This window comes from Mycobacterium syngnathidarum (assembly GCF_001942625.1).
In the GTDB taxonomy this organism is placed as follows: Bacteria; Actinomycetota; Actinomycetes; order Mycobacteriales; family Mycobacteriaceae; genus Mycobacterium; species Mycobacterium syngnathidarum.
On the sequence record NZ_MLCL01000073.1, the window covers coordinates 1 to 56,746 of the forward strand.

Here is a 56,746-nt window from a genome sequence, read left to right on the forward strand (position 1 = left end):
GAAAGGCCCGACCGGAGCGCACAGGAACAGCTGGACAGACCAGCAGATACCCCCTGCCCGCGACCAGGACCAGCCCTCAACAGCCCAGCGAGGCACACCTACCCCAATTCATCAGTGGATCGAGGCTTAGGGGCACACGGCTCGTCCTTCCTGTTTCAGCGGGACGTGGCAGGTGGTCGCGGAACCGTTCAGACCACATCCCGCACGACACAGGAGGTTTAGTCCACATGGTTGAATCCGCACGTCTCAAGAACCGGGCCCGCAAATACATGGCCGCCCACCCCGGCACCAAGTACCAACAGGCACTCGACGCGGTCACCGCCACCGAAACTGACAGCGCGCCAGACACCTCTACCGTTTCCATCAACGACATCCCCGACTTCTTCGAAGCCCTCGGGATTTCCGACATCTCCACCCACGACTTCCAGGCGACATGGGCGGCCAATGATCACACTGATGAGATCAAAATCCCGGTTGCCCTCCTACGTGAAGGCGACCAACTCCTACCGGATTTGAGCTACCTGAACTTCTACGAGGAGAATCGCGGCGGCAACGGCCCGCACGGGGTGATCGCTGGACGAACGGGTAGTGGGAAGAGCCGTTTCCTGCGCGCAATCGTCCTAGCACTGATGTCCAAATACAGCCCCGACAGGATCGGATTCCTCCTCGCAGACTACAAGGGCGGAGCGACATTCCGGGACATGGACCCCGGCCGGTGCCCACATGTGCTGGCCAACATTTCCAACCTAGCTGACGACCCCGAGATGGTGGATCGCCTCGGCTTGGTGATCGAGGGCGAAATTGTCCGCCGCTCGGAGTTCATCACCGGCGAAAAGGGATGCAAGGACATCTTCGAATACCGCGAGCAGCAACGACAGCACCCCGGTGAGCTTGACTGGCCTCCGCTGCCGAATTTGTTCGTGGTCATCGAGGAGTTCAATGGCCCCCGTCCGAGACAGCGAGGGATTAGCGAACTTCTCACTCGAGTCGGCCGCGTTGGCCGTTCACTTGGCATGCACCTGGTCATGTGCAGTCAGCACGTCGAACGGTCCACGTTTGGCGAGCTGTTGGAGCAGCTTGCATTCTGCTACTGCCTGGCCGTGAGTTCACCGCATCAGTCGATCACCATGATCGGCACTGATGCCGCTGCAAAGTCGTCAGGCGGCACGCTCACAGGGAAGATCTGGCGCAGGTTCAGCTGCGACGAAGCACCCGTCGAGATCAGAGCGTTGGACCACAGCGCTCCAGTTTCTGGACGCAATGCCACGATGGCTGACGCGCTGCTTGATCGGCTGTCGCGTGAACCAGCTCCGGATGTGCGCCGGTTGTGGACAAAACCACTGCGGGAGCCAGTAACACTGCCAGAACTTGGATTACAGCGTCGAACGGATGGACTCGGGATTCAGATCGGCCATCTCGACGACCCGCTGCATCACCGAACCCTCCCCTGGACAATTGATCTCGGCTCAACCACCCCGCACTGGCTCATCTCGGGGGACCCCGGATCCGGGTGCACCACGACGCTGCAGACCCTTGTGCTGGCGGCCTGCGCGCAGCACACGCCCCAGCATGTCTCGTTCGTTCTCCTCGACAGCCGCTCCGGCCAGTTGCACGCGGTCGCCGAGTCGGCGAACGTGATCGCCTATGCCCACAGTGGGGATGCTGAAAGCGTGAAAGCGGCTCTGGACGAGATCGATCGGTTGATGAAGCTGCGTCACGACGCTGTCACCCGACCTCACAGCGCAGGGATAGATGCCTATCTGGCGGGAAAGAACACCGACACGGTTCCCGGCGATCCCTACGGCCACGTGATCGTCGCCGTTGATGGGCTTGCAGGTTTCGCCGGATTCGGGGCCGGCGGTGGTTCGGTAATACACCGAATCGCCGCTCTCGGCCGCGAACTGGGTGTACATCTTGTGGCAACAGACCAGACCCGCGCACAGGAGATCTCCCCCGGGCTCGAGGCGAACTTCTCCAGACATATCCAGCTTCCATGCGAGCACTACCACCGCGCTCACGCCCCGAACATTCTCCGAGCGCGTTTCGACGCTGAGATCCCCCGGGACCAGCCCGGCCGCTCGATCGACCCCGCTACCGGACTGCAGGCGCGCGTTGCCCTCCCAGTCACTGGCAGCGTCGAACCGGACGGACTGAACGTTGACCGCACCTCGGCTGTTCAGGAACTGAGCCGAGCGCTGTCTTCAGGCATCGACCCGGTTGAGAAGCCGACACCTGAACGTCTCGCGGAGTTCGCTGACGCCGTTCGCCGGTCCAAGTTGCAGGTGATTCACGGTGAGATCGACAACCTGATTGGACGAGACGCTGTTAAAGACCAGTTGCGCCGAATCCTCGCGTCGGCGCAGGTATCTGCAGAACGAAAGCGGCGCGGACTGGGGAGCATCGGTGCCGCAGAGCGCACGTTCGTCGTCACCGGTCGTCCTGGAACCGGAAAGTCACATACCGCTGACCTGCTCGCCCGCGCGTTGTACACGTGCGGACTCAGTCGCAGTTCAAAAGTCGTTGTGGCCGGCTGGACGCAGCTCGCGGGCGCGAACCCGGGCGATACAGTGGATAAGGTTCAGGCCGTACTTGAGGAAGCCAGCGGCGCAACCCTCATCATCCATGATGTCCAGCCGTGGCATGCGGCGGAGATTTCGGACATGCTCGTGGACAAGCTGGATGACGGTGGTAGTGGCGGCGACATCGCGCTGATCCTCACCGGCTATCCATCAGACGTGGCGCATCTCTTTGTAACGAATCGCAGGCTGGACTCTCTGCTTGGCGCGCGAATCGACCTCGCACGCCCCACGGCGACCGAACTCTGGCAGCACCTACAACGGTTCGCCCACAAAGCTGGCCGTCTGCCAGCGGCCGGCTCGGAAGAGGCGTTCTACACGGAGGTCGAGCACCTGTTCGCGCACGCCGATGAAGGACACTCACCGCTCGATGTGCTTTCCAACATTCGGTTCGCGAGCTATGTCGTCGAGCACGCAGCGCGTGCGTCCATTGCGCGCTTGACGGACACCGATCTTTCGACGTTGACAGATGCGCAGCTGACAGAGCTGACCACTGAAGACATCGTCATCGCGGTGCGAGGGATCGACGCACGCACCCGATCAGTCCCGAAGGGATAGAAGGGGCACTGAACAAGCCCCATGACCCCGGCGACTCTTGGCCGGGGTCATGGGCTCCCCATGTCAGTGGGGGGCGGTCCAGACGACTTCGTGTGAGTCGTCTGTCACCTGTGTCGGCTCCCAATCGTCTCCGACCTCAACGGATTTTGAACATTGGTGGCACAGTGAGACATAGGCTTCATTGCACGCCCGCTCCCGGGCTTCCTCTGGCGTAGCTGCCTCCACGTCGATCACTGTTGTCGAGCTGGAGGCCAAGACGACGGTGTACTTCATATAGTCGATCCTTCTGCTGCATTGGCTTTGGCGTAGGTATCGGCGACGTGCTGCGCCCATAGGTCATAGGGATCGGGGTCAGTGCGTTTCGGCTTCCCCGTCAATCGACCAAAGTCCTGCCCGCAGCACCGGAGAATTTCGTTGTCGTTCGAAAACGAGCGCCACCGGGTCGGCCGATGCTTGGCAAGGTGCGCTTCTAGCGTCAAAAATCCACTGTCCATGTCAGCGCTTCCGTCAGTCTTCGATTTCGCTCGACGCTTGGTCAAAACACCGCTGACACGAGTTGCGTCAGCGCAATACCCGGGTCTGCCGACGGCCCCGACTTGCCGTGTCAGCGGTTCACCCGGAGCAGAATTCGCCAGCTCAGCTGTCGATCATGTCGATGTCGCGCATCAGGTCGCTGTACACCCGGGCAAGCGCCGCATTCTTGTCGGCCGGCGCGCCGTCATGCGCCCCGCCGAGAGCAACGATCTCGGCTTGAGCTGCAGCTGCCCGCGTGGCGATCTTGTCGATGTTCTGGCGAAAAGTGCTCGCCTCGCTGTCTGTGTAGACCAGGTGGTCACAGGTAGTGGTGGTCATCTGGGCCCTCTCGGTGGTGGCATCGCTGCAGAACAGATGCCCAGACACTAGGAACCAGCGCGGCCTTCGCCCAATCTGCAGGCACGACACGCCGACACAGCACGGTCACGTCGCTGTGTCCATCCCGCGGCACGCGGCGCCTACCCGCTCTGCTCTCTCACAGCTATCGGGATTCGATCGCGTCCCTTACCCAGTCGAGTTCGTGCGAAATCTTGTGCAACGCATCGATCTTCGCCTGCTCTTGATACGCCGACAACAGCGCGATCTGCATCGGATCTGGTTGGGTGGACGCTTTCTGAAGCGCCTCCAACGTCTCGGCCGCCTTCTTGCGAGAAGCGTCGGCCCGGCCGGCCACCGCGCGATATTCCTTGTCTCTCACTGATTCCACACGGCGATCTTCACACGCGGTGGCCGACCCGCCACGAACTGAGCTTCGTGTCTCGCGCCCATTTGGCCCCGCCCGGCCCGGTATGGCCGTGAATCGCGCGGTGTGTCAGGATGCCCGCCTGTCCCAGTACCGCGGTGGCAACATGCGGGCACCGCGCAGTGCGCGCAGAAGAGCGGCCCCGTGGCGTTCGGGGATGAAGTCTGCATCGGCGATCACGATGTCGTTGGGGCTCAGCGGTTGCGTGCCGGCGATGCGAACCCGCACTACCCTCAGTCCGCGAGACGCGTAGAACCGGTTGCGCATGAGGTCCTCGGCCACACGCTCCGGGGTCCCGTGCCAGCGCTCAGGGTCGACTTCCACCACCGAGAACGGTTTTCGCACAAGGATATCGGGGGTAAAGAATCGGTTCTTCCCTGCGCTGTCGCGCCCCATGCACATCAGCGTGCCTTGCGGGTAGGTCCGGTAGCCGGCGTTCTCGATGACCTGGCGCACGCGCTGTTCAGTCTTGCTGGTCGCCGTCGAGCCGTCGGCGGCCAGATCTCCGGGCCGGGCCCGTTGGCGATCCATCCGAGGCAGCACGGGCGGAGTATTGCGCTGGGCCCACCAGACCGCGCCCCACAACACCAACAGTGCTAGCGGGACCGCTGGATGCAAGAGAAACTCGATCACAGACGGTGACTGTAGGAAGCCGTCACCGTTTGGGCGCGCGCGGCGCGAGACTGTCACTCGGATCACCGGCGTCGGGCACTCACCGCCCATACCTCGTTCGCCCTTCCGAACGCCTACTCGGTGTTCGTCTTCGCTACTGTTCGCCGCGCGCTAGACCTCCCCGAGTTTCGCGGTAAATTACCCGTTTGACCTGCGGTAACTGTCAGTAAATCGGTGACTTTTCGGTTCACCTGCAGCAATGCGTAGCTGTCGTGGGAATGGGGGTGCCTCGGACAGCTCGGCGTGACGGAAGGCAACAGGGTCTATAGGTGGAAGCTCATTAGTTAGTTGTTCTAGATACATATCTTTACCTGCATTCTCTCTGAAACAGAGAATATCCGCTGTCGGAGGCACCCCCTATTCCCACGACAGTTGCGTGTTTGCCCAGCTGAGCGGTGAATTGACCGGATCTCTGACAGTTACCGCAGGTCAAATGGGGAATTTACATGGAAGTACGGGGAGGTTCAGCGCGTCCGGGACAATTTACATCCGACAAATCCAGCGGGAAACCGGGAACCGGTCTGTCGAAAGTTTTGTTCGGACAGAAGGATGCGGCATTCGTGAGACGTCCTCGAATAGGGCGGCCGGAACCCCGCCATTTAGCATCCGGACGCGTCGCAGTGGCGCTGCAGATCCCGCTCCAGCGGTGCCGGTCGGGAGTTCAGCGGCAAGCCGCGATGATCAGGCGGTGCATGGAGATGTGAACGCCCCGAGAAGGTGACGCCAGTCGTCCGCACCGGTAGTGCGGATCCGGCGGTGCAGCGCATCGCGGGACACTCCGAGCTGTCGGGCCACCCACACCCGCGGAATCAGCTGAGCGCACCCCGCGGCGATGAGTGAGCAGGCCGCATCCGAGGCGTCGCGCAGACCGTTGAGGGCCACTTCGGCCATCGCGGCATCGATCCCGGCCCCACACAACCACGCCAGCTCTTTCTCTTTCGGCGAGGTTTCGAGTGAGCCGGCCGCCACGACCAGCGCGGCGCCGGTGTCCGTCGACGGGTGCATGAGCCACTGTTCGCAGGCCAGCGCAAGGTCTGTGCACCGCTGGTCGGAGTCGATCAGTGCCTGCATCAGTGTTGAGAGTGGACCTGCCTTGCGGCGGGCCGTGACACCGTCCCCGGAAGAGGACTCGGCGATCAGCGGGTACAGGGCCCGGGCCGACTGCGCCCGCACCGGTTCGACTCGGATCAGCGCCGCTGAAAGTGCGGCCGCCGCTGCATGTTCCGGGGTTGCGGGCTGCCGCCACCACGCGGGGTCGCTCATCGGTCAGTTCCTTTTGCGTCATTGTCGACGACCAGGCGCAGCCCCATTCGCTTGAGTACGGGAGCCAGGTAGGTGACGTAGTTGTCGGTGTCGGTCGGGCCGTAGGCGAGCATCCCCACGGCCATCGCCTCTCCCCTCTCGTCGACGACGAACACAGGGGCACCGGAGTCGCCATGGACCGCCGAGCCACCCCAACGCACCTGTACAGACGTGGCTCTCACCAAGGGACCGCAGGTGAGACCGGAACGGGCGCCATTCATGCACATCGGAGTTCCTGCCGGCAGTGACCGCACCGCGTCCACGCCGAGGACCCCGCGCAGTCTGACTCCGGGGGCGATTTCGACTCCGTAGGGCCCCTGCTGCTGGCTGGCCGACAAGAAAAACACCGCGGCGTCGTGGTAGACCCCGTCCCGGTCGTATCCGCGATCGTAGCTCTGCAACGGTGGAAGTTGTTCTCGCGCTGACTTGTTCATGGCGGTATACATCCACAGCGGGGCAGATTTAGCGGCCATACAGTGGCCCGCTGTCAGGTAGCCCGGATCGTCGGTGGTCGCCACGATCGGCCATGACACGGTGCAGTTCTGCGCCTCGGTCTCATCCACCTGGGAGGCGATGGTAATTCCCGGCTGCGGATAGTCAGCCGCAGTCACCTCGACGGGCTGCGATGCGCCGTGCACCCCGGCGATCGCCACCCAAGGCCCACCGGGCAAAGGGTCAGCTCCGGCGGGCGAGACGGTCGCCATGGAGGCCATGGCACCAAAAACAACGACAGAAGCAACTTTGGCGATCCAGGGTTTGCTTGGGTGTGCGGTCGACATGGCCGCAGGCTAACCCGACGCATACGAAAACTTCCGCTGCACCACTACCGGCATAATGCGCCCGGCTTCGCCGGATCTACCTGCTCGCGCCGCGGGCAGTTCCTGAGATGCCGACGACCTAAGTTTCCCGGCATCGGCGCACACGCGCCCCGAAACACAGGAGCTCTGCTGACGATGCCCCCGCTGTCCACCGGTACGCGGATCCTTCTTCCCGCTGCCGCCGCTATGGCACTCGGCGTGATCAGCGCCGGTATCGCCAGCGCCGATGACAACGTTGCCGCTCCCGATCCGTCTACGTTCGACGTCCCGGGCCCGAAGGCCGTTGACCCGCTGTGGGCGTTGCCGGCGCCCGTACCCGACGGTCCCCCGGCACTGGAGGCTCGCGCATTCACCGAACCTTTCACTTTCGAGGCCCCGGGCGCTGAACCACCCGTGACGGCACACGGGGCAGCCAATGGCGTGGCCCCCGGTCCCGCCGAAGTGGACATGGCTCCGATCGACGTCCCGCCGCGCCCCGTCGTCCTTATCCCAGACGAGGTCGTGTCTACGCCGATCCCGGCGGCTCCTGAGCCAGGAAAATCGCTGCTCTCCGGCGCCATCCCAGTTCAGGCTGTCTCGGTCGCCGGCCCGATCGGGGGAACGACACCGTCGCGGACCCTGGTGCTCGTCTCTGAGCAACCGAGCCGCCACCCGGCTGTGCCCGCCACCGGAATCGACAAGGCCGCTGTCGACTACAGCGCCCATCCGGTTGCCGCCGTCGGCGACGCCGACATTGTCGCGGGCCTCAACGCGGCTGGGGTGGCTCCGGAGTTGACGCCACGGTTCACCGCGGCCACCCGCACCATCATCGGAGGTGAGTCCGGTGGATCGACCAACGCAGTGAACCGTTGGGATTCCAATGCCTGGGGTGCCACCCAGCCCGACGGCGCACCGCACAACAGCAGCCGCGGTCCCATGCAGACCATCCCCGGCACGTTCGCGGCATATCACGCCCCCGGAACCTCGACTGCGATCTACGACCCGGTTGCCAACATCGCCGCGGCCTGGCGCTACATCCGCGTCCAGTACGGCGTGAACCTGGACACGGGTTCCGGGCTGGACGCGTTCATGGCCCGTGGCACGGGCCGAGGCGTCGGGTACTGATAGCGATGGCACCTCTAACCGACGCGCAGTCTCGCACCGACGCCACCCTTACCCAGCTGATCGCCAAGTGGAACGGCATCGACAGTGTGGCGATGCGGAGTGGGGCGACCGGCCAGTCCCTGCTCGATCAGATTGAAGCGATCATTCGTCGCCGCAACGGTATCGACGCTGCGATCGATTTCCGCGCGACGGCCAACAATCAATTGAATGACGGTCCCTACAGCTCCCGTTCCAAGACGCTCAATGCCCAGGACGTCCTGAGGAATGCCGACGCCAAACAGCCCAGGATCGATGGGAGCACCGATGCCACGACCCAGATCCCTGACAGCGACGCGTACGGCGCGAAAGGATCGGTGCTCAAAGCCAGCGATTCGGCGGCGGACACCGCGTTCAACGCCGCGCCCGCCTTCGCCGGCAGTCGCTGGTGGCTGCCGTCTAACGAGTACCTCCCCGGATTTACTGACGAGGGCGGCCTGACCTACGGCGACGAGGCGGCGCTCAACGCACGAGACGACGCGCTGCAGAAGGTCAACCTGGAACACTTCCACGTCGACATGGAGAAGTCACAGGCGTGGAACCCGTCCGGTGCTGCCATCCCGACCGAGAGCGGAACCGGTAGCCACATTTCCACGCTCGGGTCGGCGTTCACCGCCGCGGACAAGAAAGTGACCGCGGCGTTGGGGGTTCTCGACGCATTACGCCGGGCGTTCGAGAGGAGCGGTGAGCAGCAGATCACCAAGCAGCTGGAGCGCATCGCTCCGGTGTTCGACCAGCTTGCCGCCGGGCTGCACACGTCCGCTGATGTTCCGCAGCAGATCTGGCGTGCAGGAACTGGCGCCAATAACGCTTTCCAGGAGCTTCGCAACAGCAACCACACGATCCGGCGGGCCATCGGTGACATCGTGTCCAACCTGCAGCGGGACTACGGCAGCACCACTGGTCTCGACATCAAGAAACGGCTCACGCTGCATGGGGAATTCACCAAGTTGCCGGATGTGGCCGTACCCGCCGGCTTGGGAGCTCCGACCGAAGCCGCACAGAAGATCCAGGAGTACGCAGGGTCGATTACAAAGCCCGACACAGTGCCGGTGGAGAACGTATCGGCCGCGGTCGCGAACACTGCCGCTACTCCCACAGCGGCAGCCGACAAGGCGAGGGTGACCGGGAGCACCGGCGGCACCGGAGCTTCGACCCCCAAGCCGGGAGCAACACCATCGGGCTCGGAAGGTTCGGGGACCAAGGCCAAAGGCAACAACGACCTCGGAGCTTTACTTTCGGCACTGGGACAACCGGCGTCCACCGCCGCGCAGCAGGCGTCCGCAGTTCCGCAGCAAGCCGCCAACGCCGCACAGCAGACCGCGGCTCCGCTCACCGAGGCCGCCCAGAAAGCCGCCGCACTCCCCGACGACGTCCTCAAAGCGTTGCGTGGCGATACCGCGAATAGCAACGCCAAAGCCGATCCGGCGGCGGTTGCCGCAGCCGAAACTGACCGGGCCGCTGCCACGTCGGCGACCCCCACACCAGCAGGCCCCGCAGCTCCGACACACCTCGGTGCACCTGGTACCGATGCCCGCCCGCACCAGCTGGACGCCAACGGCAAGCCAGCCGACAAGGACGGAAACGGCAAAGTCGACAAGGATGCAGTCCCGCTGTCGAAGCGGACCGTCAAACCGTTCGCCTTGGAAGTCTCTGCCGACGGGCGCAACGTACAGGTCAAGGATGTTCCTGACCCGCGGATTGGCGAGATGATGTTGAACATGGCCGAGGCCAGCGGAGGGTCGCCGATGTCGGTTGTCGACGCCGCGAAAGCTTCCGGAATGGACATCGCCTCCCTGGGCGATGCGCTCGATCCATCGGATGTCCAGGTCGGTGACGCGGTTATCGGTGCTGTTTCCTCAGGCATCTATCTCGGCAACGATCTGGTGCTCACCGCGACGGGTCTCGTGGAGGACCTGGCCGATGTGTTGGGGGACGACGGGTTTATCTCGGCGATCCCGCTGCCGGAACTGCCAGAAGAACCGGTCGGTCCGGACGGGCAGCTGTTGCCGGACAACCCGGCTCCAGTGGTGCCCGAACGCAATGGGGTAGACGGGGATTCCATGCCCGCCATCACCGTGAACACATCGAGTGCAGAAGCCCCCCAGGATCCCCCGAACGCGCCGGCCCCGAAGTCAGATCAGCCCGCTTCGACAGCTCCGCTGCCCCCGACAGACATGTCACCTGCTGCGGCTACCGCAATGCCACCGGCACCAGCTCGAGTGAGCGATCCGGCGCCGCCGGCGCCTGCATCCGCGCCCCTATCGGCGGTCTCGTCAAATGATCAGACAACGCTGCCGCGGCAGGTTCCCTATGAGGGCCACGCGCTCGGGTAGGGCGCGCCGCGTGCCGGTCGACTGAATCCGGGCCGTCACGATCAGCGATGTGATTGATCCACGCCTGCAAGCGCTCCTCGAGGATCGCCCTGTCCCCGATCTTGAGGCCGAACCGGACATCGTCGGCCCCCTCGAAACGGACTCCGGTTCAGTGCCCGACACGCAAGCCGAAGACACTGAGGCTCAGGCCGCGCCGGCAGACACCACCGACCCCGAAGAAGTGCGCCGGGAGTTGATCTCGCAGGCCGTCGAGGCTAATCCGGCACTGGCGCCGATCGCCCACGCCGCACGTGAAGGCGTGAGCATGGGTGGGGGCGGGAACGTCCGCGTCTCCTCGACACTGCGTGACGCGATGGACACCCTTGTTCCGGGACCTGACACGGCGCCTGATGGAGGGTTTCGGACGGTCGGAGGCTGGCTGAGCGCTGACAACTCTTTGTCGTCGCCGGTCACCGAGGTTTCGCCGTGGTTCACTGTTTCGCACTGGCAGTGGCTGGCGGCCAAGAACATGGTGCGGCGCATGCCCGTCGAATTGGGGCTCGTCCTGCCGCATCTGTTCATCTCTGAAGCACAAGTGATCTTCGACCTCAAAGCGTGGGGGCCCTCAGCGGCGATGGCCAAATCACCGCCGAAGCGGCTGACATGTTCGGTGCGGTGACAGGTTTCTCCGAGCTCACCGTGTACGGGACAGTTCTGCTCTACGCCCAGCGGCGCGCGCCCAAGAAGCTGCCCGCGGTACTGGAGAAGTTCGGGTTGTCTGCCGCGGTGCGCGATGTTCCTCGGGTGTCGTTCGCGGTAGGTATCAGCGACCGCGAGGTGGTGACGACTCTGGTCAATAACAACACCGTTGTCTTCGCTCGCCGTCTGCGGCGTATCCATGACACTGCAGATGCCGCAGACGCGGTACTGGGACTACTCGATCCGCAGGGGATCTGGCCGGAGTATCCGCTGCGTACCAGCGTGGTGCTGCCCGGGGCTGTCGCCGATGAACTTGCCACGTCGGCGGCCACGGCCAAGCTCATTGACGCAGAGCCTGACGAAGACGCCACAGATGATGAGCGCGCAGCCGATGCTGAACTTCGCGCCGGAGTCCGCAAAGGTGCCCGCAAAGTACTCGCCGCCGCACGCACCCCTACTGCGGCCACCGACGCGATCGCCGAGATCGCCACCTCCACCGTTCACGCGTTGGCCCAGATCACTGTTCGCACCAACGACGTGGACACCCCGCGGGGGGCTCCGTCCGCGCTAGCGCTGGCATTTCTGCGGGGCAAAGGGATAGTTGCTTCGTATCCTTCAGGAACTGGTCCGTTGCGGCGCATCACCTATACAAGGGGAAACGCAGCAGGCATTGAGGAAGGTATCAAGGCCCTACGACACGCATACCGAGGCGGGTGATCGGCAAATCTGCGCTAGCATCGGCCGTAATCGCCCACTAGCGACGACACACGGAGGTTAGCCATGACCAACCCGAAGGTTGGACTCACGCAGGATGAAATTGCGGCCATCAGCGACGCGATGTTGAGCGAACTCGTCAACCTGCGACAGGCCACGGACAACAAGCACAAGGTGATCACCGAGATCGCGCATGTGCACTTCCAGTCCGAAGGCGCGACAGCGGTACTCAACCGTTTCGAGACCGAGACCATGCCCAAGATGACCGATCTCATCAACACGGGCAATCAGGCTCTCGAAGGACTGGGCAAGTACACCCAGCAGCAGATCGCGCAGGCCGAAGCGGCCAAGCAGGCCGTATACCGGCCCGTCTGATCCACCAGCCCACCGACCACGCCTCAAACGACAAGGAGATTCTTATGAGTGGTGGAATGATCGATCTCAATATCGCCGGGACAACTGACGCCATCGCGCAGATGAAGAACCTGTCAAAGGCGATCGCCGGCTCCGCGACGACGCTGCTCGACAAGTACACGCAGATGACCGGCGGCGCCCTGCAAGGCACCACCTCGGATGCGGTCAAGGAGTTCTCGGACAAGCAGAACGCCGCAATCACTTCCAACGAGGAGGTGGACGCCCAGATGGTGACCGTGCTCAATACCTCGATGGATGACATCCATTCCTTCGACATGAACCAGGGCCCCGGCATGGCGACTGCCGGCTGAGGCTTCACACATCGACCAAAGCCCCGCGACCTATACAGTCGCGGGGCTTTGTCGTGCAGCTGTTTACGCGGCAGCCGACTGCGGCGGGACGCCGTAGCCCAACAGCGATTCACGCAACCACCCGGGCAGCATGCGGCACGGCCCCAGCCGCGTCACCGGTGCGCCGTTCTGACACGTCGGCGGGACAGGAACCAGCATGTCGCCAGACGTCACCGTGATCGAGCAGTCCTCCCAGCCGGTGACCGCCATGGTCAGTGGATCGATACGGTGCCCCTCCGAGGTGCGGAACAGATACATCCCGCCGCCACGCAACTGAGGCACCAACAGCGTTGGTGCACTGTGGCGTTCGTAGCCGTCGCCACTAGCCTGCATGGACCATTCTCGCCACACCCGCAACGACGCAGCATCACCGATCATCACCGCCACCATGTTCGACGCGCCGGCATGGATCGCCGCCGAGGTGGTGATCGCTCCTCGGCGCCACAGACCCGCGGCCACATCTTTACCCACGGTGCGATTGATCCGCCTGTAGTAGGCACCGACACGGACGTTGACCCGCTCCGCGGCAGCGTCGATGAGTCCGGCCCCCGCCAGCTTCCCGGTTGTTTCCATGGGCATCTGCGTCCCGGTGGGATAGGTGCTCACCAGCGTTGCCAGTCCTGCCCGCTCAGCGTCGGTGGCGTCGTCGGGGACCACCACGTCCGGTCCGAGCATCGTCACTGCGGCACCCGCATTCACCAGCCGCCGCAGATAGCCTTTCCACAGCACCTCCGGCAGGCGAGGATCCATGCCTGCACCCAGCAGCGCAGCGATCGGGTCAGATCCGAGCATTGTTGCCTCCCTTGCCAAGTGACTCGCCGCTGCGCAAGTAAGGGAAGGTCAGCGGATGCACCTGCCACAGTGACCGCCGTGCGTTCAAATGTGCCCACTGCACGGCCTCGTCCTGACACGTGAAAGGTCCGACCATCCGGGGAAGATTGGGTATATTGCCGCTGCGCCAGTGAATGTCGAGAATGACAGCGTCGTCCATCAGACGTACTCCCACCGCTTCCCCATCCCGTTAACGTCGACGGCCAGAAACGCCTCGATCCCTCGCTGCGCAGCCGCGCGCTGCAGGAACGGCGGCGGGGTGGCCATCACTTGGGTCAGAGCATCGGCAATCTCTCTATCCGCGACGATCTCGTCATGCATCCACAGGTGCACATGGTCGGACAAGCCCATCCGATCCAGTTCCAGGATCGAATAGTGCATCACATCAAGTGCAGACCCTTGGCAGAAGTGGTTCGGTGCGATCCTCGATGCCACTTCGTTCATGCGAATTCCGTTGTCATAGAACGAGAATTCCTGATTTACGACACGCCCCATCAGTGTGACCACCCTGCCGACGTTCTTCGACTCGTGCTTCAGAGCGTCGATGAGCCGATAAAGGATAGGAAGACTGTCCCGGATCGCCCACGCGACTTCTTTTGCCCGATCCAGAGTCCAGCCGTACTGCAGCGCGGCTGCCTTGTGACCCTGGCTGTACATGTCGGCAAGCATCTTGCGTTTCGCCAGTTTGCGATCGATACCGGCCATTTGGCCGACCGGCTCGTAGGGATCCTTCCCAGCTCGCATGTCGGCAAGGAACTGACCATCACCTGATGCCGTCGCTAGGATCACCGGCTCAATCGACTTCCAGTCCGCGCTGACCCAGTCACTGGCGTCGGACACGACGATCCCGCGCGCCTCCTTCGGAAACTGCTGAATCTCCGGCTTGGATGCCGAGTTGCCGGTCAAGTACGGTCCCCGAGATCCCCACGCCGTGAAGGTGCCGGCATCAGTGGTCACGCACCAGACGTCGGCACGGCCACGGCCAGGTAGCGACATCGGCCCCTCTGCAACCTGTACATCGGTGAAGTTCCATACCTCGACCAGCCCACCACTCACGCGAGGCAACACTCCAAGGCGGTACAGCGCCACCGCAGCCGCGGCCCCCCACTGTTCGTCGAAAGAGTGCGGCGGGGCACCCTTTTCGTGACAGAAGCCCGCACCGTTCACCCAGCCCGCCAGATCGGAAGTCGGCGCCTCCAACGCCCACAGGAGCGGTTGATTCGGCAGCCTGCCCTGATCCCTCAACCGGTCGGCGAAGTCAGCGGAGCGTCGTTCCAGGAGCTGTTTCCGCACGACGGAGACGGATGCGCCTCCCGCCATCGCGGCACACTGTTGAAGCTCGAGTTCTTTCCTCCATGCCGCCGCAGCTGCCATCGACTGGGCACCGTTAGTCCATGCCTCCGTCACCGACTTGATCGCGTCTGCGCCGAGCTGCCTGGCGATGTACGGCGGCGGGGTCAACCGAATCGTGTCAGTTTCCGTCAGAGCGTCGAGCGTTTTGAGATGTGTTTGCGCCGTTGCATCCTCAGTCACCCAACGATGCTCCGGAGTGCACGTGAAGTGCATCCCATTCGTCAGCCGATAGGTACTCACCGGCGCATCGGTATAGCGATGCACCGCACGCACTGTGGTCCAATTCCCGTCCGCATCAAGGGTCTTGTCGCCTAGCCTTATGTCGCCGACGCCGACGATGCCACGACGGGTGAGCAACCGTTGATTCTCCGGCAAGCACATGCGGCCTGTGGCGTTGGCGCCGAGGATTTTGATCTCAGGGTGCAGACGTCCTGTGGGGGCGGCGTTCTCCTTCACCTTGCAGACGTAGCCAAGGACTTTCTCGACCCCCGCGACCGTGCGGTGCGCCAGTGCCAGGTCCGATCGCAGCACCGCGTCGTCGTCGGTGAATATCTTCAGCGCGTCTTTGTCGGCCTTGAGCTGCCCGGTGGGGGTGGTTGGCCACGGCTGGGGCAATTCGCCACGAGCATCTAGTGCATTGACCAGATCCCGGCCATTGCCTGGGCGGATGCCCGCGTTGGCCAGCAGCTGCGCCGCTGCCCGCGCCTGCTCCACCGTCTGTTCGCGGAACCGCTCAGGAAACTCGGTGTCGACGGCATAGCCGCGGGCGGTGCGTTCCAGGACGATCCGGTTGACCTGCTGAACGTCCTCAACCACCTGCTCGGCGTCATCGGCGTTGAGCACACCGCGACCACCCATCCCCAGGTCCGGGGTGGTCAGGTACCGAGCAGCGGTGGCCATGATTCCGGTTCCACCTACTCCGGGGGTGCCCCACAGCCGCAGCGTCGCCACGGTGTCCGACATCGCGCCAACGGCGTACGTGGGTGTGTCGATGTCGGTGGCCCACCAGCCTTCGTCCTTCTTCAACCCCCGTACAGCGAACACTTCCGACATTGTCGTCCGGTCGTCATTCATCAGCTGGTACGCCATCGCCAGATCTTCCAGAGTGCGTCCGGCTTTGTCGTAGGTCTTCACCATTCGGGCGGCGACCAGGGTGTCACCCAACTTTCGGATATGTGCACGGGTCATCAGCCGGTGTGCATACAGCGGCGCCACGTCGAAGCAAGCACCGTGGAATATCAACGCCGCGGCATGGTCGAAGACCTGGGCGAGAAGTTTGCGGTGCTGGGGCCGGCGTAGCGGGTCCAAGAGCAGGGACACGGTGTCGGCGCCGAGGTGAAATGCCACCGTCACGCAGGTGATCGAGAACTTGTTGACGTCCAGTCCGCGTGTCTCGATGTCGGCAGCCACAGTCGAGGGCGCGGTGGAGCACAGGGCTTCGACCCATCGCGCCATCGCGTCATCGTCGGTGACCAGGTATGCACCCACGGTGTGGTCGTAGATCTGAAACTGCGCAGCCGCGACGCGACGCAGCTCGACTCGGGGGACGTCGGGTTCTGGGGACACGCGAGTCAGTCAAGCAGCAGTTGCCGACATGTTTGCCTGCACTGTTTCGACACGCCGACGACGGCACTATGTGGAATCCAGTGCCGCACGGATGCCGGTCTGGATCGGCATCGCGATGCCGAGTCAGTCCGCCAATCCGACTGAGCTAGGGACATGACAGAGCGGGAAGGTGCTACTGAGACGCGTGTGAAACACGTGAACTACACGGCTGCGTAGCCGGCCACCGCCGCACGCGCAGAGATGGTCGCTCTAGGTGGACTGGAGCGGCAGAAAAGGATCTCGCGGCCGTGAGCCCACTACAGCTGTAAATGCGCGTTTTACTGCACCTTTAGTGCCACCATCGAGACATCTGTAGAGGATCCTGGCGGCAATTCAGGATCCTCTGATCGACCGCCAGGGAGGCCCCAAGGGGCGGTCCAAGCCGCCTCGCCAGAGTCGCCATCCCGTACAGCCAGACGTCCTCGATTCCGTCGCCTTGTCGGTGCCCGCAGATACAAACGACACGCGATAACTCAACAGGGGTTGCCTGGCATCACAGTCGGCATTACAGTCGGCATCGTTGGCATCCAGTGCCGGTGACGAAAACGTGGCTGATTCGTAGTTGTGAGCAACCACAGGTTCGTACCCGGCACCCGAAGCCACCGCCCACGAACCACCCCACCACCGAAACCCGAACCACCAAGGAGGGTCCTTATGACCGCTGCACTTGCGCCCACCGCGCCCCCGAGCTACCCCATCGCCCCGACGGCCGCTGCGCCGGCCGCACCCATGACCGCCGCGGTTCTCGACCTGGCGGCGCTCTCCGATGCGGTCGCCTCCAGCGCCGACCCCGTCGCGGTCCTCACCCAGCTGGTGCTGGCCACCGCCGCACGCTCGCGCAGCGCAGCCGAGCAGGGCCGGACTCTGTCGAATGTGAACGCCGCGATTTCCAAGACCCTCGACGCAGTGCGGACCGCGTTGCTGGACTCAGTCGGAGGCAACGCGGGTGTCTACGCCGGATTCACGGTGACTGCCACCGCCGGCGGTCGGCAGATGGACTACAAGCGCCTCGAGGCGGAATACCCCGACATCTACGACGAGCTGGTGACCACCAAGTCGCCCGGCCGGACCCTCAAGTACACCGCCTGACATCGCCGCCCCACCGGCAAACACCACCAAGGAGAACACCACCATGTCCGCTTCTGTACCGCCCGCCCCCAACGCGACTCCTGTTGCCCCACAAGGTCTGCAGGACATCAGCCACGGCGCTGCTGTTGCACCAGCACCCGTATCCGTAGCTCCGGCTCCCGCATACGCGATGGCCCCGATCATCCCGTTGCATGATGTGTCACACACTGCGGTGGCCCCGGTGACTGCCTCGGAGCCATTGCCTGTGCCCGACCCTGTCGCCGTGCAGTCCACGCCGTTGACTGTGGCACCGGCGCCGGCGGCAGCCGACAACAGCGTGATTACTGGAATCGTGCCTGCCGGTCCGCCGATCGCTCCGGCTCCGGCCCCCGTTCCTCCGGCGCCCGCTGTCGCACCGCCAGCACCCGTGACCGTGCCCGTTACGGGTGTGCCTCCCGTTCAGCCATCCGCGCCGGCGCACGAAGAGGTGTTCGCACCGTCGCCGGTCGCCGGTGGCGCTCCCCTGCCGCCGGTCATCGCGCTTCCCGACACTCCAGCGCTGCAACCCACCGCCGACACCCCGGCGCCCTCGGTCTCCAAAGCGGTTCAGACGCTGGCCGACCGGCACGGGATCGACCTGCGCACCATTACCGGAACCGGAACCCGTGGGCGCATCGTGCGCGCCGACGTAGAAGCCGCGATCAGTGCAGCAGCTGTCGAGGCTGGAGAACAGAGCCTCAATCCTGCGCCGGAACCCGTAGCGACCCCGGTGCCGGCCGCCGTGGCCGAACAGCCGCTGGTTTCCACCCCGGTGAATCCGGTTCAGGCCATAGACATCGCGCAGGATTCCGTGGTCGTCGCACCCGTCGAGGTGCCTGCCACTGAGAATCCCGCCAATCCGAGCCCCCCGCCTGTTACCTCTGCCGACGCCCCGCCGGCTGCGGTGTTGAGCACCGTGCGGCTGCCGTTCGACCTCAGCGGCGGACGCACTCTGCAAATCGGCCCTGACAGCGACCTGGTGGCGATGGCTGCCCACGCGCTGCCCGGTCTGATGATCACCTCCGCGGTGCTGGAATTGTCCGCAGATGGTCCCGCGGTGCTGGCGACCTTCGCGACGGCAGCGGCGGTGTCGCTGTGACCGCCGCCGGGATGCTTCACAGTGCATTCGACACAACCGCTGCCGGTGATGAGACAGCTGTGTCGCCGGCCCCGATTCCGCTTCGTGCGATGCCTCCGGCGCCGCCGATGATCCGGGTCCGCATGGACTCTCTCACCCGCACCCACGATGACGGCGACGACGGCGGCAACAGTGAAGGACCGGAAGAAACGGTCGTCGACATGCAGCTGATCATCGACTACACCGGAGCCCTGGCACGGCGCACCGCCAGCTACATCCGCGACGGTCTGGTCGAACGGGTCAACCATCCTCACCGTCATCCAAGCAAGGTGACATGTCTACGGTGCGCGGTCCTTAGTGCAGCCGAGCACCCGACCCTGGCCGCCACTTTGCTCGAAATCCTGAATCGCAGTGCTGCCCCCGCCGACGAGGATTGGAATCTCGAGCCGGACTGCACCGACACCCGCACCATGTCGCGGCTACGGCGTTTGGCGATCAGCTCCAACACCATGCACGACCTCTACGGGGATCATTGGGGCCAGGTGATGCTGATGTGCCTGCGCGTCGAACGCGCAGATCTGGAACTGTTGTCCTTCCTGACCCGCAAGTATCAGCCGAGTCGTGTCTTGGTGCCGCACAGCCGGGCAGCGCTGGCCGCGCACCATCTGGCCGGCATCGTCTGCCCGCGGGTTGGCCGTGACGGTAACCCGGTAGCCGACACCGTTCGCAACGCCGTCGCGGTGCGCCTGGCAGTCACTGCCGGGAACGTCGCAGAAGGCGCGTGGCCGTCCTGGCTGGATCACCTGCCAGCACCGGCGATGTGACGGCCATGGCCACCGCATCACCCCTGCCGCAGCTCAACCCGACAAGCCTGACATCACCACCCCTGCCGCAGCTCAACCCGACAAGCCTGACATCACCCCGATGGATCCGTAGAGGAATCACCTGGAGGTCGGTGGCGTGACCCTCGCCGGATCTACGCTGACAGCGACGCTTCCGTCACCCCGACCGCATGGCGTCGCGCCGCGTGCGCTGCGCGGCTACCAGATCGAAGCGGCCGATCGAGTGACCGAGGCCTTCGCTGGTGGAGTAGAAGGACCGGCGGTTGTCCTACCCACCGGATCGGGCAAGACAACGGTGATCGCCGAGCTGGTCCGTCGCGACGTGGCAATCGGCGGCCGCGTTCTGCTGCTGGCACATCGCAACGAACTCATCGAGCAGATGAGCGGCGCTGTGACCGCAGTGAACCCGGCAGGTCCTTCCCCGGCGATGATCGGTGGGCCACACCGCGGCGATCCGAATGCACAGATCGTCTCTGCCACCGTGCAATCACTGCAGCGCAGCGCAGCGCTGTTGCGTCTGGGTAAGCGCGATCTCGTCATCGTCGATGAGGCGCACCACGCGGTGGCGACCACCTACCGCAAGGTAATTGACCATTTTCACGCACTCGGTGCACGCCGCGCCGGGTTCACCGCCACGATGACTCGCCACGCCGCCGGCAAGAACGAGGTACCACTTCGGACCGTCTGGAGCGACGTTGTCTTCGAGCGGGACATCACCTGGGCTATCGAGAACGGGTTTCTACTGCCTCCCTATGGGGTGACCGTTGACCTGCCCGACCTCGACGTGGAATCGCTGCACACCGGCGCCGGCGAAATCACTGATGACGAGGCCGCCGAAGCCATGCTGCGGACGACCACGCTCAACGCCACCGTGGAGGCGGTGCTCGAACGTACCGCCAGCTTGTCGACTATCGCGTTCGGCGCCTCAATGGAGCACTGCCGCCAACTCACCGATTCACTGGTCGGCCTCGGCGCCACCGCGGAGATGGTGGTGGGGCCGACCACCGTTCGTGATCGCACCGGCATTTACCGCCGCTTCCGCAACGGGACCACACGGGTTCTGGTCACCGTCGATGTTCTCACCGAAGGTGCCGACTTCCCCCGCTGCGAGGCAGTCGTGCTGGCCCGGCCCACGCGCAGCCAGTCTCGCCTGGTGCAATGCGTGGGCCGGGCACTGCGTCCGCACACGTTCGAGGACGGACGCGTCAAAGAGCGCGCGCTGGTGGTGGATCTGGTCGGAGCGGGATCGCTGGGCCTGATCGTGCAGACCAGGCTGGAGCCCGACCGCCGAGAGCAACCCGACGGCGACGAGGAAGGGCTCGGCTGCGGCTGCGACCAGCCGTGCAACGGGGAATGCGACCTCACTTGCACCGGTGTCGGCTGTTCATGCGACTGCAGCTGTGCGGCAACCTGTTCGGGTGTCGAGACCGTCAAAGACAGCATCGAATGCACGTGCGAGTGCGCCTCGGTGTTCGGAGTGTGCCGCTGCGGCTGCCAGTGCGACCAGCACCGGGTCGATCCGCTGGTCACGTTCGACCCAGTAACCGGCGAACTCACCGCTGCCGGCCCCAAGCGTCGCACCGATTCGTCCTGGTCGGTGCGTACCTCGACGATCCGCTGGACCCAGCATCCGCGCGGACTGGTACGGCCGGTCTACCGGCAGGGCGGGTCCAAAGGCGCCATCCTGCTCGCCGACATGCGCGGAGTGCCAGGCACTGTCGCCGGAAAAGATTGGGCCTTCGGATTTTTCGACACCACGGTGCACCAGATGTTCTGGGTGGGACTCGATGGACAGTGGACCCGGCCGGGACCGGATTGTCACCTGCAGGGCATGGACCTGTCGCGCGCGGACTCACTGGCCCAACAAATCTTCTCCGGCCATATGCGCGATGTGGAACGCAGCGAGGCCAGTGGCGCACAGGTCGACCTGGCCGCCCGTCTCGGTGTCCCCGACGCACACAACCTGGACCGCCGCGACCTTTCCGACATGATCGCCCTCGCCCAAGCAGACCGCTGGCTTCCGCTGTTCGACCGCCCCACCCACACCACCGCCGCCTGACACCGAAAGGACTATCCCTGTGAATCTCACCGACACCAGCCGTACCGGAGGCGACACGATGCGCGCCCGGTTGGCTGACCCGAGCTGGATCGCTGCTGCCGGACCGGCGGAACTGCGGGCCGCGGTGCACGCATTGTGCTGGCGCACAGTGCGCTCGACGATCGACGGGTTCTGCGCGGACCTTCACGTCGCGTCCAAAGTTCTGATCACCGCGCGTGGAGTAAAAGCCGAACTTGACGCCCGCCTGGCATCGCTGGATGCACGCACCGGTACCGACCCCAATGAGCGAGCAGTCCTGCTGCGACGAAGCGCCAACGCCACCGAGATTGTCGCCGCCTGCGATGCCGCCGTGCAGTTCGCGCAGATGCGCGATGCCCGTTGGCCCGCCGCTAGCGATCTGGTTGCCGCAATCGCCGATCACCGTCGCCGTGTCAGCCCCGAAGACGCATGCGATGCCGACACCGCCCTGTGGCGTGTGCTCGATGACGCCGAACACCTCAGCCCGACCAGTAACGCCGCCTGACAGGCACTCCCCACCCCACTACCCCACCACCACCAAATCTGGAGGCACACCGTGTCGATGACCGCAGAACTGAAAGACGAGCTCCTCGGAGTGCACACCGGCACCCCTGAAGGATGCAGGCGTGCACAACTGGCCGCAGTCCTACGCCTGACCGCTACCCTGCGTGTGTCGCGTGGCCTGGTTGTCGCCGCGGAGGTCAGCAGCGCATCGCTGGCCCGGTACCTGCGCCGTGAGATCGCCGAGCTGTACGGCTACCGCGCGGTGGCGACCGTGCTGCCTCGAAATGCAGCACTGTGCGGCGGCCGCTACTTGGTCCGTGTCGCCGCCAGCGACGGCGGAGGGACGTTAGCGCGATCCATCGGAATGATCGACGATCGTGGACGCCAGGTCCAGGGTCTGCCTGCCGCCGTTGTTGGAGGCTCCCCCGGCGAGATCGAGGCGGCCTGGCGCGGCGCATTCCTGGCTTCGGGAACCCTGAGCGGCCCTGGCAGTAACACCAGTCTGGAAATCCGCTGCCCCACTACAGAAGTGGCATACGCGCTGGCCAGTTGCGCACGCCGGATCGGTGTGCTGCCGTTGGTGCGCGAATCACGAGGTATCGACCGGGTGATGATCCGTGCCGGCACTGACATCGCCGATCTCATGACGCGCATCGGAGCCCCCGAGTCACGCCTCGAGTGGGAGAGCCGTGCGACGCGACGGCGGATGTGCCGCATGGCCAGCCTCGACGCCGCCAACAGTCGGCGCACTGCCGATGCTGCGGCAGAAACTTCGGCCCGGGTCGAACGCGCGTTGACCATTCTCGGAACCGACGTTCCGGAGCACCTGGCTGTTACCGGAACATTGCGCCTGACCCACGGCGAGGCCTCTCTTGAGGAACTGGGGCGCCTGGCCGATCCACCGCTGACCAAAGACGCTGTCGCGGGGCGCCTGCGGCGCCTGCTGGCGCTGGCCGACAAGCACGAAGCGGCCCTGCCCGCCACTGTCGCTGACCCGGAACCGCAGCTGGTGGCTGTCAGTGCTGGGCTCGACAAGCCGGAAGGAGCGTTTCCGTGGATCCAACGATGAGTCTGGTTGCAGAACTGGTAGAGACCCCTGTCGAAGGCACTGGAGAGGCCAGGTGCCGCCAAGCCGAAGCGGTCTCCGCGATGCGTGTCGGTGGTGGCCTACGCATGCAGCACGGTCGCCTGACCCTCGAATCTCGCATGTCCTCCGAAGCGGCCGCAGTGCGCATCGCGCAGGCGCTAACCGACCTGTATGGGCGTACACCGCGCGTTGATGCCGGACCACGCAGAACCGCGACACTTCGTGTGAGCGACGCCGACGACCTTGCTCGACGCATCGGGCTTCTCGACTCGCACGGACGCCCCGTGGTGGGCATGCCCGCAGCCTTGGTGTCAGCGGCGTGCGCATCGGATGTGATCGCTGCTGCGGCACTTCGCGGAGCGGTGTTGTCCGCAGGACACCTGCGGGTGACTTCAGTGAGGCCACCAGCGCTGGAAATACGTTGTCCCGGACCGGCGTCGGCACTGGCGGTGGCCGGTTTTGCTCGGCGTCTGTCGGCGATCGCGGAAGCACGTCAAGGCAGTGAGATCGACGGTGCCGTTGACTATGTCCGGGTCCGCTACGGGGTTGGGGCTCTCCTGGAACAGCTCGGCGCTCCGGGGGCCGCTAGGCGGTGGGTCGATGCGAAAGCTGTTGCTGCCGCACAATCTCGGCTCGACACCAGGCCATTGTCCCAGGCCAACAGCGCACGCGCCTCGCAAGCAGGACAACACATCGCCGAGAAGGTCCGGCTCGCCCTGGAAATTCTAGGGTCCGACGTGCCGCCAGAGTGGATTTGCGCTGCGCAGCTGCGGATCGCCCACCCCGACGCTTCAAACACCGATCTTGCCGAACGTTGCATACCGCCGATGACCAAGCACACGTTCGCAGGCCGGTTGCGGCGACTGATATCGGCCGCCGAACAGCGAGCCCTCGACATTCCAGCGTAGGAGCGCCTGTGCCCCATGGGGCAGCCATCGCGCCGGCCCGTTACACCTTCGGACCGTCAATGATATTCTCTATTTTAGAGACACAACGAAAGGGGGGGACATGACCAGTTACCCGGACGGGATGACGTTGCGCCCCCTGCTGGAATGGCCGGGACAGTTGCCGTCAGCGCACATCGGCTCGCCGTTCACCGCGCCGCTGTCGGCCACCCTCGATGAGCTCGACCGCGAACTCCGCCACTTGGGCAAGCACTCCCGCAATGCACCGTCGGTGCTTGAGATCGCGTTACGCGACGACGACTTCCGCATGGATGGGATGCCACGGGCGAGCGCTAAAACCATCCACCCCGGGGTAGTCCTGCATGTCGAATCGCGATTCGGACCACTGTCCTACCCCGCCGCGAAATTCGATACCTGGCAGGACAACCTGCGGGCCATCACACTCGGGCTCAACGGGCTTCGCCGCTTGGACCGGTACGGGATCACGCCCGGACATGAGCAGTACCGAGGCTGGGTGGCGATCGAGAATCACTCTGACGCCCGTTCCCGCGCACAGGCGCTCATCGACTCCTACGGCGGCGTGCGTGCCGCGCTGCGCGCTACGCACCCTGACCAGGGAGGCGCGCCAGAGGAGTTCCAGCGAGTTCAGGAAGCACGTCGCGTGCTCAGGGTCTGACATCCGAACCCCGTACCCCAACTGACGATAAGAGGAAAACAGCCGCCATGAACTCAGTCTCACGACCACACATCCCAGCCGGGGCCGAGGTCATTGCGTACGGCAATGTGTTGGAGGTTGGAACTATCGAAGAGGGACCGTTCGACTCCCCCATCACAGGCTCGTCGGTGTATAGAATCCGGACCGCGAATGGCGAGATCACCACGCGGTCAGTGCAGATCGTAGTTCCGCGCATCGAATTCGAAACTAGTTGGCACGTCTGGAAAGGCGGCACCGTCATAGCCGGCGGGCCTGGAATCAGCCGCGACCGGATGGACGAGTACGCCTCAGTGCACGGCGGCGACGTCGTTTATGGGTGGCCTGCCGCATGAGCGAAATCTCGTTCACTACGCGCGACTTCGAGTCCACCCAGCAGGGAAACGAGCACATCCATGCGCTGCTGATCGATGGGATCACCGGGCGCACCCTTGAACCCGACACTGAGCACTTGGATGCCCCAATCGGCCAGAAGGTCTCAACGTGACCGTGCGCAGCGAGGATCACCGGCCGCACCGGATCGTCAACGCGTGGATCAGTGGTGTCGGCGTCCCGGATCGCGATGAACACCGGTAAGCACCGCCCGACAAGATGAGGAGCCTAGACAGTGAAATATCCCAGTGATTTCGTCAACGAGGATCACGGATGGCAACGCATCCATGCAGGACATGATCTTGACCGTGGCATGCTGCTGGCCGACCTGGCCGACAACGGCGGAAGCCAACGCACCGATGGCCAGGAACTCGTAGTCGAAGAGGTCTGGCTTAGCGTGGCGTCGCGGATCAAGTGGTGCGGCCGCCATGATTGGTCATGCGACAGTGAAGGCGAGTGGCACGCGCACTGGTTTGCCGCCCGTCCCGGTTTCGGAAAGCCCTTCACGCTGGTCTACTGGGGCTGCCCCGAACTGGTTTCGCAATGATCCGGCAATCGTTGCATATAGGTCTCGATGTCGATGGTGTGCTTGCTGACTATATGGCGGCCATCGCCGAGGTCGGACGCGGGAACGGACACGCGATGTCGGGCGAGGGACCGCTCACCTATGGACTGATCGAACCTGGCTGGTTTCCCGATGCACGCACTGCGGCGAGGGCAATGGCCCAGCTGCACGAGAGCGGCCTGGGCGATCTGGCACTGTTCGACGACACCGCTCCGGCCGCGGTGCGTGAACTGCGCAACGGCGGCCACAAGGTCTCCATCGTGACTGCACGACAAGAGCACCGCGCGGGAGAATCAGGGCACCGTGCCGGACGCCGCGACCTCGCAAGCTGGCTTGCTCGCCATGGCATCGAAACTGACGATCTGCTTTTCCAGCAGCGAAAGAGCCTCTCTGGCTGTGACGTCTACCTCGATGATGCTCCCCACAACATCGACGAGATCCGAAGTGCCGGAAGGATCGCCGTGGTGCGCGACACCACCTACAACCGGCAAGTTCCCGGCCCACGCGTGATCAGTCTGGCCGAGTTCGCCGATCGAGTGCTCCGCGGGGATTTCAACCGGCAGGCAGCCTGACTGCTGGCTCGATGCCGGTGCAATCACCGGCCGCACGGGGATGTCACGTCCCGGACCTGTCGTCTTGAGCCGGCGAAATCGACGGAAGTTCGGCTCGATGTCGGGACCCGCGCTGGCTCGCCAGCCGCCTTTTCTGTGCGTCCAGGCCATACAGCCGGTCCAACAGGAAATCCACGTAGCGATGCTGCCCAGCTGAATGGGCCTTGTTGATCCGGGCGTGCAGCAGGCCGCGCAACACCTCTGAGTCGGGCAGTTGATTCATACGTCAGCGCACTGATGCGGGCCCAGCGCGCCATCGCGGGCAGTGGTGAACACGCGGCCGCCGCAATCTGGACACCGCTTGTGTATCCCCGACTCTGGACCGTCGTCGGTGTCGTTGGTGAGCAATGTTCGGATGTTTCGGCGCTCGCCGCAAGCGTCGCAGATGACGGTTTCGCGGACCCATGTCTTTGGTCCGTCGATGGTGTCGCGGTGTTCGTCAAAGTCGGAGACGGCGCGCGGCTGGTCTGCGGGATGGGTGCATTGGCTGGTCATGCTTTGGCAGTCTCCCCTACGTCAGCTTGGCGCGGGCGCCCACACAGCTATGAAGTGGCTGTAGAGGTCGCCGTCTGCCGTGGCCTCGCGGTGATGCTGGATGGATTATTCCACTGACAATTTCGCGTTGTGTCCTTGGCGATCAACGTGTTTCACTGACTATCTCAACTTTGTCGGGTCGATCGGGGAGAAAATGTACGCCGGTAGGTCGTCCTCGGCGTAGCCCGACCCCGGTATCTGCACTAGGCGAAGGCCGCGCTTACCTGCCCATTCGCTGATCGCTTCCCACATAACCTCGTGAGCGATCACGATCTGACGAGTCTCAAACTCCATCATTCCCCCATCCGATCATTGCGCCCTACGTCAGGCCGGCCACCTGCACGGCTCGTCGGGGTGCTCGTCAATGTTGGCGCTCGCCTGGTCCCAGTTCAGGTACATCGGGCCACCCATCACCTTGCGTACTGCGTCCTCGTAGGGACGGATTGCGAAGAATGACCTTGTAGCCACCTTCACGGAGGGCGGCGAGTGCACGGTTGGCCCAGTCTCCGGTGCCGAAACCGGCAGCCTCATCGAGAGCCTGCTTCACAAGCTCAGACGGTGTGGCCATGTCGTCTCCTGGCGTGCGCCAGTGCGGCGGCTTCCAGTGCCTCGAACTCGGCATCGGACCACCTTGGCTTGTCAACGAGATAGGTGTCGCCACAGGCACAATCGACGATGAACTTGCCCGGTTCGGGCGGATCGAAGAGGTCGCCATCTGTCGTGGTTTCGCGGTGATGTCGCATGAGTCCTCCACCGCCACCGCGCGTTGATTTTGAACTCTCGCCGTCAGCGTTCACCGGTCGATGCCGCTCTTGAATTTCACCTGCGCCATCACGCACTCCGCGGGCAGGATGTCGTCGCGCACACCGAGGTAGACGGGCTGGTACAGCGCCGGGGCGGCGTAGAGGTAGCGGACCTCGACGACGGCGCCGACCGGCGGCACGTCGTGGCTGGCGGGAATGGTGACGTTACCGACGAAGGTCAGGCCGTCGTTGCCGTGCAGGCTCAGGCCCACGCTGCGCTGGGTGTTGACCGCGGTCACCAGGGCGCTCAGGGTCTCGACGAACTTGAACTTGAGCTGCGGGCCGCCGCTGTTGGGCCGTCCCGGCGAATACGGTGCATCCAGGCGCTTGAACACCACGCCCTCGGCCTTGGCGTCCCGCAGCTCGGCCAGCTTCCGGCGCTTGTCACTCTGGGAGGTCCAGTTGTGGGTCGGCGCGATCGCGTCATCGAGGTTCAGGGCGATCAGATCGAGCAAGATGCGGTAGCGCTCTTGGTAGGGCTTGTCGCGCAGGTCATTGCCTGCGTACTCGAAGATGTCGAAGGCGTACAGCACATCGCCGATGATCTCCCCGTCGAAGATGAAGTCACCGTCGATGGACCCAGCTGCACGGGCCACCGCCGCGGACACCCCTACCGCCAGGCCCAACTTGTTGAAGGCCTCGACGGTGTCGCCGGTCTTGCGAATCAACATGCGACGGCCGTCGTACTTCTCCTGCAGGCACCAGCTGTCACTGTTGATGGCTTCGTTCGCAGCGGCCTGGTCGGCGACGTTGAGCAGCTGGGGCAGCAGACCCGACGGGTGGCGGTCACTGGCGCTGTTCTGATATGGGGTGCCGTCCTCGCCGCGGGTATAGCCCTTGGCCTCTTTGGCTTTGACCAGCTTGTCGAAGATCGCCGTGGCCTTGGCGTAGTCCACCGCGGTGGTGGTCTTCGTGCCGGTGGTCAGTGCCGAACCCCGGCGTCCATAGGCGAAAGTGACGAGGAATCCGGCGTCGGTAGGTTCCAGCCTCGCATGGTATTCCTTGTCGCTGTTGCCTTCCCGGTAGTAGAGGCTCGCGGTTCTGGGTTCCCCTGCGGCGGTCATCGTGGCCCTTTCAGCATCTGGTCTATTCTCTAATATAGAGAATAGACCAAGAGGCCGACAACTCCCCCGGCTACTGCGGCGCCGACGCGACCCCACAGTCGCTCATCGGCGAGTTTCTTGAGCTCGGCGGCCAGTACGGGCCTGGTTATGTCATTATCTCCTCGATCAGGTCGGGTTCTTCGGTCAGTCGGTGAGCTTCCGGGTCGGTGTATCCCCGGTCCCGGAGCTCCCAGTACAGGTCGGTGTGCGTGATACCTCTCCTCTGCGATGAACCGCGATTACGTCAGGTGCCGAAGTTCCAGCGGGCTGGCCGTGCACCAGGTGACGCCGTTGATTGGCCCGCCGTCGAACTCGACCACAATGCCGACATCGTTGTAGCCGGCGACAACGCCTGTGGCGTGCTGCGATGCCCGATTGCGGGCACGCCGAACAGTGACCACGGACCCGACCGTGACATGGTCGCCAACGGCGAAGTCTTGACTGATGTTCTCCAGCCATGTCTGTCCGCTCATACGCCCATCCTTCACCGATAATTTCGCCGTCTGCCGCCGATTATGTAACCCCACAGTCGGACAGGTGCCGGTCGGCACGACGAATCGCGTGCCACCTAGTCAGGCCCAGGAACGTCCGCTGGACCACGCCTCCGTGCAGGATGCGTGCGTAAGGAATGCCGAAGTGCCGACCTACCGTCACGCGGGCAATCACCTTGTCGTTCATCGAACCTCCGATTCGTGCCGATTACGTCAACTAGAACTCGATGCCGCAGTGGCAGACGTGGAAGCCTTCATGATTGGGGCCACACTGGCATTGGTGTGGGTCATCCGGCACGCTGTGCTCTGGGTCATCCCATACGGCCTGACATTGCATGGTTTCCTCCTGGTGTGCCGATAATTGCGCCTTGCGTTGGCCTGCTGCTGGTCACTCGAACCACTCGCCGGTTCCGTCACAATCGACGCATTCTTCGTCAGCGACACAGCCCGTTCCGGCGCACCTTGGCGTACCAGTTCCGCCCCGAAGACCAGCACGGCGTGCGTGTAGGTCCGGGCAGACGTTCGGGTATGGGTGCTGCCATCGGGAGCGGTGGCGACGTAGGTCGTTTCTTCGCCATGGTCACGCCCGCCCACTGTTGCGGGTGCGCTTCGCCGCTCGTCGGCAAGAGCCATCGCAGTACACAGACTCACCCATGTGTTCGCCGGCCAGAGACTCGTGGCCTTCGCACTGGTTGCCGCCTTCACAATCTGGGCATCGTTCGGTGCCGGTGGTCATCCCGTCGTGACGATCACCGCAGTCCGGGCACTCGTAGGGCAGCTTCTCGGCGTCGTCAGCGGTGGTCTCGCCGAACGGGTCGTCCTCGCATTGTGGGTGCCCGTCGTTCGAGTAGTGCTCCCTGGCACCCTCGCATCCGCGCGGGCAACCGTGGGCCATGTCGCCGGTGCCGCTGTGCGGGCACACGCCGCGTTGTTTGTCGGCCGCCAAATGTCCCTCATCGAGGTGGTGGACCGGCAGCGGCAATCCGGCGTCGGGGTGAGGTCGGGATTCGGCGGCCTCGGCCGCGTCGGCGGCAAGGTCGACGGGTGTGCGCAGGTGGTCACCGGGATAGTAAGTAGGCATGATCGGAATACCTTCTGTGGTGGTGGATTAGGCGCGGCGCAGGCGGTTCGGATAATCGTCGACGATGCAGGAGCGGCCGTCGGCGGCGTCGGCGATCGTTGCAACGTTCACGTCGGTATCGAGCGCGGTGACGGTGCCCGTGCGCTGTTCGGCGCCGTTCCACGGCGCGGAGTGGCCGTAGGTCCACGTCACGACGTCGCCGACGCCGATCGGAACGGGTTCCTGCGCGATTCCCGCGGCGTCGACAACGTTTGCTCCGTCGTGCATCTGGGCGTGGAACTGTTCGCGCAGCCGGTCGGCAGTGTCTGCCAGCTCCTTCAGGAGTTCGGCGTTGTCGCCGTCTTCTGCCCGCCATCGCTGGCGCGACGCGTATTCCTCAAGCGCGTCGATGATGACGAACGCCTCGTGTGTGCGGTAGTCGGTGCTGATGTCTATCCGGCAGCGGTACACCGCGCCGGGCGCGTACGGGTCGATGGCTACGAGGGAAAGTCGTTCGACGGCGACGCTAGATCGTCCGCCGCCGCCCAGATCGATCGTGGCTATGCCGCTATGTATTCCGAGTATGGTTCCGTGGAATGCGCGGGATTCCTGCCCAGCGCGTTCGTGGTACTGAACACGGTCACCAACCTCGATCGGGCGAACGTCCGCGCTCTCGCCGGCAGAGTCACAGTGGACCGAATGCGGGTCGGATGCGTTGCTACGTCCGACGTATTGGCAGTTGGTGGGGTTTGTGTTCATGTCGAACTCCTTCAGATGGAGCTTCCCGGCGGCCAGTCGGGCCGCCAGGTCGAGGTGGTTAGCGGGCAGTGTTCGGCCGCATGGGGTTTACGTTGCGGGACGGGTCTACCCCGAACCCGATCAGTTCGTCGGTGGAAACCTGCCGTGTTGCACCGTCGCGGCATACCGCCAGGAACCAGCCGAGGCCGTCGTCCTCAATCCACTTGACGACACTGGAGACGTTGCCATCAAAGTCAACTGCTGGCAGGGGTGCGTCGGTGGCGTCTCTGGTGGTCATGGTCGGAATCCCGTCTGTAGTGGTGGATTAGGCGCAGTGCAACAGGGATATACCGACGTAGATGACTACGCCCGTCGCGGTGTCGATCACGTATGCGCGGCTGACGGTCACGGTTGCCCCACCACGCGCAGCACCGTTGCCGGGTTCAGCGCCCGCTGGATGTGTTGACCTGTTGCCGCATCTGCGGCAACAAGCGCGACTGTGAGCAGGACTGCAACGGCCGCAACCAATAGCACCTTGCGAATAAGCCCGCCCAGGAGGGTGATGGCAGCAACGGTCACGATCACCGATGGCGCCGGCCAGTGGCTCAGTCCTGGAAGGGCCGTGGTGGTCGCTCCCCCGACGCCGGCGGTCAACGCGCCCGCCAGCGCCATGCGCTGAAGTGTGGAACGTGAAATCAATACAGCCATATCTCCTACTCTCTAAAATGGAGATTACCGCCGAGCCTGGGCCGATGCAACCTGCAGCTGGCTTTTACTGTTGCGCAGCGGTTTCACGGCGCTGGTCGAGCGCCTGTCACGTCCTTTCGGCCATTCGAACTTGCGATGACCCCGATCAGCTTCGAAGCGCGTCGGCGCAGTTCACTCGCCTGCTCCGTTTTCCCCGCAGCCTCGAGCAGTCGTGCCCTGTCCAGAAGCTGGTCGGCGGCGATGCGATCGGGTGTACGTCCACCAATATGCGCCACAGGATGTCGTCCTTTCATCGTGGTCGGCAGTGACGAGGTGTAGACAGGACAAAGGCCCGAGCGCGATGGCATTACCGCGCTCGGGCCTTTCGCGAGGTTCAGTCGAACAGCTCGCTCATGTCCTGGTCGAACGGTCGAGCTTCCCGGTCCGCAGCTTCCGCACGAGCGGCATCGGCTTTGACGCGGTACTCCGCGGCACGCTCAGCGTCAGCCTTTTCCTGCTCGGCTAGCGCCGCTTCGCTGGCGGTGGTCGGAATCTCGAACTCGATCTGCGCGTCAATGCGGTGGCCGTGAAAGCTGTTCTCTAGTAGTGGGACCAGACGCGGGTCATCGGGCTCGGCATCGGTCAGATACGCGACGACTGTCGAAACAACCATGGGGTCGCGGTTGACGCCGTTCTCGTCGGGCTCGAGATCCTGCAGTGCGCGCAGGCGGCCGTGCCGGATGGTAGGCCGGATTGCGATGCCCAGCCTGTCCAGGTGGTCGCGAACATCGGCAGCGAGTTGGTCCGTCTTGGCGGCGACGTCGTACTCGTAGGCACGCATCAGTGGGAACAACTCGGCCGAGAAATAGACGGCCAGCGTCGGCTCGCCGGTATCAGCGTTGGGCGGGCGGAAGTAAGTCGGCTCGCCGGTGGTGACGTCCTCGCTCATGAAGACTCTGCCTTTCCCTTGCAGGTATGTCGGCCGTGATGCTAGCTATGTTGCCCGCGCATCACTCCGCGCAACGCGTCTGCACAAGTGCCGGTGCACACAACACACGACCCGCACCGGTGGAGGCACGGGCCGTGTGTTGATCGCGGGTCAGGCGGCGGTGGCGGTCCACCAGTTGAACTGGCTGATCGCAGCCTCACGCAAGTACTGCGTGGCCAGTTCGGCGCCGTAGCCCGTGTTCTGGTCGTCGAACGCGCGCAGCACCTTGGCCGGTTCGTCGTTCTGCGTCGGCACCTTGATGGCCACGGCGGTCACCGCGGTCATTCCGCGCTGGAAACATGCCACCAGCTCGTTCCGGATGTGCTTCTGCATCATCACCGCATTCTTGATCTCGGTGAAGGCGCCGGTGGCCGGATCGAGCACGATGTAGTCGACGGTGGGTGTCGAAACCTCGGCCTTTTCGTACTTGCTGTAGCGCGGGCTCACCGACAGTAGGCGGAACAGGATCGGCTTGTTGAAGTGCTCGTCGCTGATACCACCACCGCCGCCGGTGGGGATCGAACCGATCGCCGGGGCCGCCGTGATGCCTCCGTAGGTGGCGGCGGGAGCGGCGGCCGGAGCCGGCGCGGCAGCAACGGGAGCTTGAGCAACCGGCGCGGCGGCCACCGGTGCCTGAGCAACCGGCGCGGCAGCGACCGGAGCCTGAGCGACCGGTGCTGCGGCCACGGGCGCCTGAGCAACCGGAGCCTGAGCAACCGGCGGAGCAGCGGCCACGGGGGCCTGAGCGATAGGGACAGTCATGGCGGAACCTCTCGTTTAGTTTCTGTTGCGGTAATCCGGTGCGGGAACGTAGCTGGAGAACTTCCCCGGCACTCCGGCCTGTGGGTGTTCCCGCACCGGATTGCCTCAATCGTTGCACCGGCATCCGACAAAGCATTGTGGAACGAAATATGCATGTCCGACGGCGTGTCCCGGCATATCTGCGGCGCCGAATCAGGTTCTACCCGAGCAGCACGAGCGTGACCGCGACCGAGGAGGACTCGGCGACTTCGCGAATGATTTGTTCGGCCTCTTTCGGATCGAGACCACCGATGCCTCCGCCGATGAGCGGCAGCGCCACGGACGCGATCCCGTGCGCGACTGCGAGTTCGAGCCCGACGGTCAGCGACGAGCGTAGCCATTCGGGTCGGGCGTCGGGGCCTGGCTGATACTGGCTGGCGCAGTGGATGATCGTCGTATCTCCCGGCCCTTGAGGACATATCATCGCCCCGCCAACTGGAAGATCACCGCGGCGCGCAAGCACCTCGTATTGGTGAATCGCGTTTGGGTGGCGCTGTTTCATGATTGCTGCGACACCGGCGCCGGCGACCCCGATGCAGTTGACGCCATGTGCGAGCGCCTCAGACGGGTGCGCGAAGAGGTCGCCGGTCTCGATTGTGAAGCTCATACGGTTTCTCTTTCATTGGGTTGGTGGTTCAGGGGGACGTGACAGATCGAGATGAACTGCGGCGCAACGTCAGCACTCTCCGCAACATCGCTGCCGTTCATCGCAGTCGACCACGTAACCGCCGATGCAATATCTGGCTTCGAGGCCGCCATGCATGGCAGACATCGTCAGCGATCCTGTCAGCCACAGTCGCTGCGCGAGTCGCGCAGCCCAGCGGAGAACTGGTCCCACGATCGCCCTGCCAACGTCAGTGGAGCCTTGTCTTTTATCGCCAGGCGGGACCCGTACTGTTCGCAATCGGTGATCTGTTCTGCAGTGGCACCGCACGCGACTGCGAATTCCCGCGCCCGGAGCAAGATCGCCTCTTGCCCCTGCCGGTCCTCCCAGTGCCGCACGTGTGCCGGCAGCTGATTGAACCAGCAAGCGACGCCGAGCTGGTCCAGTGCGAATTGCAGTTCTGAGAGACTCACGGAAACTCCTCTACGCGTTTAGGATTCGGCTGTCGGGACTTGCTCCGTGGGCATCGTTGCGTGCCCGTCGCTGCGCGTGCGCGACGCGCCTTTCGGCATGGCGCCGACACACGGTGACCACACCGCGGCCGTAGCCGAACATGACCTGCAGCGTCGCCTGCTCGTGGCATTCGATGCTGGGGATGCCCAGTGCGTCGAAGTCCTTGTCAGGGCATGCGGTCACGCTGCGTCAGCTTCGGCGTTGTTGTCGTCGATCAGACCTATCGCTACCGGCACTTCCGGATCATCGACGTCCAGGTCGGGTGAATAGGCATGTGCAGCCAGTACCGCACGGAACACCCCTGCGCACGTGATAGTCACGATCGAAGCTGGGTGTTCCCGCGTGTAGAGCTCGACAGGCTCTTTGAACACTGCAGTGATCGCGCTCATTTTCTTGATGGCATCAGCGGTGAACGATTGCACGTTGCCGGCGCCCAGCGGCGCGAGTGTCTGTTCGTCACCCGCTCCTCGCGTGCCGAGAATCTCTTTGGCACCACGAGCATTGAGTCGGCTGATCGTCGAGCGGATCGGGAAGTCCTCGGCGTCCTGCAATGGGATGTAGTGGCGCGAGTCGGCCTCGCCCGGGTCGCCGTCGGTAAGCGTGCGCATCAGCAGCGTTGCGCCGTTGTCGACCACCGAGAGCTCAACGGAGCAGTCGGCTTCCTTGTCGAGCTTCTTGACCGCCGCTGCCGCACCCTTGGCCGCCGACAACAGTTGTGACGCCTGGTCGACCGAGAACTTCACCAACTTCAGATCGCCGTCGCACTCGAAGATCGCCTGCCCAGGACTGACACCGTCTGAGGCGATGAAGGCCAGGCTGTTCTGAGTTCCACTGTCACCGGCCTCCACCCGGCTCGAGCCCAGCACGACCGCGGCGTGGGTTGGGTCGTCGTTTCCCGAATAGGCCATCACTTTGGCCGCAGACAGTCCCTTGACGAACGATTCGTTGTCGATGATGACGGGCATGCGTTCCACCTTCTGATTCCTTGGCTCCCGCCGCGGTGAATCCCGGCGACGAGCAGCATCGGCGGTGTGGGTGCCGGGCTGCGGGCACAACATTGGTCCCAACGTTTGCGTTCGGCCGTCTACGGCGCGGTGGGGTACACCTGACCCAGCATCGGCGCCTGACGCCCCGCTACAGACATCTCCACACGCGCCGCTACAACGATCGCCACGAGAGGGGACACGTCGGCCGATAAGCGGCCCGGTTCACCGTTCTGAACTGCCTGTTGGCGCTGCGTTTCGACGGAACCGTGCATTCCCACGGAACTACGCGCAGCGCTACAACCACCGCGCCGTAGCGCTTCCAACAGCCCCCGTGACCGTTGACTGTGACTCCGTGCGAGACAACTTGCCGCAAGGCAACCACGGGACATGACACGCTATTGAAGCACCGCCTGCCTTCAGGGCGCGCCCACCGCGGCGGCGACAGTCCCCGCAAGTCGCGCCGTAGTCGCCGCAGTCGCGCGAGTGCGGCGACAGTCTGCGATCGTGGCTGACAGAGAGTCGAAGAAGTCCAAAAAGGGTGGCGTGCTCGGAGTTTCGGGCGAACTTGCACGGACAGTGTTGGTGATCGCCGCCATCATCGTGGCGATCGCTGTCATTGTCCGCGTCGGTCCGAACGGTGTGCGCGCCTATGCCGACACCGCCATCAACTGGGCAACCGAACGGATCAACCCGGCTCAAACCTTGCCGGACGGAATCGGAGGGACGGGCACCCCGAGCGACGACCCGGCCACGCTGACGGTAGCCAAGTCGGGGTCCATGCGCGGGTACGCCCGAGACCGCTTCGGTGCGGCGTGGACCGATAACGTGGACGTCGAATACGGACACAATGGATGCAACACCCGCGACGACATCCTGGCTCGGGATATGACCGGAGCCCTGACCCGCGACGGCTGCAAAGTACTCTCTGGCACGCTGGCCGACCCGTATACAGGCACCGTGGTCACTTTCACCCGCGGCCCAGATACATCGGCCCGCGTGCAGGTCGATCATCTAGTGGCATTGGCCAATTCGTGGGTGTCGGGGGCGGCGTCATGGTCGCCGCAGCGGCGCACGCAGATCGCGAACGACCCCTTGAATCTGATGGCCGCCGACGGTTCGGCAAACCAGTCCAAGGGCGCGGCTTCGGCCGATCAGTGGTTGCCGCCGAACCCATCCTTCCAGTGCACGTACGTCAAGCGACAGGTGCAGGTGAAGAACAAGTACCGGCTCACTGTGACCGCCGCCGAGAAGTCGGTGATGATGCGTTTCCGAGGGTACTGCTGAACTCGCCGCGCCACCGGCCAGACATCGACGCCGAGGCCTTTACCGTCCCCGGCCATGCCCACCCCCACCGTCTCTGCTGTGGCCACCGCACTGGCCGCCGTCCTATTGGCCAGCGGCTGCTCGACTACTGCAGCTCCACCGCCGACAGGCTCGCCCCCGGCCGCGGAGACAGCCGCCGCAGCACCGGACCTTCCCTCTGACCCGTCCGCCGCGGTGGCCGATGCAGCTCTAAGGCTGCGCACCACAACCGCGGCAACCATCATGGTGGCCACCACCGGAATAGAGAATCTGATTGCATCGTCCTACGCGGCGCAGGTGAGCACCGACCCGGCAGCCGCGAACGGCAACGCCAACCTCATGATCAACGGCGAACGGCAGCAGGCGAACTTCCAAGTCCGAGACGGCGAGCTGTTCCTCGACTCCGCGGACGGAGAACCTTTCACTGTCGGCCCAGCGCGCGGAAACTTCGACCCGACACTGCTTCTGGACCCGCAGCTGGGCCTGGCGTCGATGATCGAAACAATCTCACCGGTGTCGTTCGAAGGTCCACAACCGGTCAACGATGGACAGGTCGCCGGCACGGTGAAACTCCGCGGTGAACTTCCCGGCGCCGCCGCCGAGGCCGTACTCCCCCGCGACAGCCTGCGCAACCGGGTATCCGTGCCCGTGACACTGTGGCTGGACCCTGACGCCGGCAATGCGCTGGTACAGCTCATCATCACCGCTAGGGGCGGAGCGCTGACTCTGCAGATCCGCGACACACACTGATCCCGCATACGACAACGCCCCGGCCCAGACCACCGGAACCGGGGCGTTGTCGTATGCCCTACTTTTGTTCGAACCTCGCCGCCACCGCATTGACATCGATGTGCGCCGTCTGCACCATCTCGTACGCGTCCGCGTCGATGATGAGCCGCCCCTGGCCAGGACGCCACCGAGAAGGCTTGAGATGGTACGCCTGCGGGATAGGCATACCCGAGGACGGTTGCCCGGCCAACTGCAGGATCGGGGCCATCATTTTCTCGCGCAGTGCCGCAAGCATCGCGGCCGACTTCACCCGGTCGTTGAACCCACCGTCGTCGGAGATGATGAAGTGCACCCCGAGGTCAGTTCCCGTCGACAGCAGCTTGGAGACTGTCTGATCGCCGACTTCGACAGTGTCGAACACGGTCTTGGCCATGTAGCCCTCGGAGATTGCGTGAAAGTTGTCGATGTACACGTACACCTCCGGACCAGTGAAGTAGGTCCGGTTGATCAGATCCTCGGCGGTTGCGTCCTCGCTGGGTCGACGTTGGCCCATCAGCCGCACCAGCATGTCGGCAACATCTTTGAGATCCTCAGCCGAGCTGACATAGCCAGGGGGCCGGATCCGATTGGTTGTGCCGTCCGCGCGAGGCTCGCCGAACTTCGCCGGCCGCACGTGACCACGCGCGTAGAGGCGGTCTCGTTCGCCGAGTTGCTGACGCAGCGGGTCGATGACGACGATCACGGCGTCCTTCGGCGCGAACTGACGCATCACCGACTCCATGTGCATCCGCAGCACATTGGTCTTGCCACAGCCTTTCTCGCCGTACACCAGCAGGTCCTGCGACCTGTTCGGAACGAGCGCGAGTTCCAGGGTGTCCGTCAGGGAGCCCACCGGGAAGTGTGTCTGTACCGGATGACGGTTCGGTGGGACCAGCGGCGCATAGACCGACCAGATCGTCTCAAAGTCGATCACCGGGTCTGCGGGTCGGACAACAGGCACCTGCTCGGCGGCGAACACCTCGGCCAGCTGGTCGCACAGGCCCCGGATCTCGGCGCCATAGTCGTTCACCTCGAACACCGGCATGCCCCTGGCGAACGAATCGGGTTCGATTTCGCGGTTGATCGGCACCACCGTTCGAGCCTGCTTGGTGCTGTACGGATCCACCGACCGTCCCGGCTGATCTTGCGGGATCAGGGTTTTGAGATTCATCCGCAGCTCTGGAGCCATCTTGGCGCCGGCGTAATCGGTTGCAGGCAACTGCACACCACCGGGAACGTCGATGGAGTAGTGAGCCACGTTGCCGCTGGTGCCGCCGCCGGAAGAATCAGCGGTGAACACCAGATGCACACCGACAGCAGCGCCGAGGTCGAGGATCGGGCGCAGCAGCTTGGCCCGTTCGGAACGGTCTTCGCCGAGGAACCCCCCGATGCCGTCGATCAGCACCATCACCCGACCGTATGGGTCACCGGGAACAGGGTTGTCGACTTTTGAGTCAAGGTAGGCGTCCACCGAGGAGACTGCACGGTCCACCATCGCTTCACGGCGAAGCCCGATGACTCGCCGGGCCTCACCCAGGATCCGCGACACTCCGTCAGCGCTGCCGGGGGCTGCATACGACGCTACGTTCGGGCTGTTTTTGACCTCGCCCAGCTTGCCGGTTCCGTAGTCGGCGAGCATAAACGCCAGCCGGCCCGGCCCGTACTGCAGGCAGCCACAGATGACCAGCGTCTGCAACAACGTGGTGCGCCCGGACTTACCGCCACCGGCAATAACCTGGTGCGGCAGAGCGCCGCTGAAGTCCATGAACCATGGCAAGCGGGTGTGCTTCTCGGGCACATCGAGGTCGCCGATACGGATACTCAGCCCCACAGAGGAACGGCTCAGATTCAGTGTCGGCAGACTCAGAGGCTCACGCAGTGAGGGCTTCCACAGGTCGAGCACCTTCATGTCCGCCAGCCGAGAAACCTTCTCCAGCAGTACGTCACTCATCCTGTCGCCGGTTTCCTCCTGCTTGACGTTGACGACCTCGCCGTCGACGACCGTTGGAGTGAAGCTGCGTTCGGTGAACAGGGCGAACGGCAGGACCGCTTCTGCGATCGCCTCAGCCGAATCGCCGCCCGAGCGGGCGCGTTCGACCACCGTCTTGCGTATGTAGGCGGCCTCGTGATGGAACGCCGCGACCTCGACCGGGCCGTGGTCGGTGGTGAACTTGCGCAGGATCTTGCCCTTGAGGTTGCCTTTGATCATCCGGGCCGCGTCGTCGGTGCCGAGCATCACGTTCGAATGCTGGGGCGAGTTCACCGCCAACGAGTAGCGGAACGTCAAGTGCTGCAGAAGATCACCGAGCACGGACTGGTCGATGTACTGACTGCACATGACCAGGTGCATGCCGAGTGAACGGCCAACGCGGCCGACTCGAGTCAACAGTTCCAGGTATCCCGGACGTTTCTTGAGGAATTCACCGAACTCGTCGATGACGACAATCAGGTCCGGCACCGGAGGCCACAGCGGATCGTTGGGATGTTTCTGCTGCTGCTCGCGGTATTCGAAGATGTCCTTGCATCCCTTTTCGCCGGTGATGAACTCCTCGCGACGGGTGACCTCACCATCGATCACCGCGCCGAGACGATCCACCAGCTCTGCGGTGTGCTCCAGATCGGAGATGTTGGCCACCACGTGCGGAATCCGGTCGGGGTCCATCCCCAGGAATGTCGAACCGCCTTTGAAGTCAGCGAGGATAAGCGCCACCTTGTCGGGCCCGTACAAGGCGAGCAGCGCCAGCACAATTGCCCGCAGAAAGTACGACTTCCCCGATCCGGTGCGGCCGGCGATCGCCCCGTGTGGGCCGTTGCCGTCGCGGTTCTCCTCGTAGAAGTTCAGGAAGCTCAGCTCGGGGGTGAGTTCATCGCCCTTGCGCATGTACCCGAACGGAACTTTGATCTCGTCGGTGAACGCGTTGGACTTCCACACTTTGATGAGGTCGTGCGTTTCGATGTTGCCTATCGCGATGGCTTCGAAGAAGTCCGGAATATGTTCGGCCCGCTCATCCTGGACTCCGCCTCCGGCACCATAGCCTTTCGGGCGGTGCTGATACATCGCACGCGCGAACGTCTCGGCCAGGGTCGCCGACGCGGAATCGGCTGCCGCGGCGTCGTAGTCTTCGAGCGTCGACACGCGGCCGTTCTTGAGCAGAATGCGCGACCGCTCTTCAGAGACCAGATCGGTGCCGTAGCGCACCACGAGCCATGTCATGCCATCCATCCCGCCGGCCATCGTCGCCGGCCATGCCACCATCTGCTCAGGGGTATCGACAATCACCAGCAAGTGCGGTGGCCGATCATCCCCGCCGGAACGGATCCGCTCGATCACAGCTGCGTGGCGCACCGCGAACTCGTCCAGACTGCGCCACGCCAGCAGGCGAGGGCCGGTCCCCTTCTCTACCTTCGAGATGTCCTCGAGGTGCGGCAACCACTTGATCCATTCCCATGCCTTCGGATCATCGGTAATGACACCGATATTCAGATCACTGGGTCGGTGGTTGAACGCCAGACTCATCACCATTGCCCGCACCAGATCCAGGCGCGCCGACTCGTCACCGCGCAGCGCGTAAGCAGGCCACTCGCTCAAGCGCACGTCGATCGGCAGGTTGGCCACCACCGACAATGTGTTCATTGCCCGCTGGTACCGCACCAAGGTGACCGGTTCGGTCATCTCGATCACCATCTCCTCAGCCTTGGGCAGCTTCGGGAACAGCGGAGCCACACCGATGCCCACCCGGGCCCGCAGGAACGGGTTCGCCGTCAGATGCTTGACGTCCGGATCCTGTTCGCTCTCAGGGGGAACCACCCGGCCGATGTCCGGATTCGGATCTGCCTGCCACATTTCCTCAGTTCCCACCAGGGACAGGAGATCCGACGGGTGCGGGAAGCAGGTAGTGCGCAGATCATGCATCGCCCGGCCCTGGTCGTGGATTTCGGCGCGCCGCTCCCGCAAGTCCAAGTCGTAGCGCTCGATCTCTTGCTCGATGTCGCCACCGGACGCACCCCCGCGCTGGGTGCTCAGATGCATGATCAGCATCATCATCATCATTGGAACGCTGAACAAAACCGAGGTGATCGCGCGGACACCCAACAGCGCCATGCCCCCCACCATCGCGACCATGACTCCGACCATGAGAAGCGGAAGCATCCGTTGCCAGGTCGGCCGGCGGTCCGGCTCCGGCGCGGGCAGCGGAGCCGGGATCTCCACCCCGGTCGGACTGAGCTGTGTCTGCGGCCGTGGTGCTGGCCGGAACTCGTTGAACAACACGGAAGGTCCTTCCTTCGAAGCAGGTCAGGGTGTCGGATCAGCCGGCGGCGTCAGCAGTGGGCGCCGGTACGGCGGAGGCAGAATCGGTGGGCGCTACGGTCTCCTCCGGCGCCGAATCGTCAGGCGGCGCAGCCGGCGGCGGGGTCTGGTCCCCAGTGGGGCTAGGAGCTTGCGCGGGCGGTGCCTGGTTGGCGGTCCTCGCCGGACTCGGTACCTGAGAGAATGGCTTGATCGTTCCCTGCATCACCTGTGCGTTCTTGATCGACAACGTGGCCCCAGGCGCATACAGCTTGGCCACCGACCACGGGATCGGGGTCGGGAACACGTTCTCGAGTCCTAGCGCCTTCACTGTCGGGTCGTAGGAGACGTCGAGCTTGTTGCCGCTGTCTGGAATCACCGCATCGATCGGGAAGCGGGTCCCGTTCGGGTCGATCCACAACACCTGTTCGGCGGCCACCGAATCAGCGGCGTCCCCGGTGACGCGGGCATACCAGCCATACCCCGGTCGCGTGATCGCGTCGGTCGCCTGCTCGGCGGTTCCCTCGTTGGGCAGCAGGCGCACGGTCGAGATACGTCCTGCTTCAGTCAGTGGCATCTTCGAGTTGGTGAAAACCCGTGTGTGCGCCGCCAATTCACCGCGAGTCTTAGTCCAGCTCCAGCACAGCGCTGGATTCGAGACGAGGGTCGGCACCGACGACGGGAACCGGCCGTCGTCGACGATCGACACGCGTTCGAAGGTCTGCACTGTGGCGGGATCCTCGATCAGCCGCTGTGCAGCACCGACATTGACCATCATCTGGGCCAGCACGGGCCCCACTTGCTGAATTCCGGTGCGGCCCACCAGATAGAAGGCGCGGGCCCCTGATGCGGTGGACACCGTCAACACGTCGCCGATAGCCGACCCGGGGACCGCTGCGCTTGGCTGGCCCTGATCAGCCAGTTGCGGTGCGGTCAAGACCGGCGAGGCCGAAATCGCCCCCAGTAGTGCCGGGGACACCACCGCGGCCGAGTCAATGCGGGCGGGAGTCAGACCCAGAGCGGCTTGTGCGGCGAAGTCGCCTCGGCCCACTTGAGCACGGGTGTCACGGTAGATCAACCACAGCTGAGAAGGATCGGTGGACGGTCGAACCAGAACTGCCCGCGTCTGGCCAAGGTCCTCGCCACCTTCCAACATGTCTTTCCCAGCGATGACCGCAGTGGTGATGTCACCGGAGCGCAGCAGCGACAACGGCACAGCGGTGTCGCGCCAGTCGCACACCGTCCAGGCCGCCTCTTCATCGGTACGCGGCGTAAGCAAGTTCGGCGCATTGGGGATTCCCATCAGTGGGCCAGTCGGCATCGAACGCAGCGCGATATCGGTGACGACCTTCGCATCGTCGGCCTTGCCCACAATCAGCCTCGCGGAGGCCAGGTTGGTCACCGGGTGCAGGCGCCCATTGAACTGGACGAACATGCCACCGCTTCGGGTCGTGACAATTTCGGCGACACTGCCGTCAGGTTTCGGACTGATCAGCGACACCACGAACGCCGCAACCAGGATAAGGATGCCGCCTCCGAAGCCCAGCCCGAGCCAGCCGCGCATTCGCTTCAAAGGGGAACCTAGGCCCCGCACATCCTGACGCGACAGGGCTTCGTCGACACGATTCAATTCGCGCCTGTATCCCTTGATCTGCCGCGGGGTTGTCAGATACCAGGGCACCGATACCTCCTCGATCGCCGGCGCCGGGCCTGTTGCGAGCGGCGCATTCGGGGGCTGAGCGTTGTCGATTGATCCGCCACGGCACGGGTGGGGCGCGGGTTAGCGCACCCGCCGTGTGCGTGATGGGCGTGGCGCTGCATGTAGTGATGTGCGTATCGGGCCTCGTAGGGTGACCGAAAACGCTGTATCCCCCACCATTCCCGGCGGGTTCCCTCCACCGATGGGACAACATGTACAGGCCACCCGCGCCTTGCAGCGCCTGTTCCTGTCACATACGATCAAACTAAAGCTCTCTACTTTAGAGATTACTCACGACATGACGGAGACACTCGACGATGACCACCTCAGGCGCGCGCCCCGCGCAGTGCATCCGCGCCCAGAAGCGGCCTCGGCTGACCGACGCGCGGATCGGGGCAATCATTCGTATCGAACGTCAGAACCGTGGAATCAGCCAGAATCAGCTCTCCCGTGACACCGGGATCGACGTAAGGGTGCTCTCGCGTATCGAGCTCGGTCAGCGCCCCTGCCGCGCCACCGAGCTGTCCACCATTGCCGCGGCCTTGCCCATCCCGGTGGACAAGCTGCTAGAGCAAGCCCGCCAGCGCACCATCACACAGGCTTCTGACGGCCGGCGCCGCAAAGCCAAGAACAGTGCAATTGCCTGATGCGACCCGGCATCAAAAGCAACATCGCATTCCGGGACGCCGGCGAACGCCATCCTGGGCTATGCACTGACGGCTGCCGCTAGCTCGCTCGAATCATGTTGCCGCACGGTGGGCAGAAACCGGCGCTGAGCATTGCGGCGACCTCACCATGACACCAGCCGCCCACCCTCAGCACCGAATGCTCATGATGGGCCACACCGCCGGTTGCTCGCACAAAATCGACGAGGTTGCCGGAATTCTCACGCCGATCCTCGAAGCCGGCACCCGCAACTTCATCCGGCACCGCGTCGACGGGCCGACGGGCGCGTCGACCTCAGTGAGGCGGCAACTGGCGATGATCACGGCCGGCGCCATTCGCAGCCGCCGCAGTTCTCGGGCGCTCCCTGCACGCCGTTCTCGGCGGCGAGATACGTGAGGGCTTGTCGCTGCTGTGTTTCCGATATCGGCGCGTCGTCGCCCCGGTGAGCATCTCAGCCTTGCAGCGCTGGTCCCACTTTCCCCACCTGATCGGGCTGGCCGTTGCGCCCATGTGGCGGACACACCTCTCAGAACACGGCGCACCACCGCTTGTCGATGGCCACTACGCCGACGTCGAGACCGGCTGACCGAGCCGACCGCGGCCCTCCCCACGGTGCCGGAAGGGGCGCCTCGGATCGCCCCCGACTACTGCAGCCAGTGGAGCTCCCATCGAGCCCTCCTCGGAGTCCTGGGACCCGCCCGCCGGATCCGCTGCATCCCTGGCGCTTTCTCGCATTCGTTTCCGGTTCAGCCGGCCGGCATGGTTCGCCGCTAGCTAGACCTCCCCGAGTTTCACCGTAAATTTCCCATTTGACCTGCGGTAACTGTCAGTAAATCGGTGACTTTTCGGTTCACATGCACCAATGCGTAGCTGTCGTGGGAATGGGGGGTGCCTCGGACAGCTCGGCGTGACAGAAGGCAACAGGGTCTATAGGTGAAAGCTAATTAGTTAGTTGTTCTAGATACATATCTTTACCTGCATTCTCTCTGAAACAGAGAATATCCGCTGTCGGAGGCACCCCCCATTCCCACGACAGATGCGTGTTTGCCCAGCTGAGCGGTGAAGTGACCGGAGCGGTGACAGTTACCGCAGGTCAAACGGGTAATTTACATCGAAGTACGGGGAGGTTCAGCGCGAACGGGACAATTTACATCCGACAAATCCAGCGGGAAACCGGGAACCGGTCTGTCGAAAACCTGTTCGAACAGATGGGCGCGGGACTCGTGACACGACAAGTTGGGAGCGCATCGGACGCCCCTACGCGGGGCATCGCCGCCGCAGTGGCGGGGGGTACCCCGAGGCACATCGGCAGCAGCGGTGCGTGTCGCCGGCAGGTGCCGCTCGATGGTGAACCCGGACGCATCCTGGGTCTCGATTCGGGCTCTACTCGCGTAGCAGGGCGCGACACCGGGCGGGGAGGTCGAACTCTCATGGCCCGCCATGGTCCGGAGAATCGCAGCGATCGGAGCCGGCCGCAAAAACCGATCAGCAGGGACGGTGTAACCCGCTGCACTCAGCCGGGTCGACTTATTGCATTCAGGGGGCGCACTCGCACCGGAATGCGGGGCTTCAGCTGGAACCATCTCGGGGCCAGGCACGTCGGCGGGGATCGGGGTCTGGTGCCGGAGCGTCCGCGGGCGCCGCGGGGGCATCTAGAACCGGTACGTCGACCGCAGCCGTGTACTCGGGCCTATGCCCGAGGTGGCGCGGGCGTATCGGGTGGCGTATCCGCAACGACCGGCAGATGCATGTAGTGGGTGAACTGGCGCTGGTAGGCACCTGGGCCGCCGAACTTCACCCCGCCACCTTCACCGGAGGACACCGTTGTACCCTCGGGCAACGTCACCGCGGTGTGCGACGCGTTCCACCCAATTACGAGGGCATTGGGTGCTGTGCCTTGGACGAACCCGCGGGAAGCCAGTTCGGATGCCTCGTCGGCGGTGCTGAATCGCCCCGAGAATGGGTCGCGTCCCACCGCGGTGTTGGCTACCCAGGACGCCAACCCAGAACAGTCGGTTCCCGCGGCGCTATTGCCCCCGGGGATGTACGGAGTTCCCTGGACCTTGGACAGAAGGACCAGGATCGCTGCGATCGCGTCTGGTGTCATGCCCGCACTGTCTCCGATGCGGACATGACACGGCGCATGTGGCGCGTGTCAGCAAAAACTTAGCTATCACGCAGGCAGAGAACTTCGACTGTGTGGGTTCATCTCCAGTGTCGTGCTGCTAGGTTCCGCAAACGATGCGTTCACACCACCGCTCGCGCATCGCCCGCAGCGAGCGTGTTGCGCGCCATGTGGCCCGCTCGATCTCTCCGAGGGGGCATGCTCCAAGACTCAGCGCTCCCGGAAACGCCTGTTTTCGCCAACATGTCACGTCCCTGCGCTGTTACGGTAGCCGCCACGGGTGGTTTTGCCATAATCTCCACGTTAGAGACGTGAACGCGCCTCGGTTAAAGCGGAAGGACGCACTGTGCCTATTCACCCCCAGCGCACCTACGACCTGACCGACGAGGCAGTGGGAGCGGTGCTGCGTCAGGCACGCGCAGCAGTGGGGATGGATCTCGATGCCGGCGCGGAGGCATCCAACGTCAATCGCGCAGTCCTCTCGCGGATCGAGATCGGTGACCGGCCATGCCGTGTTCCAGAACTTGACGCCCTATCCCGGGCCTACGACATCCCCTCGCACATCATGATGCAGGCAATCTCCGGCGATGAACGGGCGATGGCCCGTGTCCGGCGCGCACGCAGACTGGCTCCGGAATCGGTTCCGGCCAACACCTCTCCTCGAAGTGCGAAGAAAGCTCCTGCCAAGAAAGTCGCGGCCCCCGCCGTGAAGAAGTCTGCGCCAGTCAAAGTCGCTAAAGCCCCCGCTAAAAAGGCAGCCGTGACTGCGAAGAAATCCACGCCCGCCAAGGCCCCGCGCAAAGCTGTAGCCAAGAAGACCACGAGGCGCGCCCCTTCCCGCGATCGCTAATTCGTTACTCACCCGGCACGTCTGTCGTCGACGCCATTGCGCCTCACACGTGGTTTCACTGCGCCAGCCGCAAGTCTGCGGAACATCCGCACCGCGGATGGATCAAAGTCGGCAGTGTGCGCGAACCGTGCACAGGGAAAGGGGAAGAGCCCGTGGACGATCGACAAGCTGAGCAGCTGGGCCGTAACGCTTTCGCCGCCGGTCGCCCGGCAGCCGCGGCTCTGGATCCCACCATCATGGCCGAGGTCGCCGACGCCGCAGTCGGTGAGAAGACGCACCTGCTGGCAGCTTTCAGCCGGGGCTGGAACGCCGCCAACGCCGAGTCTTGACCTTGTCCCGCACTCGCCACACGCGGCCGGGGGTGCGTCGAGACATCACGGCAGCGCGTCCCCCGACCGCTCCCCCGGCGTGGCGCGCAGTTGCTTTGAGGTGATTCCCACCGTCGATCCTATTCTCCACTTTAGCGACAGGGGCCCGCTCTCTTTTGGGACGAGAGCGAGACGGCCGTGTGTGAAGGAGGAGGATTCGGTGAGCGCGGAGGTCTCCCCGGACACCAACATCGGATTCGGCGGCGATGGGCACCGGGACACAGAGTGGTTGGGATGCCACGAGACTGCAGCGAGAACGTGAGGCCAGGGCCTGCAGGCCGACGCGTTCGCCTGGCTGATCGCAGAGTTCAACCGTCACGTAGTTCTGTTGCCGGACATCGTCGGCGATTCAGACCCGGCCGCCGGCTTTACTCGCCTGTGTGCGCGAGCCGGCAGATACCGGCTCTTCGAATTCGCAGCCGCGCTGGAGGAACGACGCACCGCGAGAATCGCCCAGGAGCAGCGGCACGCCGCCCTCGACCAGAGCGGCGCAGACGCGGCTCGCGCACTCGAACATGACCACCCGACATACGAAGCGGTGGCGAAGGACGAGATCCACGCCTGCATCGGCAACTTCCTCGCCGTGATCGGGTACGCCGCTGAGTTTCAGGGATCAGCGCCGCTCTCCCGGTGGATCGACACGGTCCCCGGCGACATCCCCGACACGTTGCGTGTCTTCGTCGACGCATACTTATCCGTGCTGCGGTCAAGTACCGGCCTCCTGTCCCATCACGAGGCGCTGCGGCGGTACTCACGGGAGTTATCGAACACGCACGGAGCATCTGCCGGCGACTTCGAAGCTGCCGCGGGGCGTGCGCACGCCTGGCGAGTGGTCCTTTTCGAAGGAGGGCGATGAGGATGCCATCCCGGGGGTCCGGCGGCGCAGTGAAGGCCATCAGCATTTTCGACGTCACCGAAGACATGCTCCCGGTCCACGCTCCGTATCGGCCGGTGACTGACGATGATCGGCTTTTCCTGGAGCTTCTCGCACTCGACCCGCCCGGCCCGCCACGCCGGCCGTCGGAGGCCCGAGCCGGTAACCACCGCGATTCATACGGGATCTCTGACGCCGAGCACAGCGTACGGCGGCTGTGTTCGCGATGCGGTATCCATTTCAGCCTCTGCCCACATGCAGGTCTCGGTGTCTGCGTCGACTGCGCTGAGGTTGAACTCAGCCTTACGGTGTGACGTAATCCTTGTTCGCGACGGTCATACGCCTCGGCGTGGCGCACTGATTCGGTTGCAGTGCAAGAACTCCTAGATACTCTCTTTTTTAGAGATTTCGTTGAGCAAGGAGAGTCGTTGTGCCCGTTCCGTTCGCCCCCTCCGCCGAGCAGCAGGCCGTGATCGATGCATATCTCCGCGGTGAAGACCTCGCCGTGCAAGCACTGGCGGGCACCGGAAAGTCGAGCACCCTGGCCTTGATCGCCCAGGCTCAGCGGGATCATCGGCCCGGCGCCACAGCCTGGTACATCACGTTCAATCGACGCAACGCGGACGAGGTGCAGGCCACATTCGCCGAGTACGGGCTCACCAACGCACGTGCCTCCACCGCGCACTCACTGGCCAACCGCACCTGCCGGGCGACCCCGGCGCTGCGGCACTGGGTGGAGCGGCTCAATAAGCACTCTCTTCGCATGGTGGAGGAGATGCGCTTGCTCGGTGTCCCCCGCGCCGCACGGTGTCTTGACGCCGTATTGAAGCTGGAGCCCGGCACCGGAAAGTGCGTAGGGGTTATCGTGCCATCCCGGGATCCGCGGTTCTCGTTGCAACGTCGGTTTCTGACACTGACTCGCAAGACGGTGGAGAAGTTCTGTCAGTCCGCAGAATCCGAGATTGACTGGATGCATGTGCCGTCCCTGGCAGGGATGCCGAAAGAGATGCGGCCGATCGTGCGCCGGGAGCTGGTTGCATGCGCACGACGCATGTGGGACGAACTGTCGGATCCCCACAGCCCTCTGGGAACGAGCCACCAGCATTATCTGAAAGCGTGGGCGTTGAGTGCGCCGATCATCGGCAGCCCCGGCGACGTGCTGCTCTACGACGAAGCCCAAGACGCAAACCCCGTACTAGCTCACGTCGTCATGGCCCAGCAGGGCCGGGTACAGCTGGCCCTGGTAGGCGACGAGAACCAACAGATCTACACGTTCACTGGAAGCGTCGACGCCATGCAGGACTTCGTGATGCGGCCCGGAGTCCGGGCCTTGCCGCTCACAGAGTGCCGCCGCTTCGGCCCCGCCATCGCCGCGGAGGCCAACAAGGTTCTCGACCTGCTTGACCCTGCCCGAACTGGAATCCGCCTCGTCGGGATTGGGCCGGAGAGTGGGCAGGTGCACCACCAATACAGCGACAGCGATACCCACGCCGTCACCGCAGTGGTGTGCCGCACCAACGCCCGCGTGATCGAACACATCATGCTTCAGCTCGCAGCCGGCCGCCGCGTGCACTCAACGATCGACATCGTCGCGTTGGAGCGACTGGCCCGGGATGTTGAACTCGTCGAAGACGGCATAGCCGAAGAGGCGAAAGACACTGTGTTGCAGGGGTTCACCGACCTTGCGCTTTGGAACGACTGGCTCTATGAAGAGGACCCCGAAAACGAGGAGCTGCGAGACCAGGTGCTGGCAGTTCTCAAGTACGGGGTATCCGCGATCAAAACACTGGCCCAGGCTCTGGTGGGGGACTCTTCAGGCGCCGACGTCACCGTCTCCACCGTGCATAAAGCCAAAGGCGGAACCTGGGATCGTGTCTTGGTCGATATGGGCGATGTTCCGATCGATGACGACAATGACGAGCAGCTGCGTCTGCTGTACGTGGCCCTGACCCGGGCGCGACATCAGGTTCTGTGGGCCCCGCCGGAACCTAAGAACGGCGCCTACGGGCGTCCCGCAGCGTAGACCTACCGCGACACACTCACGAACACGGTCTCGGTCCGGGTCTTTCAATGAATCTGTCAGATGGGATGGATCGCGCTGTACCAGCCGGTGCAGCCTTCAACGAACACACCGAGTGACCGCAAGCGCGTCTGCAGCTGGTCATGGAGCTCGTACTGCTCGTAGTCGAGATTGAATGCGCCGGCATGATCGCCGCCATCGTGGGTGATGATCAGCAGTGAACCCAGTCCGTACAACTCGCCGCGATCCAGCCACTGCTGCGGCGAGTAGAACTTGCCTCCCCCACCGTGATTGGTGATGTTCTTCTCGGTGAAGAAGTCTCGGATCGTCTCGGCGGCTTTGCGGCCGTTAGCGCTCAGGTCCTCGGGGATGGGCCAGTCGTTGCTCATGGCGAAGATCCTCGCCAACGAGTCTGGGAAGTCCGTCACGCGGCGCGATCGGATGCACTGCCCTTCAGGCCGGCTTACCTTGGAAGCGGGTAGCGACCCGGTCGCTGGACTGCAACACGCCCCGGTCGCCGGGTCGTCGAATCACGTGGAACCACAGCGTTTTGTCGCCGGTGTTCTGGTTGGTCTCGTAGCCGGCTTCGGCCAGTGATATGTGGCCCCGCTCGAGATCGTTAGTCCACACCCGAAGGCCCTCGGTGATCAGGACACCGTCGGCGGTGCGGTCAGCTCCTGACAGTTCAGTGTTTCGTTCCATCATGTGCTGCAGCGTCACAGCTGCGGCTGCCCGAACTTCCCTGCGGCGCGGACGCGCGTTGCCCCGTGTATTCGCTGGTCGATGTCGGTAGCGGGTGTTACCTTTTGATACATGACCGTGTGGGGCCGCGACTATCGCACAACGACCGGGATGCACGCTGCATCCTCGGCTGCGTTGTCGTGCGCGGGCACCAATATCGCCAACATTGTCGGCCTCTGGTCGGTCGACGAGTCCCGCATCTTCAGCCAGCCCAGGTGCTTCCGGCCATCACCGCGTCACCCTTCCGCCCCGTCAGTGGGCGTGTGCCCCGGTCGGAAGCTTGGGCCCGAAGAACAATCTTATAAATCTCTCAGCCTGGCTGTTTTCCCTGACAGAAACGTCGCTTGACGTCTCTGTAGCTAACTGCACTCAAATCCGCAGTCCCACAAACTATTTCAGCTGAAAATGGGCTGGACAACTCGCTTTTCGAGTAGCACCATTCTGGTCACCGGATACGGAATCGCTCGCAGCGATCACGGCTTCGGTCCGCGACACCCTGGGACATCCCGGTGATGCACAGCAACTTGAGAACTCCACAGTGTGTGATGCACTGCCCCTCACCGGGACAGGCGAACGCGCCGCCTCGGCGTCCGGGCTCTTTCGAGGGCATGCGACCGGTCAGCCAGACGCTCGCGTTTCGCCCCGTACCGGTGAACCAGGGGCAGTGGCTGGGCGCCGCCATGCGCCCAGCTGCCGTACAGGACCACGATCGCGTGGGCTGTGCGGTCTTCTGCAGGTGCGGAACGGGTCTCGAATGCCGTTCCGCACCTGCAGATACGCGCCGCTAGCTCAGTCGGTAGAGCAGCTGACTCTTAATCAGCGGGCCGAAGGTTCGATCCCTTCGCGGCGCACAACACACGACCAGTCCCCGGCGCCGCCTGGGACACTGCGGATGTAGCTCAGCTGGCAGAGCGCCACCCTTCCAAGGTGGATGTCGCGGGTTCGATGCCCGTCGTCCGCTCGATGCGCGAGATGCGCGAGCTCACCTCGACCCGGATGCTGCGTCGTCGCATGACCAGGACGCTGCAGCACCCGCTCGGCTCCCCTCAACGGCCAGGCCCTCTGGCGGAACTGGAAGACGCACCGGATTCAAAACCCGGTGCCCATTCGGGCGTGTGGGTTCGACTCCCGCGGGGGCTACCGATTGCCTCGTGGTGTAACTGGCAGCACCGGCGATTTTGGTTCGCCTAGTTCAGGTTCGAACCCTGGCGAGGCAGCAGGTCGGCGGACCACAAACGCACCTTGCCCCGTGATGTAAACGGCAGCATGACTGATTCTGGTTCAGTTCGCCTTGGTTCGAATCCAGGCGGGGCAGCCACTCTCGTCTCGTCTCGTCGGCGTGTCGCATCTGGGCTGCTCACTTGTAGGCGGCGGCATCTATTCTCTATTTTAGGGAAATTGATCGTTTCCAGGAGTGAGGACATCCACCATGTCGATGAACCCGAAACTGCACCTCACACCGATCAGTCTCGGCGGCGTGGGCGTGCGAGAAAAGTGGAACTATCTGGGAGCACGTGTCGCGCTCGGGTACGGACCGCAAGTTGAGGGCAAGCGCTGCTATTGGTTCCGCCGCGAGAACATCGGCACGGGCGGCACCACGCTGATCATTCCGGTCGCTGACTTCTGGCCGGCTGGGCAGCGGTGCGACAGCTCGCCGGCGTAGGACGTGCACGCAAAGGACTCCACGCCCAATGGTTGCCGCTAGTACGGCCGTGAGCAGCGCTCCCACTCCCCTCGATTGGCATGACTCCGCCCGGTATGAACGGTGGGTCCCCTCCCGAGAGACGAGCAGCATGAACGCATTCGCAACCGCCGCGAGGCGGACAACCCGCCCCGGTAGCTCAGTCCGGCCAGAGCGGCTGCCTTGTAAGCAGCGACCGTCGCCGGTTCGAATCCGGCCCGGGGCTCAACCCGATTGTGACGAATGCAGCGGCTCAAAGTGCCGCTCGATCGCCGCAAGCATGTCCTCCATTGTCGCGAGGCCGTAGCGGAGCCGCTCACGCCTGGCCATGGGCGTGTCTGGAGTCGACGCTTCAGCGAACCGGTCGACTCGGATCCTGAACCGGTGCAACTCATCGGCGTTGCACCGGCCGACGACGGCCAACAGCAGACAGCGCTGTTGTTCAAGTAGGGCTGTGTGTGGGGATATCTGCATGCATCACGACGCTAGGCGCCGCTGCGTGAATGCGCTACTCACCCTTGTCGCTAGCCGAGACCACGCAGATGATCTGGCGGACACGCTCAAGTACGATGCTCGCCGCTTCGCCTTCATAGCTCAGTGGCACGAGCGCGCCCTTGGTATGGGCGAGGCCCCGGGTTCGACTCCCGGTGAAGGCTCCACGGTTGTCGGTGACTATCCGCTCGCGCAGCGGAGCGCGGAACCGTCAGACCAGGTCCCCTCCCCCATGCGGGGGTGCATGGCGGCAGTAGCCGAACTGGGCAAGCCAGCTGCAGCTGGTCGAAAGTCGTGGGCTCTAAGTGGATGTGGCGCAGCCGGTAGCGCGTTTCGTTGCCAACGAGAAGGCCGCGGGTTCGATCCCCGCCATCCGCACCATGCCCCTCTAGCCCAACTGGTAGAGGCGTCGGATTTAGGTTCCGAAGGTTCCCGGTTCGAATCCGGGGAGGGGTACACAGAGGAAATACCTTGGCCCGTAGCTCAATTGGCAGAGCACGCGACTGTTAATCGCGTAGTTGAAGGTTCGACCCCTTCCGGGCCAGCGCACCACTTCGGGGGCTTAGCTCAGCTGGTAGAGCGCCTGCTTTGCAAGCAGGATGTCGGGAGTTCGAATCTCCCAGTCTCCACTTCTGGCGCATCCGCGCCACCTGGCCCGCCACGACACTGAAAGGAGGTGCGGCGCCATGACGATGACGGCCCCCGCACCTGCCGTCGAGGTGTTCAACGCCGACTACAGCCTGCTCGACCGGGTGGGCTGGCAGGCTGCAGTGTCGATGCTGATGCGCGAGGTCGCCTACGCGCTGGAGGCGCACGACCCGCCGCAGGTGCTGCGCTCCCCCACCGCCGCAATCGAGCTGCCCAAGTCGCTGCTGCTGGTGCGCTACGCCCCGGTTCCGTACCGTCGCGAAGCCGATCACGCCAGCCGCGCCGAGATCTTGACGCGCGACGCGAACCGGTGTCAGTTCGTCGGCTGCGGCGGGAGCGCTACGACGATTGATCACCTGTTGCCGCGCAGTCGCGGTGGCGGAAACACCTGGCACAACCTGGTGGCCAGCTGCGAGGCGTGCAACGGCGCCAAGGCCAATCGCACGCCAGCCGAGGCGGGAATGCGCCTGGTGCGCGAACCGTTTCGTCCCGGCCACCTGTGACGGCGGCTGTGTCCCGCGCACCATGCCGGTCGACACGGTGTGGGACACAGCCGCCGACCCGACATGGTCCGTTGGAGTAGTTGGTTATCTCGCCACCCTCTCAAGGTGGAGATCACGGGTTCGATCCCCGTACGGACTACCTAGCCGTCGCCGGTCAGCTGGCCGTCACGTCAGGCAGACTGTTGATTTCCGCGCTCGATGCGCGCCAGGGCATTACCCACGCAGTGATGGGGGCGGTCGATGCGCACCTGCAGCTGCGGGCACGCACCTGAAATGGTCCCGAAGCTGACACGGTTCAAGCGCCGGGTTGAAGCCCCGGAGACGCCGGTTCGACTCCGGTCGGGACCGCTTTGTCGGTGTTCAGGTTCGACTCCTGCCACCGACACCGAGCCGCGGTAGCTCAGTGGAAAGAGCACCTGCCTACGAAGCAGGGGGCCGGGGGTTCAAATCCCTCTCGCGGTGCAACGGACCGGGACCGTCAACTCCCCGAAACGATCTGTAGCTCAGACGGTTAGAGCGCATCGCTGACAACGATGAGGTCCGAGGTTCAACTCCTCGCAGGTCGACCACGCGGCGGATCGCCGCGCATGCCGGTGTAGAGCAGCTGGTTAGCTCGCCGCCCTGTCAAGGCGGAGGTCGCGGGTTCAAGCCCCGTCACTGGCGCCAGCGGTGCAATGGGCACCGTTTAGGTCTCGTAGCTCAGCGGGAGAGCGCCGCGCCTACAACGCGGATGTCGGGGGTTCGAATCCCTCCGGGACCACCACGCCGGCACGGCGCAGTTGGCGAGGCGCGCCTGACTGTAAATCAGGTCTCTCGGGTGAGGGGGTTCGAATCCCTCTGCCGGCACCAAGGCCCGCGTCGGCCTCAACGACGCGAAACGGGGTGTAGCGCAGCTTGGTAGCGCGTTCGCTTTGGGAGCGAAAGGTCCTCGGTTCAAATCTTATCTGGAGGGGCAGGAGAAACTTGCAGTTCGGGACGTCGTAGACATGTCCGTTACGATGTTCCAGCACACGGGGTGTAGCGCAGCTTGGTAGCGCATCCGCTTTGGGAGCGGAAGGTCGCACGTTCGAATCGTGTCACCCCGACAGATTGGCCGAGCATTGGTGGGGCGCAACGCCATACAGGCAATGGACTGTGCTGTAGATCACACTCTGTGCTCAAGTCGGCAATGCGCCTGAATCCCTCGGATTTGGTTGCTCTTCGTGGTTGGATCGCAGCTTGTGAACGTCTTTTCGACCCGCACAGTCGAGTAACCGATGGCCGCTCTCGATGACCGACTCAACGGGCCGAAGCCCCTAGCGGCGGGCTGGGATCCCCGTACCGAGGAAGAACTCGAACGCTGCGCCCAGAACGGCCTCCTCGAGGAAACGCACTGGCTCGACCTCAAGCGCGAACTCGAGCCAGGCACTTCGGCGAACAAGAAGCTGGCCTGTGACATCGCCGCCTTCGCACTCGACGGGGGAACGATCCTCATCGGCGTCGACGAAGACACCTCGCCGCCCAGGCTATGGCCCATTCCCGTGGCAGGACTTGCCGAGCGCATCGAACAGATTGCGCAGACGCGCGTCGAGGAAGCCGTGCAGGTCCGCATTGTCGTCATCGAATCCATGACGCAGCCAGGACACGGCTACCTCGTAGTTCACGTACCGGTCTCGGTACGTGCACCGCACATGGCCGACGGTCGCTACTACGGGCGCGGCGACAAGACCAATCGAGTGCTGCCCAACGTCGAAGTTGTGCGACTGCTTGACCGCCGACTGTCCGATCGCAAAGACCTCCGAACGGAGGCTCGAACGATCCGTAACAACCTCGTTGGCGACCGCCCCCTTTTCGTTGCGGTGGCCGATCCAGGGGGCGCACACGACGAGTTGCTCGTCCCTCTATCGGAATCGCACCAGTGGCAGCAGACGGTTCTAGAACTCGTGCATGC

The 56,746-nt window shown here is 64.0% G+C and carries 56 protein-coding genes, 18 tRNA genes and 1 pseudogene (1 of these 75 cut by a window edge); 48 read left to right on the forward strand and 27 right to left on the reverse strand.

Annotated elements, in window-relative coordinates; genetic code table 11:
- Positions 1-227: 227 nt before the first annotated feature.
- Complete coding sequence (locus BKG60_RS18645) at positions 228-3,134, forward strand: FtsK/SpoIIIE domain-containing protein (RefSeq protein WP_075909826.1); 2,907 nt, start codon at positions 228-230, stop codon at positions 3,132-3,134.
- 636 nt (positions 3,135-3,770) lie between these two features.
- Here the strand turns inward: BKG60_RS18645 and BKG60_RS18650 are convergent.
- The 5 genes from BKG60_RS18650 to BKG60_RS18670 form a co-directional block, all read right to left on the reverse strand.
- Positions 3,771-3,986 carry a hypothetical protein gene (locus BKG60_RS18650; protein WP_131721952.1) on the reverse strand — a complete coding sequence of 72 codons (216 nt, stop codon included), beginning with the start codon at positions 3,984-3,986 and terminating at the stop codon, positions 3,771-3,773.
- 163 nt (positions 3,987-4,149) lie between these two features.
- Entirely contained in the window at positions 4,150-4,374 is a 225-nt protein-coding gene (locus tag BKG60_RS18655) for a hypothetical protein (RefSeq protein ID WP_047040899.1), read from the reverse strand.
- 105 nt (positions 4,375-4,479) lie between these two features.
- Complete coding sequence (locus BKG60_RS18660) at positions 4,480-5,043, reverse strand: hypothetical protein (RefSeq protein WP_075909828.1); 564 nt, start codon at positions 5,041-5,043, stop codon at positions 4,480-4,482.
- 720 nt (positions 5,044-5,763) lie between these two features.
- On the reverse strand, positions 5,764-6,345 hold the full coding sequence (locus tag BKG60_RS18665) for a hypothetical protein (protein ID WP_047040897.1): 582 nt from the start codon (positions 6,343-6,345) through the stop codon (positions 5,764-5,766).
- A complete protein-coding gene (locus tag BKG60_RS18670; RefSeq protein WP_242671615.1) occupies positions 6,342-7,088 on the reverse strand; it encodes a S1 family peptidase in 747 nt (248 codons plus the stop codon). The genes BKG60_RS18665 and BKG60_RS18670 overlap by 4 nt, the downstream gene beginning before the upstream one ends.
- A gap of 249 nt (positions 7,089-7,337) precedes the next feature.
- Here BKG60_RS18670 and BKG60_RS18675 point away from each other — a divergent pair, with 249 nt between their 5' ends.
- The 6 genes from BKG60_RS18675 to BKG60_RS18700 all read left to right on the forward strand — a co-directional run bounded on the left by BKG60_RS18675 (position 7,338) and on the right by BKG60_RS18700 (position 12,795).
- Positions 7,338-8,306, forward strand: a complete 969-nt coding sequence (locus tag BKG60_RS18675) for a transglycosylase SLT domain-containing protein (RefSeq protein ID WP_235624368.1) — start codon at positions 7,338-7,340, stop codon at positions 8,304-8,306.
- Positions 8,307-8,311: 5 nt separating this feature from the next.
- On the forward strand, positions 8,312-10,678 hold the full coding sequence (locus tag BKG60_RS18680; protein ID WP_052773279.1) for a type 1 periplasmic-binding domain-containing protein: 2,367 nt from the start codon (positions 8,312-8,314) through the stop codon (positions 10,676-10,678).
- A gap of 49 nt (positions 10,679-10,727) precedes the next feature.
- Positions 10,728-11,336 (forward strand): hypothetical protein, encoded by a 609-nt coding sequence (locus tag BKG60_RS18685; protein WP_075909829.1) that lies wholly within the window; start codon positions 10,728-10,730, stop codon positions 11,334-11,336.
- On the forward strand, positions 11,333-12,073 hold the full coding sequence (locus BKG60_RS18690) for a hypothetical protein (RefSeq protein WP_131827521.1): 741 nt from the start codon (positions 11,333-11,335) through the stop codon (positions 12,071-12,073). Before BKG60_RS18685 ends, BKG60_RS18690 begins: the two co-directional genes overlap by 4 nt.
- 63 nt (positions 12,074-12,136) lie before the next feature.
- Positions 12,137-12,445, forward strand: coding sequence for a hypothetical protein (locus tag BKG60_RS18695; protein WP_019344664.1), 309 nt, complete (start codon positions 12,137-12,139; stop codon positions 12,443-12,445).
- Positions 12,446-12,489: 44 nt separating this feature from the next.
- A complete protein-coding gene (locus BKG60_RS18700; RefSeq protein ID WP_070945678.1) occupies positions 12,490-12,795 on the forward strand; it encodes a hypothetical protein in 306 nt (101 codons plus the stop codon).
- A 63-nt stretch (positions 12,796-12,858) separates the two neighbouring features.
- Here BKG60_RS18700 and BKG60_RS18705 read toward each other — a convergent pair whose 3' ends face one another.
- The 3 genes from BKG60_RS18705 to BKG60_RS18715 are packed head-to-tail and all read right to left on the reverse strand — an operon-like array spanning position 12,859 to position 16,584.
- Positions 12,859-13,626 carry a hypothetical protein gene (locus BKG60_RS18705; RefSeq protein ID WP_047040894.1) on the reverse strand — a complete coding sequence of 256 codons (768 nt, stop codon included), beginning with the start codon at positions 13,624-13,626 and terminating at the stop codon, positions 12,859-12,861.
- Positions 13,613-13,825 (reverse strand): hypothetical protein, encoded by a 213-nt coding sequence (locus BKG60_RS18710; protein ID WP_047040891.1) that lies wholly within the window; start codon positions 13,823-13,825, stop codon positions 13,613-13,615. Before BKG60_RS18710 ends, BKG60_RS18705 begins: the two co-directional genes overlap by 14 nt.
- Entirely contained in the window at positions 13,825-16,584 is a 2,760-nt protein-coding gene (locus BKG60_RS18715; RefSeq protein WP_047040888.1) for a DNA polymerase, read from the reverse strand. The genes BKG60_RS18710 and BKG60_RS18715 overlap by 1 nt, the downstream gene beginning before the upstream one ends.
- 693 nt (positions 16,585-17,277) lie before the next feature.
- On the opposite strand from BKG60_RS18715, the gene BKG60_RS18720 reads away from it, so the two are divergent.
- The 11 genes from BKG60_RS18720 (at position 17,278) to BKG60_RS18770 (ending at position 26,444) form a co-directional block, all read left to right on the forward strand.
- Entirely contained in the window at positions 17,278-17,712 is a 435-nt protein-coding gene (locus tag BKG60_RS18720) for a hypothetical protein (protein ID WP_052773277.1), read from the forward strand.
- 406 nt (positions 17,713-18,118) lie between these two features.
- The gene (locus tag BKG60_RS18725) at positions 18,119-18,829 is read left to right on the forward strand and encodes an E3 binding domain-containing protein (RefSeq protein WP_165688714.1); all 711 of its coding nucleotides are present in this window, start codon (positions 18,119-18,121) and stop codon (positions 18,827-18,829) included.
- A 122-nt stretch (positions 18,830-18,951) separates the two neighbouring features.
- The gene (locus BKG60_RS18730; RefSeq protein ID WP_131827522.1) at positions 18,952-19,632 is read left to right on the forward strand and encodes a hypothetical protein; all 681 of its coding nucleotides are present in this window, start codon (positions 18,952-18,954) and stop codon (positions 19,630-19,632) included.
- A 136-nt stretch (positions 19,633-19,768) separates the two neighbouring features.
- The gene (locus BKG60_RS18735) at positions 19,769-21,709 is read left to right on the forward strand and encodes a DEAD/DEAH box helicase (RefSeq protein WP_052773170.1); all 1,941 of its coding nucleotides are present in this window, start codon (positions 19,769-19,771) and stop codon (positions 21,707-21,709) included.
- Between the two features lie 19 nt (positions 21,710-21,728).
- Entirely contained in the window at positions 21,729-22,232 is a 504-nt protein-coding gene (locus BKG60_RS18740) for a hypothetical protein (protein WP_047036477.1), read from the forward strand.
- A 57-nt stretch (positions 22,233-22,289) separates the two neighbouring features.
- Positions 22,290-23,300, forward strand: coding sequence for a DNA-binding protein WhiA (gene whiA, locus BKG60_RS18745; protein WP_234802116.1), 1,011 nt, complete (start codon positions 22,290-22,292; stop codon positions 23,298-23,300).
- Positions 23,297-24,226 carry a DNA-binding protein WhiA gene (gene whiA, locus BKG60_RS18750; protein ID WP_047036482.1) on the forward strand — a complete coding sequence of 310 codons (930 nt, stop codon included), beginning with the start codon at positions 23,297-23,299 and terminating at the stop codon, positions 24,224-24,226. The genes whiA (BKG60_RS18745) and whiA (BKG60_RS18750) overlap by 4 nt, the downstream gene beginning before the upstream one ends.
- A 100-nt stretch (positions 24,227-24,326) precedes the next feature.
- On the forward strand, positions 24,327-24,899 hold the full coding sequence (locus BKG60_RS18755; protein ID WP_075909834.1) for a molecular chaperone DnaJ: 573 nt from the start codon (positions 24,327-24,329) through the stop codon (positions 24,897-24,899).
- Between the two features lie 367 nt (positions 24,900-25,266).
- A complete protein-coding gene (locus BKG60_RS32010; RefSeq protein WP_019348362.1) occupies positions 25,267-25,422 on the forward strand; it encodes a hypothetical protein in 156 nt (51 codons plus the stop codon).
- Positions 25,423-25,542: 120 nt separating this feature from the next.
- Complete coding sequence (locus tag BKG60_RS18765; RefSeq protein ID WP_019348360.1) at positions 25,543-25,854, forward strand: hypothetical protein; 312 nt, start codon at positions 25,543-25,545, stop codon at positions 25,852-25,854.
- The gene (locus tag BKG60_RS18770) at positions 25,851-26,444 is read left to right on the forward strand and encodes a 5' nucleotidase, NT5C type (RefSeq protein ID WP_043370599.1); all 594 of its coding nucleotides are present in this window, start codon (positions 25,851-25,853) and stop codon (positions 26,442-26,444) included. The genes BKG60_RS18765 and BKG60_RS18770 overlap by 4 nt, the downstream gene beginning before the upstream one ends.
- 258 nt (positions 26,445-26,702) lie before the next feature.
- Here the strand turns inward: BKG60_RS18770 and BKG60_RS18780 are convergent, their stop codons facing one another.
- From BKG60_RS18780 to BKG60_RS18845, 14 genes are all read right to left on the reverse strand, one after another.
- Positions 26,703-26,978 carry a hypothetical protein gene (locus BKG60_RS18780; protein ID WP_019348357.1) on the reverse strand — a complete coding sequence of 92 codons (276 nt, stop codon included), beginning with the start codon at positions 26,976-26,978 and terminating at the stop codon, positions 26,703-26,705.
- Positions 26,979-27,568: 590 nt separating this feature from the next.
- The gene (locus BKG60_RS18785; RefSeq protein WP_131823395.1) at positions 27,569-27,814 is read right to left on the reverse strand and encodes a hypothetical protein; all 246 of its coding nucleotides are present in this window, start codon (positions 27,812-27,814) and stop codon (positions 27,569-27,571) included.
- The gene (locus BKG60_RS18790) at positions 27,811-28,884 is read right to left on the reverse strand and encodes an ATP-dependent DNA ligase (RefSeq protein ID WP_019348354.1); all 1,074 of its coding nucleotides are present in this window, start codon (positions 28,882-28,884) and stop codon (positions 27,811-27,813) included. The genes BKG60_RS18785 and BKG60_RS18790 overlap by 4 nt, the downstream gene beginning before the upstream one ends.
- 278 nt (positions 28,885-29,162) lie before the next feature.
- On the reverse strand, positions 29,163-29,396 hold the full coding sequence (locus tag BKG60_RS18795) for a hypothetical protein (RefSeq protein ID WP_019348353.1): 234 nt from the start codon (positions 29,394-29,396) through the stop codon (positions 29,163-29,165).
- A gap of 598 nt (positions 29,397-29,994) precedes the next feature.
- Positions 29,995-30,495 carry a hypothetical protein gene (locus BKG60_RS31515; RefSeq protein WP_070945679.1) on the reverse strand — a complete coding sequence of 167 codons (501 nt, stop codon included), beginning with the start codon at positions 30,493-30,495 and terminating at the stop codon, positions 29,995-29,997.
- A 27-nt stretch (positions 30,496-30,522) separates the two neighbouring features.
- Entirely contained in the window at positions 30,523-31,233 is a 711-nt protein-coding gene (locus BKG60_RS18805; RefSeq protein ID WP_070945680.1) for a hypothetical protein, read from the reverse strand.
- A gap of 58 nt (positions 31,234-31,291) precedes the next feature.
- Complete coding sequence (locus BKG60_RS18810; protein ID WP_070945681.1) at positions 31,292-31,510, reverse strand: hypothetical protein; 219 nt, start codon at positions 31,508-31,510, stop codon at positions 31,292-31,294.
- 107 nt (positions 31,511-31,617) lie between these two features.
- Positions 31,618-31,884: a hypothetical protein gene (locus BKG60_RS18815; RefSeq protein WP_242663604.1), complete on the reverse strand. Its 267-nt coding sequence runs from the start codon at positions 31,882-31,884 to the stop codon at positions 31,618-31,620.
- Between the two features lie 409 nt (positions 31,885-32,293).
- On the reverse strand, positions 32,294-32,848 hold the full coding sequence (locus tag BKG60_RS18820; protein WP_070945683.1) for a hypothetical protein: 555 nt from the start codon (positions 32,846-32,848) through the stop codon (positions 32,294-32,296).
- A 150-nt stretch (positions 32,849-32,998) separates the two neighbouring features.
- Positions 32,999-33,649 carry a hypothetical protein gene (locus BKG60_RS18825; protein WP_234709454.1) on the reverse strand — a complete coding sequence of 217 codons (651 nt, stop codon included), beginning with the start codon at positions 33,647-33,649 and terminating at the stop codon, positions 32,999-33,001.
- Between the two features lie 199 nt (positions 33,650-33,848).
- Positions 33,849-34,295, reverse strand: a complete 447-nt coding sequence (locus tag BKG60_RS18830) for a macro domain-containing protein (protein WP_070945684.1) — start codon at positions 34,293-34,295, stop codon at positions 33,849-33,851.
- A gap of 179 nt (positions 34,296-34,474) precedes the next feature.
- Positions 34,475-34,765 (reverse strand): hypothetical protein, encoded by a 291-nt coding sequence (locus BKG60_RS18835; RefSeq protein ID WP_070945685.1) that lies wholly within the window; start codon positions 34,763-34,765, stop codon positions 34,475-34,477.
- Positions 34,762-34,935: a hypothetical protein gene (locus BKG60_RS18840; protein ID WP_470365426.1), complete on the reverse strand. Its 174-nt coding sequence runs from the start codon at positions 34,933-34,935 to the stop codon at positions 34,762-34,764. Before BKG60_RS18840 ends, BKG60_RS18835 begins: the two co-directional genes overlap by 4 nt.
- 49 nt (positions 34,936-34,984) lie before the next feature.
- The gene (locus BKG60_RS18845) at positions 34,985-35,770 is read right to left on the reverse strand and encodes a hypothetical protein (RefSeq protein WP_070945710.1); all 786 of its coding nucleotides are present in this window, start codon (positions 35,768-35,770) and stop codon (positions 34,985-34,987) included.
- A gap of 525 nt (positions 35,771-36,295) precedes the next feature.
- Here BKG60_RS18845 and BKG60_RS18850 point away from each other — a divergent pair.
- Positions 36,296-37,075 carry an HNH endonuclease family protein gene (locus BKG60_RS18850; RefSeq protein ID WP_234709453.1) on the forward strand — a complete coding sequence of 260 codons (780 nt, stop codon included), beginning with the start codon at positions 36,296-36,298 and terminating at the stop codon, positions 37,073-37,075.
- A gap of 54 nt (positions 37,076-37,129) precedes the next feature.
- Entirely contained in the window at positions 37,130-37,843 is a 714-nt protein-coding gene (locus BKG60_RS18855) for an LppX_LprAFG lipoprotein (RefSeq protein WP_083339319.1), read from the forward strand.
- Between the two features lie 58 nt (positions 37,844-37,901).
- On the opposite strand, the gene BKG60_RS18860 is transcribed toward BKG60_RS18855, so the two are convergent.
- On the reverse strand, positions 37,902-42,131 hold the full coding sequence (locus BKG60_RS18860; RefSeq protein ID WP_242663605.1) for an FtsK/SpoIIIE domain-containing protein: 4,230 nt from the start codon (positions 42,129-42,131) through the stop codon (positions 37,902-37,904).
- Between the two features lie 37 nt (positions 42,132-42,168).
- A complete protein-coding gene (gene eccB, locus BKG60_RS18865; RefSeq protein WP_050979180.1) occupies positions 42,169-43,899 on the reverse strand; it encodes a type VII secretion protein EccB in 1,731 nt (576 codons plus the stop codon).
- A 266-nt stretch (positions 43,900-44,165) separates the two neighbouring features.
- Here eccB and BKG60_RS18870 point away from each other — a divergent pair, with 266 nt between their 5' ends.
- From BKG60_RS18870 to BKG60_RS32015, 3 genes are all read left to right on the forward strand, one after another.
- Positions 44,166-44,495, forward strand: coding sequence for a helix-turn-helix domain-containing protein (locus BKG60_RS18870; protein ID WP_052773173.1), 330 nt, complete (start codon positions 44,166-44,168; stop codon positions 44,493-44,495).
- Positions 44,496-44,679: 184 nt separating this feature from the next.
- A complete protein-coding gene (locus tag BKG60_RS31745) occupies positions 44,680-44,910 on the forward strand; it encodes a hypothetical protein (protein WP_047036523.1) in 231 nt (76 codons plus the stop codon).
- 46 nt (positions 44,911-44,956) lie between these two features.
- On the forward strand, positions 44,957-45,100 hold the full coding sequence (locus BKG60_RS32015) for a hypothetical protein (RefSeq protein ID WP_165588884.1): 144 nt from the start codon (positions 44,957-44,959) through the stop codon (positions 45,098-45,100).
- A 1,113-nt stretch (positions 45,101-46,213) separates the two neighbouring features.
- On the opposite strand, the pseudogene BKG60_RS18880 reads toward BKG60_RS32015, so the two are convergent.
- Positions 46,214-46,621: pseudogene (locus BKG60_RS18880) on the reverse strand (peptidoglycan endopeptidase); the annotation flags it as partial.
- Between the two features lie 364 nt (positions 46,622-46,985).
- On the opposite strand from BKG60_RS18880, the gene BKG60_RS32200 reads away from it, so the two are divergent.
- The 4 genes from BKG60_RS32200 to BKG60_RS18905 all read left to right on the forward strand — a co-directional run bounded on the left by BKG60_RS32200 (position 46,986) and on the right by BKG60_RS18905 (position 50,754).
- On the forward strand, positions 46,986-47,489 hold the full coding sequence (locus BKG60_RS32200; protein ID WP_235624418.1) for a helix-turn-helix domain-containing protein: 504 nt from the start codon (positions 46,986-46,988) through the stop codon (positions 47,487-47,489).
- 152 nt (positions 47,490-47,641) lie between these two features.
- Complete coding sequence (locus BKG60_RS32020; protein WP_019348427.1) at positions 47,642-47,818, forward strand: hypothetical protein; 177 nt, start codon at positions 47,642-47,644, stop codon at positions 47,816-47,818.
- Between the two features lie 367 nt (positions 47,819-48,185).
- Positions 48,186-48,713, forward strand: coding sequence for a hypothetical protein (locus BKG60_RS18895; protein WP_047036527.1), 528 nt, complete (start codon positions 48,186-48,188; stop codon positions 48,711-48,713).
- 448 nt (positions 48,714-49,161) lie between these two features.
- Positions 49,162-50,754 (forward strand): ATP-binding domain-containing protein, encoded by a 1,593-nt coding sequence (locus tag BKG60_RS18905; protein WP_047036529.1) that lies wholly within the window; start codon positions 49,162-49,164, stop codon positions 50,752-50,754.
- A 56-nt stretch (positions 50,755-50,810) separates the two neighbouring features.
- On the opposite strand, the gene BKG60_RS18910 is transcribed toward BKG60_RS18905, so the two are convergent.
- Positions 50,811-51,140, reverse strand: coding sequence for a hypothetical protein (locus BKG60_RS18910; protein ID WP_047036531.1), 330 nt, complete (start codon positions 51,138-51,140; stop codon positions 50,811-50,813).
- Positions 51,141-51,204: 64 nt separating this feature from the next.
- Entirely contained in the window at positions 51,205-51,456 is a 252-nt protein-coding gene (locus BKG60_RS18915; RefSeq protein WP_047036781.1) for a hypothetical protein, read from the reverse strand.
- Between the two features lie 814 nt (positions 51,457-52,270).
- On the opposite strand from BKG60_RS18915, the gene BKG60_RS18920 reads away from it, so the two are divergent.
- The 21 genes from BKG60_RS18920 to BKG60_RS19035 form a co-directional block, all read left to right on the forward strand.
- Positions 52,271-52,343: transfer RNA gene (locus BKG60_RS18920), tRNA-Lys, on the forward strand.
- A 37-nt stretch (positions 52,344-52,380) separates the two neighbouring features.
- A tRNA-Gly gene (locus tag BKG60_RS18925) sits at positions 52,381-52,453 on the forward strand.
- Between the two features lie 95 nt (positions 52,454-52,548).
- Positions 52,549-52,632 (forward strand) — tRNA-Leu (locus BKG60_RS18930).
- A 103-nt stretch (positions 52,633-52,735) separates the two neighbouring features.
- Positions 52,736-52,810 (forward strand) — tRNA-Gln (locus BKG60_RS18940).
- A 96-nt stretch (positions 52,811-52,906) separates the two neighbouring features.
- Positions 52,907-53,155: a hypothetical protein gene (locus BKG60_RS18945; RefSeq protein WP_207553886.1), complete on the forward strand. Its 249-nt coding sequence runs from the start codon at positions 52,907-52,909 to the stop codon at positions 53,153-53,155.
- A 167-nt stretch (positions 53,156-53,322) separates the two neighbouring features.
- Positions 53,323-53,399: transfer RNA gene (locus BKG60_RS18950), tRNA-Thr, on the forward strand.
- A gap of 357 nt (positions 53,400-53,756) precedes the next feature.
- Positions 53,757-53,832, forward strand: a tRNA-Thr gene (locus BKG60_RS18960).
- Between the two features lie 138 nt (positions 53,833-53,970).
- Positions 53,971-54,046: transfer RNA gene (locus tag BKG60_RS18965), tRNA-Gly, on the forward strand.
- Between the two features lies 1 nt (position 54,047).
- Positions 54,048-54,121: transfer RNA gene (locus tag BKG60_RS18970), tRNA-Leu, on the forward strand.
- A gap of 16 nt (positions 54,122-54,137) precedes the next feature.
- Positions 54,138-54,210 (forward strand) — tRNA-Asn (locus BKG60_RS18975).
- A gap of 11 nt (positions 54,211-54,221) precedes the next feature.
- Positions 54,222-54,294, forward strand: a tRNA-Ala gene (locus BKG60_RS18980).
- A 57-nt stretch (positions 54,295-54,351) separates the two neighbouring features.
- Positions 54,352-54,816, forward strand: coding sequence for an HNH endonuclease (locus tag BKG60_RS18985; RefSeq protein ID WP_019348417.1), 465 nt, complete (start codon positions 54,352-54,354; stop codon positions 54,814-54,816).
- A 65-nt stretch (positions 54,817-54,881) separates the two neighbouring features.
- A tRNA-Glu gene (locus tag BKG60_RS18990) sits at positions 54,882-54,955 on the forward strand.
- 136 nt (positions 54,956-55,091) lie between these two features.
- A tRNA-Phe gene (locus BKG60_RS18995) sits at positions 55,092-55,164 on the forward strand.
- A gap of 41 nt (positions 55,165-55,205) precedes the next feature.
- Positions 55,206-55,278: transfer RNA gene (locus BKG60_RS19000), tRNA-Arg, on the forward strand.
- A gap of 30 nt (positions 55,279-55,308) precedes the next feature.
- Positions 55,309-55,385: transfer RNA gene (locus BKG60_RS19005), tRNA-Val, on the forward strand.
- Positions 55,386-55,405: 20 nt separating this feature from the next.
- Positions 55,406-55,482 (forward strand) — tRNA-Asp (locus BKG60_RS19010).
- A gap of 22 nt (positions 55,483-55,504) precedes the next feature.
- A tRNA-Val gene (locus BKG60_RS19015) sits at positions 55,505-55,579 on the forward strand.
- Between the two features lies 1 nt (position 55,580).
- A tRNA-Tyr gene (locus BKG60_RS19020) sits at positions 55,581-55,665 on the forward strand.
- A gap of 162 nt (positions 55,666-55,827) precedes the next feature.
- Positions 55,828-55,901 (forward strand) — tRNA-Pro (locus BKG60_RS19030).
- A gap of 171 nt (positions 55,902-56,072) precedes the next feature.
- Positions 56,073-56,746, forward strand: the 5' portion of a protein-coding gene (locus BKG60_RS19035) for an AlbA family DNA-binding domain-containing protein (protein WP_075909837.1). It continues 553 nt past the right edge of the window; the window shows 674 of its 1,227 coding nt (coding positions 1-674); its start codon is at positions 56,073-56,075; its stop codon lies beyond the right edge, outside the window.

Coding starts and splice junctions, on each gene's coding strand:
- BKG60_RS18840 (WP_470365426.1), bottom strand. CDS start 34,935: ATGCCACGAGCAGGCGACGCTGCAGGTCATGTTCGGCTACGGCCGCGG.
- BKG60_RS18650 (WP_131721952.1), bottom strand. CDS start 3,986: ATGACCACCACTACCTGTGACCACCTGGTCTACACAGACAGCGAGGCG.
- BKG60_RS18985 (WP_019348417.1), top strand. CDS start 54,352: ATGACGATGACGGCCCCCGCACCTGCCGTCGAGGTGTTCAACGCCGAC.
- BKG60_RS32010 (WP_019348362.1), top strand. CDS start 25,267: ATGAGCGAAATCTCGTTCACTACGCGCGACTTCGAGTCCACCCAGCAG.
- BKG60_RS18915 (WP_047036781.1), bottom strand. CDS start 51,456: ATGATGGAACGAAACACTGAACTGTCAGGAGCTGACCGCACCGCCGAC.
- BKG60_RS18695 (WP_019344664.1), top strand. CDS start 12,137: ATGACCAACCCGAAGGTTGGACTCACGCAGGATGAAATTGCGGCCATC.
- BKG60_RS31515 (WP_070945679.1), bottom strand. CDS start 30,495: ATGCCTACTTACTATCCCGGTGACCACCTGCGCACACCCGTCGACCTT.
- BKG60_RS18730 (WP_131827522.1), top strand. CDS start 18,952: ATGGACTCTCTCACCCGCACCCACGATGACGGCGACGACGGCGGCAAC.
- BKG60_RS18675 (WP_235624368.1), top strand. CDS start 7,338: ATGCCCCCGCTGTCCACCGGTACGCGGATCCTTCTTCCCGCTGCCGCC.
- BKG60_RS31745 (WP_047036523.1), top strand. CDS start 44,680: ATGATGGGCCACACCGCCGGTTGCTCGCACAAAATCGACGAGGTTGCC.
- BKG60_RS18670 (WP_242671615.1), bottom strand. CDS start 7,088: ATGGCGACCGTCTCGCCCGCCGGAGCTGACCCTTTGCCCGGTGGGCCT.
- whiA (WP_047036482.1), top strand. CDS start 23,297: ATGAGTCTGGTTGCAGAACTGGTAGAGACCCCTGTCGAAGGCACTGGA.
- BKG60_RS18820 (WP_070945683.1), bottom strand. CDS start 32,848: ATGAGCGAGGACGTCACCACCGGCGAGCCGACTTACTTCCGCCCGCCC.
- BKG60_RS18770 (WP_043370599.1), top strand. CDS start 25,851: ATGATCCGGCAATCGTTGCATATAGGTCTCGATGTCGATGGTGTGCTT.
- BKG60_RS18910 (WP_047036531.1), bottom strand. CDS start 51,140: ATGAGCAACGACTGGCCCATCCCCGAGGACCTGAGCGCTAACGGCCGC.
- BKG60_RS18780 (WP_019348357.1), bottom strand. CDS start 26,978: ATGACCAGCCAATGCACCCATCCCGCAGACCAGCCGCGCGCCGTCTCC.
- whiA (WP_234802116.1), top strand. CDS start 22,290: ATGACCGCAGAACTGAAAGACGAGCTCCTCGGAGTGCACACCGGCACC.
- BKG60_RS18870 (WP_052773173.1), top strand. CDS start 44,166: ATGACCACCTCAGGCGCGCGCCCCGCGCAGTGCATCCGCGCCCAGAAG.
- BKG60_RS18845 (WP_070945710.1), bottom strand. CDS start 35,770: ATGCCCGTCATCATCGACAACGAATCGTTCGTCAAGGGACTGTCTGCG.
- BKG60_RS18810 (WP_070945681.1), bottom strand. CDS start 31,510: ATGACCACCAGAGACGCCACCGACGCACCCCTGCCAGCAGTTGACTTT.
- BKG60_RS18805 (WP_070945680.1), bottom strand. CDS start 31,233: ATGAACACAAACCCCACCAACTGCCAATACGTCGGACGTAGCAACGCA.
- BKG60_RS18825 (WP_234709454.1), bottom strand. CDS start 33,649: ATGACTGTCCCTATCGCTCAGGCCCCCGTGGCCGCTGCTCCGCCGGTT.
- BKG60_RS18645 (WP_075909826.1), top strand. CDS start 228: ATGGTTGAATCCGCACGTCTCAAGAACCGGGCCCGCAAATACATGGCC.
- BKG60_RS18680 (WP_052773279.1), top strand. CDS start 8,312: ATGGCACCTCTAACCGACGCGCAGTCTCGCACCGACGCCACCCTTACC.
- BKG60_RS18830 (WP_070945684.1), bottom strand. CDS start 34,295: ATGAGCTTCACAATCGAGACCGGCGACCTCTTCGCGCACCCGTCTGAG.
- BKG60_RS18795 (WP_019348353.1), bottom strand. CDS start 29,396: ATGAGCGGACAGACATGGCTGGAGAACATCAGTCAAGACTTCGCCGTT.
- BKG60_RS18700 (WP_070945678.1), top strand. CDS start 12,490: ATGAGTGGTGGAATGATCGATCTCAATATCGCCGGGACAACTGACGCC.
- BKG60_RS18815 (WP_242663604.1), bottom strand. CDS start 31,884: ATGGCGCTGGCGGGCGCGTTGACCGCCGGCGTCGGGGGAGCGACCACC.
- BKG60_RS18755 (WP_075909834.1), top strand. CDS start 24,327: ATGACCAGTTACCCGGACGGGATGACGTTGCGCCCCCTGCTGGAATGG.
- BKG60_RS18665 (WP_047040897.1), bottom strand. CDS start 6,345: ATGAGCGACCCCGCGTGGTGGCGGCAGCCCGCAACCCCGGAACATGCA.
- BKG60_RS18705 (WP_047040894.1), bottom strand. CDS start 13,626: ATGCTCGGATCTGACCCGATCGCTGCGCTGCTGGGTGCAGGCATGGAT.
- BKG60_RS18855 (WP_083339319.1), top strand. CDS start 37,130: ATGCCCACCCCCACCGTCTCTGCTGTGGCCACCGCACTGGCCGCCGTC.
- BKG60_RS18790 (WP_019348354.1), bottom strand. CDS start 28,884: ATGACCGCCGCAGGGGAACCCAGAACCGCGAGCCTCTACTACCGGGAA.
- BKG60_RS18720 (WP_052773277.1), top strand. CDS start 17,278: ATGACCGCTGCACTTGCGCCCACCGCGCCCCCGAGCTACCCCATCGCC.
- BKG60_RS18710 (WP_047040891.1), bottom strand. CDS start 13,825: ATGGACGACGCTGTCATTCTCGACATTCACTGGCGCAGCGGCAATATA.